Origin of the sequence: Aeromonas sp. s1(2024) (genome assembly GCF_040908005.1) — a bacterium.
Classification (GTDB): domain Bacteria; phylum Pseudomonadota; class Gammaproteobacteria; order Enterobacterales; family Aeromonadaceae; genus Aeromonas; species Aeromonas caviae.
Genome location: NZ_JBFOCW010000019.1, coordinates 1 through 54,224, shown reverse-complemented (window position 1 = coordinate 54,224; position 54,224 = coordinate 1). Strand labels below are relative to the sequence as shown.

Genomic DNA, 54,224 nt, shown 5'->3' with positions numbered 1-54,224 from the left:
GGTCATGACCGCCCCCACCAGCAGACCGCCGTTGGAGCCACCTCGGATCGCCAGCCGATCGGTGCGGGTGTAGCCCTCGGCCTTGAGGTACTCGGCCGCCGCGATGAAATCGTCGAACACGTTCTGCTTGTTCTGCTGGGTGCCCGCCAGGTGCCAGGCCTGGCCGTACTCGCCGCCCCCGCGCAGGTTGGCCACCGCATAGACGCCCCCCAGATCCAGCCAGTTGGCTACCGACACGCTGAAGCTCGGGGTCAGGCTCACGTCGAAGCCGCCATAGCCGTAGAGGATGGTCGGGTTGCTGCCATCGAGGTTCAGCCCCTTGCGGTAGCTGATGATGAGCGGCACCCGGGTGCCGTCCTTGCTCTGGTAGAAGCGCTGCTCGGAAACGTAATCCTCCGGTTTGAACGGCGCCGCCGAGGCGCGATAGAGGCTGATGGCGCCGCTCTTGGGCTCGAACCGGTAGAGAGTCGGCGGCTGGGCATAGTGCTCGAAGCCGAAGTAGAGGGCGGGATCGTCGTGCTTGCCGTTGAAGCCACTGACGCTGCCAAGGCCGGGCAGCGCCACCTCGCGCACCCGCTTGCCTTCGTAGTCGAACTGCTCGACCCGGGCGGTGGCATCCACCATGTACTCGGCAAACAGATAGCCGCTGCCGCTGTGTACCGTCAGCACCTGCTGACGCTCGGGGATGAGATCCCGCCAGCGCGCCGGACCCGGGTTGGCGGCATCCACCGTCACCAGCCGGCCGTTGGGGGCGTCCCGGTTGGTCAGCAGATAAAGGGTGCCGCCCTGGTTGTCCACCAGGCTCACGTCCGCATCCAGATCCCCCTGCACCGTCAGCAGCGGCGCGTTCTCCTGGCCCAGATCCTTCACATAGAGGCGGTTGCCGGAGGTGGAGTTCGCCGCCGAGATGAGCAGGAAGCGGTCATCTTCGGTGACGGTCGCCCCCACGTAGCGGTGGTGCTGGGCCGGGATGGCGCCGAACACCAGCCGGTCATCCTCCTGCGCCGTGCCGAGCCGGTGGAAATAGACCTTGTGCTGATCGGTCCTGGCCGACAGCTCGCTGCCGTCGGGCTTGTCGTAGCTCGAGTAGAAGAAGCCCTCGTTGCCGAGCCAGCTGATGCCGCTGAACTTCACGTCCCTGAGGGGCGCCTCCAGCGGCTGCTTGCTCTCTACGTCCATCAGGTGGATCTCGCGCCAGTCGCTGCCGGCCAGCGACAAGGAGTAGGCCAGGATGCGGCCATCGCGGGAGAAACTCAGCTGATCCAGCGCCGTGGTGCCGTCGGGGCTGAGGGTATTGGGATCGAGGAATACCTCCGCCGGCTTGCCCTCCAGCTGGCGCCACAGGACGTTTTGGTTCTGCAGACCGTCGTTCTTGAAGAAGTAGTGGTAGCGCCCCTCGCGAAACGGCGCCCCCTCCTTGGCGTAGTTCCAGGAGGCGGCCAGCTTCTCCTTGATGGCGGCGCGATACGGGATCTGCGCCAGGTAACCCTGAGTCACCCGGTTCTGGGCCTTGACCCAGGCCTCCGTCTCGGGGCTGCGGTCATCCTCCAGCCAGCGATAGGGGTCGGCCACGGCCTGGCCGAAATAGTGATCCACCTGCTCACCCTGGCGGGTGACCGGGTAGTGAAGGCGCGTATTCCCTGACATGGCATCCTCTCTGGTTGGCTGGCCGCTGCACGCACAGAGCAGTGACAGGGCCAGCAGGCTGACAATGGCTCGCATCGAGGCGGCTCCCTGCGGTTTGAGTGAGCGGGCAGGTTAACAAAGCGCGCCGGATGGCCCAACCCCCCGACCGGTGGCAGAGGGTGGCCCGCCGACACGGGGGAGCCATATGAATTTTTTCGCTTAAGTTTGCCGCTTTATTTTGTTTGTTATCCGGCCCTTGGGTCACAGGATGGAATAAGACACCAGCCAACGTGAGCCATTCAGGATAAAGCATGCCGTACAGCTACCTATCACATCTACGTTGCAGCAAGACCGGCGAGATAGTGAATGCCGATCAGCCCCAGCAGTTGAGCCCGGTCGGTGCCCCCTTGCTGGCCAGTTACGACCTCGAGGCCCTGAAACAGGCCTGGCACCCGGCCGCTCTGCTGGGGCGCCCCGCCAGCCTGTGGCGCTACCACGAGCTGCTGCCGGTGCGCGACCCCGCCCAGGTGATCACCCTGGGGGAAGGCTTCACCCCTCTGCTGCCCCTGCCCGCTTTCGGCAAACAGATCGGCATTCCGGATCTCTGGATGAAGGATGAGAGCATCATCCCCACCGGTTCTTTCAAGGCCCGCGGCGCCGCGGTCGGCGTCTCCCGCGCCCGGGAGCTCGGCATCACCCACTTCGCCATGCCCACCAACGGCAACGCCGGTGCGGCCTGGGCGCTTTATGGCGCCCGCGCCGGCTTGCGCAGCACCATAGTCATGCCCCAGGCGGCACCCGCCATCACAAGACTGGAGACCTCGCTGGCCGGTGCCCGCCTCTATCTGGTGGATGGCCTCATCAGCGACGCCGGTCGCCAGGTGGCCGAGGCGGTGGCCGAGCAGGGGCTGTTCGATGCCTCCACCCTCAAGGAGCCCTATCGCATCGAGGGCAAGAAGACCATGGGGCTGGAGATAGCAGAGCAGCTCGGCTGGACCCTGCCGGACGTCATCCTCTACCCCACCGGCGGCGGGGTTGGTCTCATCGGCATCTACAAGGCGCTGCGGGAGTTGCAGGAGCTGGGCTGGGTCAAGGGGCCGCTGCCGCGACTGGTGGCGGTGCAGGCGAGCGGCTGCGCGCCCATCGTCCAGGCCTGGCAGCAGGGGGAGCGCGAATCGCGCTTCTGGCCCGATTCCCAGACCCTCGCTTTTGGCATCAACGTGCCCAAGGCGCTGGGGGACTTTCTGGTGCTGGACGCCCTCTATCGCACCGAGGGGTGCGCCGTCGCGGTGGACGATGGCGCCATCCAGCGCGAGATCCGTCAACTCGCCGCGCGCGAAGGCAGCTTCGTCTGCCCGGAAGGGGCGGCCGCCTTCGCCGCCGCCCGCCAGCTGCGGGAAGCTGGCTGGATACAGGGGGGCGAGCGGGTGGTGGTGCTCAACACCGGCGCCGGCATCAAGTACCCTGACGCCATCACGGTCGTGCCCCAGCGGCTGCGCCGCGACGGGAGGATCCCGGCATGAGCTTCGACTGGTCCTTTGTTCTCACTACCCTGCCGACGTTCGGCCAATCGGTCTGGGTCACCTTGCAGCTCGGCGCCATCGTGATCCTCACCTCGCTCGCCGTGGCGATACTCAACGTGACGCTGCAAAGCCTGCACAAGCCCTGGCTGAACGGGGTGATCCGCGCCTATGTGGAGCTGGCCCGCAACACGCCGCTCTTGATCCAGCTGTTCTTTCTCTACTTCGGGCTGCCGGCGCTCGGCATCTCGCTCTCCGGCTTTGCCACGGCGGTGATCGCCATGACCTTCCTCGGTGGCGGTTACCTCACCGAGGCGCTGCGGGCAGGCGTTCAGGCAATCCCCCCCAGCCAGCTGGAAGCAGGCCGGGCCATCGGCCTCTCCCGTTGGCAGCTGCTGCGCCACGTCCAGCTGCCCCAGGCCTGGCTCGCCAGCCTGCCGGCGCTGTTTGCCAACTTCATCTTTCTGCTCAAAGAGACCACGGTGGCTTCGGCGGTGGCGGTGCCCGAGCTCCTCTACACCACCAAGAACTACATCGCCCTCTACTACAAGACCTACGAGATGCTGGCGGTGCTGACCTTGATGTGCGTGCTGATCTTTCTGCCGCTCTCCCTTGCCCTGCGCGTCGTTGAAAGGAGGCTGCAACATGGTCAGTTCGGTCATTGAGCAACTGATGAAGGCACCTATTGTCCTGCTGCCGCCGTCACTCGCCACCCATGCACAAGAAAGGAGGGATCACTATGGCCAGTCCGGTCACTGAGCAGTTGGCGCAGGCGCTGCCGCTGCTGGCGGTGGGCGCGGGCCAGACCCTCGCCATCTCCCTGCTCGCCATCCTGTTCGCCACCCTGGGCGGGGTCGGTTACGGCGTGCTGGCCCAGCAAGGGGGAAGGCTGACTCGGGTCGTGCTGCGGGTCTATCTGGAGCTGTTTCGGGTGGTGCCCGTGCTGGTCTGGCTCTACCTCTTCTTCTTCGGGCTGCCGATCTTCTTTGGCCTGGATATCCCGGCCTTCTGGTGCGCCGTGCTGGTGCTGGCCCTGTGGGGCGCCAGCGAGGTAGGCGAAGTGGTTCGCGGCGGCCTCAACTCCCTCGCCCGCGGCCAGCAGGAGGCTGGCCTGGCGCTCGGGCTCTCCCGCTGGCAGCTCTATCGCCACGTGCTGCTGCCCCAGGCGCTGCAACGGCTGACGCCGCCGACCATCAACATCTACACCCGCATCATCAAGACCAGCTCCCTGGCGGTGCTGATCGGGGTGGTGGAGGTGATCAAGGTGGGCCAGCAGATCATCGAGCGCACCTATGGCTCGCTGCTTATCTACGGTCTGCTGTTCCTGTTCTTTTTTCTGGTCTGCTATCCGCTCTCGCTCGCCTCGCGCCGGCTGGAGCAACAATGGGGTAATGCGGTATGACACCTCTGCTTGAGCTCAATGCTGTCAGCAAACAATTCGGCCAACACCGGGTACTGGACGAGGTCAGCCTCACGGTGAACGCCGGGGAAGTGATTGTCATCCTGGGGCCAAGCGGTTGTGGCAAGAGCACCTTGCTGCGCACCCTCAACGGGCTCGAACCCATTCAGGGGGGCGACATTCGCTTCGACGGAGAGTTGCTGGATGCCAGCACCGACTGGCAGCGGCTTCGCCAGCGCATCGGCATGGTGTTCCAGAGCTATCACCTCTTCCCCAACCTGACGGTGCTGGAGAACGTGCTGCTCGGCCCTGTGCAGGTGCAGAAGCGGGAGCGGCAGGAGGCCCTGCTGCAGGCGGAGCAGCTGCTGACCCGCATCGGTCTGTGGGAGCGGCGCCATGACTATCCGCGCCAGCTCTCCGGCGGCCAGCAGCAGCGCATCGCCATCGTGCGGGCCCTGTGCATGAACCCCCAGGTGATGCTGTTTGACGAGGTGACCGCAGCGCTGGATCCCGAGATGGTACAGGAGGTGCTGGAGGTGATCCGGGATCTCGCCGGCAGCGGCATGACCCTGCTCATCGTCACCCACGAGCTGGCGTTCGCCCAGGCGGTGGCGGATCGCATCGTCTTCATGGACGGTGGCCACATCCTGGAGCAGGCCGCCCCCCATCAGTTTTTCGAGAGCCCGCGCAGCCAGCGTGCGCGCCAGTTCCTCGCCAAGTTTTCTTATACAACTGTCAGCAAACGAAAGGAGTCAGCATGAAGATAATTACCTCGGTCCTGTTTAGCGCCCTCATCGGCCTGGGCCTCGCCAGCGGCGCCGCCCAGGCAGAAGACGGTTCCCTCGCCAAGATCAAGGCGCGGGACAAGCTCATCGTCGGTGTCTTCACCGACAAGCCGCCGTTTGGCTATGTGGACGAGAAGGGCAACTACGTCGGCTTTGACACCGATCTCGGCCGCCGCTTCGCCAAGGATCTGCTGGGGGACGAGAACAAGGTCGAGTTCGTGGCGGTGGAGCCCGCCAGTCGCATTCCCTTCCTGCAGAGCGACAAGGTGGATCTGATCCTCGCCAACATGACGGTGACCCCGGAGCGGCGGCAGGTGGTGGACTTCACCAACCCGAACCTCAAGGTCGCGGTGCAGGTGCTGGTGCCGGAAGGCAGCGACGCCAAGAAGCTCGACGATCTGGCCGGCAAGCGGCTTATCGTCACCACCGGCACCACGGCCGACATCTGGCTGACCCGCAACCACCCGGACTGGAAGGTGCTCAAGTTCGAGAAGAACACCGAATCCCTGCAGGCCCTGGCCCAGGGCCGCGGCGATGCCTATGCCCAGGACAACCTGGTGCTGTTCAGCTGGGCCAAGGAGAACCCGGGCTATCGGGTGCTGCCCGAGAAGCTGGGCTCGGAAGACCCCATCGCGCCGGCGGTGAAGAAGGGCAATATCGAGCTGCGTGACTGGGTCAACGACCGTCTCGCCAAGCTGGGGGAAGAGAAGTACCTGCTGAAACTCTACGACCAGTATGTGCGCGACAAACTGAGCGCCGATACCGATCCCAACGACGTGATAGTGGAAGGAGGCAAGTGGCAGGGTTGAGCCCTGCCCCCACAGCAGTGCTGAGTGTGAAGTGTGTGATCTTTGGTTCCGTTGGTCTGCAAACCGCAAGGTTTGACCTTTCCAGGCGCCCCCTCCAGGTGGCGCCTTTTTTTTGTTTGCAAGACCCCGGCAGGCGGGACACCCGCTCTGTGAGCCAGCTCCCCCTGCCCCGGGATGCCCTGTGCCATCCTCACTGAAACGGCAGCGGGAGGAGAAACCCATGTGGATAGAGGCCGAGCCTGTCTACGGCGCCCTGGTGTCCCTGGCCATCGGACTCATCATCGGGCTGGAGCGGGGCTGGCAGGTGCGCCAGCTCGGAGACAACCAGCGCATCGCCGGGATGCGCACCTATGGCCTCATCGGTCTGCTCGGCGGGGTCTGCGCCCTGCTGCTGCCCACCCTGGGCGCCTGGCTGGCCCTGCTCGGTCTGCTGACCGTGGTGACGGGGTGCGGCCTCTCGGTCTGGCTGGCCCAGCGCTGGCAGGGGGAGTTCGGCCTCACCAGCTCGGTAGCCATGGTGCTCACCTACCTGCTGGGGCTGATGTCGGTGCTGCAGAGCCCGAGCGAGGCGGTGGCCTGCGCCGTGCTGGCGGCCCTCCTGATGGGGCTCAAGGGCAAGATCCAGCAGGGGATGCTGTTCTTGAGCGAAATGGAGTTTCACGCCACCCTGCGCTTTCTGCTTATCTCCCTGGTGCTGCTGCCGGTGCTCCCCGATACCGAGATGGGTCCCCTCAATGCCTTCAATCCCTTCAAGATCTGGCTCATGGTGGTGATGATCGCCGGCATCTCGTTCTGTGGTCACTTCGCGGTGCGCCTGCTCGGCACCCGCTCCGGGCTGGTGCTCACCAGCATGCTGGCGGGGCTCGCCTCCTCCACCGCCCTCACCCTGCAATTTGCCCGCCTCAACAAGGAGCAGGGAGGGCTGGAGCGGCTGCTGGCCACCGGCATTCTGCTGGCGGGAGCCACCATGTGGCTCAGGCTGCTGGCACTGGTGCTGATCATCCACGGAGAGCTGGCGCTGCGTCTGGCTGTCCCCCTGCTGCTGCTGGCAGCCATCGTCTACGGCTTTGCCTTCTGGTTCTGGCGCCAGCGGGAAGAGATGCCGGACGGCCCGGTACAGCCCGAAACCCGCAACCCGCTGGATCTCGCCACCGCCATCAAGTTCGGTCTGCTGCTCGCCCTCATCGGCTTCATGGCCACCCTGCTGCAAAGCAAGGTGGGCAACTCCGGGGTCTATCTGCTGTCGCTGGTCTCCGGCATCACGGACGTGGACGCCATCACCCTCTCCCTCTCCCAGCTCGCCCAGAAGGAGCTGGCCCTGGAGGTGGCGGCCAGGGGCATACTGCTCGCCGGGCTGGTCAACTCCCTGGTGAAAGGGGTGCTGGCACTGGTGATTGGCGGACGCAGCCTGGGGCGGCGGGTCTTGCTCCCCTACCTCGTCTCCATCCTGCTCATCCTGCCCCTTGTCCTGTGACGTGATGGCGTGATGACAGGATGACGGGGATCACCTGACGGGCCCGGCACTCTGACACCCCCTCCCCTTGTCGCGTATACTGCCCCCTCTTGCAGCAGGAGGAGATGACCATGGCAAGCGACTGGGACAAGGTACTGGCGGGGGGCGCCCTGGACAGCCAGAGCGAGGAGATAGCGAACGACCGCATTCGCGGCCAGGCGCTGCTGAGCCGGCTCAACGCCTCACCGGCGGGGGATCACGTCCTGCGCCAGCAGATCTGCCGCGACCTCTTCGCCCACTGTCCCGACTCCTGCTGGATCAGCACCCCCTTCACCTGCGAATTCGGCCGCAACATCCACATCGGCGAGAAGACCTTCTTCAACTTCAACATCACCATTCTCGACGTGGGCGAGGTGCACATCGGCAACCATGTGCTGCTGGCCCCCAACGTGCAGATCTACACCGCCACCCACACCATGGACTATCTGGAGCGACGCAACTGGACCGCCTACAACAAGCCGGTGCGGATCGGCGATGACTGCTGGATTGGCGGCGGGGCCATCATCTGCCCAGGCGTCACCATAGGGCCCCGCTCCATCATAGGGGCTGGCGCCGTGGTCACCCGGGACATCCCGGCGGACTCCCTGGCGGTGGGTAATCCGGCCCGGGTGATCCGCACGCTACAACCGGGCGAGACTCGGGATCAGGCGTGCCTGTCATGATGGCCCTTGCCCTGCTGCCTTTGGGTTGGGCAGGCTGGCTCGGCGCGCACGATGCCAACTGGTGGCCGCTGGCCCTGATCCTGCTGATGAGCCTGCTGACCCTGGTCGTCTACGCCTGGGACAAACGCCAGGCCATTCGTGGCGGCTGGCGCGTCCCCGAGGCCCGCCTGCATCTGCTTGAGCTGTGCGGCGGCTGGCCTGGCGCCCTGGTCGCCCGCCAGTGGCTGCGCCACAAGACCCAGAAGGGGAGCTACCGCCTGCGGTTCTGGGCCATCGTCTGGGGGCAGTTGCTGCTGCTCGGGATCTGGCTCGGCTGGCCGCTCTGGCCGCTCTGAACAACCAGGCGGGCATTGCCGCCCAGGGTCGGGTATGAGACAACGACAGCACGGGAGACAGATCCTCTCGTTCAAATATTGAAAGGAGTCATTCATGACCATGTGGACAGGTATCGTTCTGATCGTCTTTATCAGCGTGTCGTTCAGCTATCTCACCAAGCGCGCCCGCTACCAGATGGGGGATGCCCGCATTACCGACCGTCTTGGCAAGCAGGACATGATCATCAAGGAGTTGCAGGAGCGCATCGCCAATCTGGAGGCCATCGTCATCGAGGAGGAGAAACGCCGCCCGTTCAAGGATCTCTGATCCGGCAAGCCGGGTGGCAAACCAACCAGCCCCCGGGCTGCAAGGGTTTGCCGCCGCCCCCGTTCGCACCCGCTCGCCCTCTGCCTGGCAAAAACGAAATTCACAGCAGGATCAATCCCCTGCCATTTTTCGGCTGAATGCTCGCCAAGCTGGCCCGTTCCCTGCTCCGTCATGACATCAGTCGTACGGAGAGTGACATCATGATCGCCATCGGCACCCTGCTTCCCCTCGCCTCCCTTGCCATCAAGCTCGGCAGCAAGCTGCTGGGCGACGGTACGCCGCCCACCCAGACCGAGCCCGCCGTGCAGGAAGAGCGGCTTGCCCCCACGGTGCAGAGCCTGTTCCAGCGCCTCGGCATCCAGGAGGCTGACAGCGAGCAGAACCGCCCCGCAATCAACCACTTCATGGGGGCGCTGATGCAGACCCTGGGCCAGGAATCCTCGGGCCAGCCCCTGCCCCAGGCCATCGATGCCGCCCGCACCCAGTTGGCAGACGGCACCCAGAGCACCCGCCTCGACGCGCTGCAGAGCGAGCTCGACACCCTCAAGGGCTCCCTCGGCAACAGCGGCCTCAACCTCGATTAGCTGCTCTATGCCTTCAAGCAAACCCTGCCCCAGGGCCCGGGGGAAGGCGTAGGCAAGCTGCTCAATGCCAGCGCGTGAGCGGGAGTGGAACCATGAAAAACGGCAACCTGGCGGTTACCGTTTTTTTTCGGGCGGCTCCCTGGGTGCCACGCTAGGACTGTGAAGGAGGCGGGCTCAGCATGGCGCCGGCCAGTGCGGTCTGCCCGCGCTCCTGCAGGGCATTGGCCGCTCCCAGGCGATCCGCCGCCTCCTTGTTCTGACCCAGCTTGAACTTGCCGACCAGCCGCTCAATCTCGATCTCTATGCCCACCACGGCCTGCACCATGGTCTCGAGATAGTCTCTCGGTGCATCCGCCATCTTCCAGGGAATGGACTCTCCCGCCTCGTGGGTACGGGTCAGGGTCGCGAGCAAGCGACGCACGAAGCGGGCATCGTCCCTCACCCGGATACGGCCATGGGCGTGCACCACGGCATAGTTCCAGGTGGGCACCTGCTTGTGATGAACCTGCTTGCCCGGATACCAGCTGGGGGAGATATAACCCTCGGCGGCGCGGAAGATCACCAGCACCTCGTCGCCGTCTTTCACCTCCTGCCAAAGCGGGTTGTTGCGGGCCACATGGGCCCGCAGCACCCCGTGGGCCCCCTGCTCCCCATCGAACTCGAACGGCAGGTGGTTGGCATCCAGCCCCCCTTCACCACAGGTGATCAGGGCCCCCAGAGGGTGCGCCTGCATCAGCTGGTGCAGCGCCTCGGGGTCGGTAACGGCGAAATGGGGTGGCAGGTACATGGGAACTCCTTGATCCGGTTGACGCGTCCATACGCATTGCAGCGGGATCATGCCCTGCCCGGCACGGGCCGTCACCCCGAATGTGCCCACTGAGCCAGTTCATTGCCGCAGGTGAACGCAATTCCACATCATCATCCACAAACGCGATATAACACCCTATGTTCACGATGCGAATATCACCTTAACAGCCCAAGTGAATGGAAAAACAACATCAATGACAAAGATAATTCCGCTTTACCCCCCTCCCCCCTTCGCCAGATAGCCGATACGGTAGATCTCGCCCCCGGCAGGCAAGGGCGATGAGAGGGACGGGAGAAAATCCGCCTCCAGCCATTCCCATCGGGTGAGACCCCAGCCGCTCACCATGGCCTCGCCGTGCAGGTCGGCCAGCTGGTCGTGGGAAGCGACCTTGGTGCGCCGCAGCCTGGCCATGCAAGCCCCGTCGAGGGAGGCCGGATCCGGCGACCGCAGCAGATGCCAGGTCTCGATGCGGGGCCAGCCGAAATGCCGGGTGAGCGCCGCGAATCCCTCGCTTGCCAGGAATCGGTGCATCGCCTCGGCGCTGTGCCACACATAGAAGGGGGCATAGCGGTTCTCCTGCCCCGGCAGGGCCCCATCGTCCTGACGGCTGTAGAGATAGGCCTTGAACAACAGACCGGGAAAGCCGTCCAGTCTGGCGCCATTGCTGGCGATCCGCTGCTCGATCAGCGCCATGTCGTAGTCTGCGGGCAGGGTGAATCGGTAGTGCATGGCGATCATGAGGCCACCTCCTGTCTGAACATCCGGCCCTGGCCGAAACTCCACGCCTCGGCATCGGTCTGCTGGATCACCACCATGAGGTTGTCGGGATGGATCCCAAGCTCGGCCTCAAGGCGCTCGGCGAGACGTGCATAAAGCCGCTCCCTGGTCGCGGTGCTGCGCACCTTGCCCGCCAGGATCTGGAAGAGGATGAAACCCTGGTCCCGGCGGCCGGTCTGGTAGTGGGGGTCATAGATGAGCGCACTGGCAGGCAAGATCTCGAGGATCTGGAATTTATCCTCCGGCGGCACCTCGAACACCTCCACCAGGGTCTGGTGGTAGAGGGCGCTGAGTTGTTGCAGGTGTGCGTCGCTCATCCCCTCGCACAGGGTGATACGGGTCAGCGGCATGGGGTCACCTCCTCGCGGGGGGGCAGATAGCCCACGGCCGTCACTGCGGCGGGCAAACCGGCGTAGAAGGCAAGATGGGTAAACAGCTCTTCCAGCTCATCCCGGGACAGGCCGTTTTGCCGGGCGAATGCAATATGCCAGGGCAGTTGTTGCACCCGGCCCAGGGACGCCAGGATGGCCAGGGTGATCAGGCTGCGCTCGCGTGCCGAGAGGGTGGGGCGCTGCCAGATATCGCCAAACAGCGTCTCTTCCGCCAGTCGGGCGAGTCGGGGGGCAAGCTGCGCCAGGGCGGCGCGATCGGGAACATCAGGTGTCATGGCAATCTCCTTGGTGGATGAAGCCACTCTCCCTCACTGCTACAATTTAAAAAATCGAAATATTCAAGACCAATCATCCCGATTATAAGGATAGTTATGTCACCCCTTCCCCCCAGCCTGGATCTCGATGCCCTGCGCAGCTATGTGCTGGGGCTGGAGTGCGGCAGCTTTGCGCTGGCGGCGCAGCGGCTGTGCCGCTCCACCTCGGCGGTCAGCGCCCAGTTGAAAAAACTCGAACAGCAGTGCGGCACCGATCTGGTCATGAAGCAGGGACGTCACCTGGTGCCGACAGCCAGCGGTGAGCGCCTGCTGGGCTACGCCAAGCGGCTGCTGGCGCTCAATGACGAAGCCGTGCTCGCCCTCAAAGGGGAACTGCTGCAAGGGGAGATCCGGCTCGGGGTGCAGGAGGACTTCGGTGAATCTTTGCTCCCCGCCGTGCTGGGGCCCCTCTGTCGCCAGCACCCGGCCCTGCGCATGACGACCCGCATCGATCGCAACGGGGCTCTGGTGCAGGGGATCAGGGAGGGCACCCTCGACATGGCTCTCGCCTGGCAGCCACAGGGAGAGCGGGAGGATCTTCCCCTCATCAAGGTGGTGCAACTGGCCTGGATTGCCCACCCCGAGTGGGACCCCGTCCCTTTGCTCGCGCGCGGGGAGCCCCTGCCCCTGGTGCTCTTCGATGCCCCCTGCCTGATGCGGGCACGGGCCATCCGCGCCCTCGACGATGCAGGGATCCCCTGGCGGATCGCCTTCACCAGCCAGAGCCTGGGCGGGATCTGGGCCGCCGTACAGGCCGGGCTCGGGATCACGGTGCGTTCCGCCATCGGCATGCCGGCCAGTCTCGCCACCCTCGGCGGCGTGCTGCCCTCACCGGGCACCCTGGGGGTGGTGCTACTCGCCGCCAGCCATGAAACCGACGAGGCCAGGAGCCAGTTGCAACGACTGCTCACGGACGCCGTACATCATGCCAGCGCCGGACACAGGGGCTGAACAGCGCCTGGTCAACGCGCCCCACGGCGCCGAGGCGTACCCATAAAAAAACGGCAACCCTGGGGTTGCCGTTCTGCCTTCTTGTTCCCATGGCGAGCCGCTTGGCTTAACCCGCCCGTTTGGCCAGCCAGGCCTCGGCGGCGGTGAGGGCTACCTCTATCTGCTCGCGAGCGACGCCTCCCTTGGCAACCCGCTTGGCCAGAGTCGCTTCCAGCTCCAGGTTCGGGTAAACATCCTCCCCCACCACGGGGCTGAAGCGCTGGAACTCGGGGAGGGAGAGCTCTTCCAGGGGCTTTTTCACCTGGATCGCATAGACCACGGTCTCGCCGACGATATGGTGCGCCTCACGGAACGGGATGCCCTTGGCCACCAGATAGTCCGCCAGCTCGGTGGCATTGGCGTAACCGCCCTGGGCCGCCGCCATGGTCCGCTCGCCATTGACCTTCAGATCGATCAGCACCAGCGCCGCCATATCGAGGCAGTCGTGCCAGGTGTCGAGGGCGTCGAACAGCCCCTCTTTGTCTTCCTGCATGTCCTTGTTGTAGGCCAGCGGCAACGCCTTGAGGCTCATCAACATGCCCATCTGGGCGCCGACCACCCGGCCGGTCTTGCCACGAATGAGCTCCAGCGCGTCCGGGTTCTTCTTCTGGGGCATCAGGGACGAGCCGGAGGTGACGGCGTCAGACAGCTCGACAAAGCCCGCCTCGCCGGTGTTGTAGAAGATGAGGTCTTCGGCAAACCGCGACAGGTGGGTCATGGAGAGGGACGCCACGTGCATCAGCTCCACCACGTGATCCCGATCGGAGACCGAATCCAGGCTGTTGCGGGTAGCGCCGGCAAAGCCCATGTCGAGCGCCAGGGCTTCGCGGTCGATGGCATAGGCGGTGCCCGCCAGGGCGCCGCAGCCAAGCGGGCTGGTGTCGAGGCGCTTGAGGGCATCCTGCAGACGGGAATGGTCCCGCTCCAGCATCTCCACATAGGCCAGGGCCCAGTGGGCGTAAGTGACCGGTTGGGCACGCTGCAGGTGGGTGTAACCCGGCAGCACCGCGGCCTGGTTGGCACGGGCGGAGGCCACCAACCCCTGTTGCAGGGCGGTGATGGAGCCGAGCAGCAGTTCGCCCTGTGCCTTGCACCAGAGTTTAAGGTCGGTGGCGACCTGATCGTTGCGCGAGCGACCGGTGTGCAGCTTCTTGCCAAGGGCGCCGACGGCGTCGATGAGCTGGCTCTCGACCCAGGAGTGGATGTCTTCGGCGTCCGAGTTCAGGATCTGCTGGGGATCCTGCTGCACGGAGGCGAGCAGTACCTCCATCGCCTGCTGCAGCTTGCCCTGTTCACCCTCGGTCAACACCCCCACCTTGACCAGCGCTTTGGCCCAAGCCATGGAGCCTTGAATATCCTGCTCCGCCAGACGGTAGTCGAACCGCAGCGAATCGTTGAACTGCTTGAACCGGCTATCGGCTCCCTGACTGAAGCGTCCACCCCAAAGTGCCATACTGCTCTCCTTGAATGCGTTGTCGGCGGCCCCTTGCGCCGTCGAACTTGAAATCTTGCCCTGTTTTTCTGCGAGCCTGTTATCTCACAGAAGCGGCCAGGGCGCAGCCGCTCTTGTCACACCCGATGAGGATGGCAAAGGGCCTCTCTGCCTGTAAAAGAGGGGGCCATGCCCCCTCGTATCAACGGGTGATAGCGCTTGCTTAGCCGTGGGTATGGTCGCCACCGATGGCTTGATGCTGCTCTTTCATGGCGCGGATCCGGCTCGCCAGGGTGTAGAGACGGATGAAGCCTTCGGCATGGCTCTGGTCGTACACTTCGTCGGCACCGAAGGTGGCGAAGTCTTCGGAGTAGAGGCTGTTCGGCGACTTCTTCTGCACCGCGGTGACCTGACCCTTGTACATCTTCAGCACCACTTCACCGTCGAGCTCCTCGGCGATGGCGTTGGCGGAGGCGACAATGGCCTTGCACAGCGGGGTGAACCAGCGACCGTCATACACCAGGTGGGAGAACTCGGCACCCAGCTTTTCCCGCCAGGCGCGGGTCGGTCTGTCCAGTACCAGCTCTTCCACGGCGCGCAGTGCGGCAACCATCACGGTACCACCCGGGGTCTCGTAGCAGCCACGGGACTTCATGCCCACCATCCGGTTCTCGGTGATGTCGATCCGGCCCACGCCGTGCTTGCCAGCACGTTCGTTCAGGGTGGTCAGGATCTGGTGCGGGCTGAGCGGCTGGTCGTCAACGGCGACCACTTCGCCCTTGGCCACGGTCAGCTTGACGTATTCCGGCTCGTTCGGGGCATCCTCTGCAGAGACGGTCCACTGCCAGACGGCTTCGGACGGCTCGTTCCAGGTGCTCTCCAGCTCGCCACCCTCGGTGGAGATGTGCCAGGCGTTGGCGTCGCGGCTGTAGATCTTCTTCAGGGTCGCCTTGCAGGGGATGTTGCGGGCTTCCAGATAGGCCAGCAGATCTTCCCGGGAACGCATGTCCCACAACCGCCACGGGGCGATCACTTTCAGTTGGGGAGCCAGGGCAGCTACCGCCCCTTCGAACCGCACCTGGTCGTTGCCCTTGCCAGTGCAACCGTGGGAGATGGCATCAGCCCCTTCCGCCAGGGCAGCCTCGACCATCGCCTTGGCGATCACCGGACGGGCCATGGAGGTACCCAGCAGGTAGGTGCCTTCATAGACGGCGCCGGTCTTCAGGGTCGGGTAGACATACTCTTTGACGAACTCTTCCCGCAGATCCTTGACGATGCACTTGACCGCGCCGGAGGCGATGGCCTTCTGCTCGATCCCTTCCAGATCGTCACGCTCCTGGCCCACGTCGGCGACGAAGGCGATGATTTCAGCGTCATAGTGCTCCTTCAGCCAGGGAATGATGGCCGAGGTATCCAGTCCGCCCGAGTAAGCCAGTACGATCTTGTTGATTCCGCTCATTTACTTCTCTCCGTGATGATTCGATAAAAAGGGGTGATTCCGGGTCGGTTGCCGGATTACTTCTGGCCCTGTCCGAACAGGGTCAGCAGCACGGCGTTCTGGATATGCATCCGGTTTTCTGCCTCATCCATGATGAGGGAGGCTGGGCCGTCCATGACCTCCGAGGTGATCTCCAGCTCCCGGTGGGCCGGCTGGCAGTGCAGCACGTGCTGGATGCCGGTCCGATCGAGCAGGGCCTGGTTGATCTGATAAGGCATGAAGATATCTTTTACCTGCTCCATTGGTGTGTTGTCACCCATGGAAACCCAGGTATCGGTATAAACCACGTCAAAGCCTTCGATATCCGCGACATCATCGCTGATATGTATGGTCGCGCCAGATTGAGCTGCCAGCGCCTGGGCCTGCAGGAAGATCTGGGTATCCGGGCCATGACCTTTCGGGCAGACCAGGGTCACGTCGGTGCCGAGGGTCGCCCCCAGCAGCAGCAGGGAGTGGCTCACGTTGTTGCCATCGCCGAGATAGGCCAGCTTCACCTTGGCCAGATCGCTGTAGTGCTCGCTGATGGTCATGAAATCCGCCAGCCCCTGGCAGGGGTGGTAGAGGTTGCACAGGCTGTTGACCACAGGCACCGAGCCGAACTCGGCCAGCTCGACCAGGGTCTGGTGATCGAACACCCGGGCGACGATGGCATCACACCAGCGGGACAGGTTGCTGGCGAAATCCTTCACCGACTCCCGCTTGCCGAGCGCGCCGTTCTGCTGATCCAGATAGACGCTGTGACCACCCAGTTTGGCGATGCCGATGTCGAAGGTGACCCGGGTACGCAGGGAGGGCTTCTCGAACAGGGTGACCACGCTCTTGCCCGCCAGGGCCTGGCTGTATTTCTTCGGATCGGCCTTGACCGCTTTACCAAGCGCCAGCAGCGCCTCGATCTGGGCCTTGCTTAAATCACTGTCTTTCAGAAGATGTTGCATCGGATTGTCCTTTTCCCGGTGGAGATCAGAGGGTGACCTGGGTGCCAACAGCGCCGCCAGCCAGCAGCTTGAGCAGCTGATCCGGGTAGCGCCAGCTGGCGACACAGACCGGCTTGCCCAGGGTTTCTGCGGCGTGCAGGGCGGCTTTCACCTTGACGGCCATGCCGTCCGTGATAACGCCCTTCTCCATCAGGTCCAGCGCGCTCTGCTTGTCCAGTTGCGGCACCAGCTTGCCCTTGCCATCCAGAATGCCGCTCACATCCGACAGCATCACCAGATCGGCGCCCAGCGCTTCGGCGATGGCGGTGGCCGCCTGATCCGCATTGACGTTCATCATCTGTCCGTCGGCGGTAATGCCGATGGAGCTCACCACCGGCAGGAAGCCCTGCCCCAGGATGCCGGCCACCAGCGCCGGGTTGCCCGGTTTGCAGTCACCGACCGCACCGAGATCCGGATCGAGCTGGGTCACCTGGCACAGACCGCCGTCGGCGAGGCACAGACCCACAGCAGGAATGCCGGTGGAGATGGCCTTGGCCATCATCATCTTGTTGGCGGTCCCGGCCAGGGCACCGGCAATCACGGGGATCTGCTCGAACGGGGTCACCCGCAGGCCGTTCTTCTTGGTGGAGGTCATGCCCAACCCCTTGAGCAGGTCGTCCACCAGGCAGCCACCACCGTGCACCAGCACCAGAGGACGGTGCTGATCATCCAGGAAGGTCTTCAGGGTGGCGAACAGGGCGGTCAGGGCCTCGTCGTTCTCGATCAGGGCACCACCCAACTTGATTACCAGCGTCTGCTTGTCCATCTTCTCGATCCTTTCTTAAAGCGTTAAATCAGGCCGGTGGCCGGTTCAAAACCAAACTTGATATTTATGCACTGCATGGCTTGCGAGGCGGCCCCCTTGAGCAGGTTGTCGATGGCAGAAACCACCACCAGCATGTTGCCCTGCTGCTGCCAGGCGATGTCGCAGTAGGGCGTGCTCGCCACGCCGCGGATGGAGGGCATCTGGCCGGTGAGGCGTACCAGCGGCTTGCCTTCGTAGGCCTTGAGGTAGGCCTGATCCACCTGGGTCTGCGTCACCCCTTCAGCCAGTTGCACATAGATGGTGGCCAGGATGCCCCGCACATAGTTGCCGAGGTGGGGCTGGAACAGCACCTCCTTGCCGAGGTGGTGGCTGATCTCCGGCTGGTGCCTGTGATTGAAGGTGCCGTAGGGATTGAGGCTCACTTCGCAGAAACTGGTGTTGATGGCGGCCTTGCGACCGGCCCCGGAGACGCCGGAAACCGCATTGATGATGGGCTGCCATCCCTGGGCAATCAGCCCGGCCTGTTGCAGCGGCTTGAGGGCGCACAGGGAGGCGGTCGGGTAGCATCCCGGCACGGCAATCAGCTGGGCGGCCTTGACGGCATCGGCATTCCACTCGGCCAGACCGTAGGCGGCCTGCTCCAGCCACTGCTCATTCTCGTGGGTGAAGCCGTAGAAGGAGGAGTAGAACTGCTGATCGTTGACCCGGAAGGCACCGGAGAGATCGAACACCGGCAACCCCTTGGCCAGGAACTTGGGCGCGAGTTCTGCACTCACCTCGTGAGCAGTGGCCAGCACCACCAGATCGGCCTGGGTCAGGATCCGGGTCATGCCGTCTTCGTCCAGGGGCAGCAGCGGCTGATCCAGCTTGCCCACCCACTGGGGATGCAGGGAAGAGAAGCGCTTGTGGGCGTCCTGGCTGCCGGCGGAAACATAGAGGCCGAACAGCTCGAGTTGTGGATGGTTCTGGACCAGAGCGGCCAGTTCGGCCCCCGCGTAGCCACTGGCACCGACGATAACGGTCTTAAGCATGTTTGAGTATTCCAAGTCTGGGTTCGAAATTCACAGCATGGTGCTGCGGTGCAAGGGGTCGGCTATCGCCCCTTTGATGCAACGAGTGCGGAGGGGCAATTCAGGCGGATATGCGTCGTCGGTTACAGATCAGGTGACAGAACATTAACTTTCCCTTACAACTAGAAGCCTTGTCGATGAGCACTCGAACAGAATATTCATGCACTCACTTTGCATTTGTATTTTCTAACAGAAACACTCCGGGGACGCAAGGAGGAGCTGATGGCCAAACTGGATTTTTTTTCACTTTATAAGAATATTATTGCGATTCCCTCTATCAGCAGCACGGATACTCGCTGGGATCAGAGCAACGAGGCGGTGATCCGGCTGCTGGCCGACTGGTTCGGCCAGCTTGGATTCCAGTGCGAGGTGACGGCCCTGCCGGATCTGCCGGGCAAGTTCAACCTGGTGGCGACCTATGGTCAGGGAGAAGGGGGGCTGCTGCTGGCGGGCCACACGGATACGGTTCCCTTCGATGAAGGAGCCTGGACCAAAGACCCCTTCAAGGTGACCGAAGAGGGCAACCGCCTGTACGGGCTCGGCACCATCGACATGAAGGGCTTCTTCGCCTTTATCGTGGAAGCGCTCAAGGAGGTCGACCTCAAGACCCTGAGCAAGCCGCTGCGCATCCTGGCCACCGCCGATGAAGAGACCACCATGGCCGGGGCCCGCGCCATCGCCGCCGCAGCCGAACTCAAACCCGACTACGCGGTGATCGGCGAACCAACCGGGCTGGTGCCCGTGGTGGCCCACAAGGGCCACATGTCGGAAGCCATTCGCATCACAGGCCGAAGCGGCCACAGTTCGGATCCCGCCAACGGCGTCAACGCCATGGAGATCATGCACAAGGCCATGGGTCAGGTGCTCAGGCTCCAGCAGGATCTGAAGGAGAAGTACGCGGATCACCGTTTCGCCGTGCCCCAGCCCACCCTGAACCTCGGCTACATCCAGGGGGGCGACAGCCCGAACCGCATCTGCGGCTGCTGCGAGCTGCACATCGACATGCGCCCCACCCCGCAGGTGGGCCCCGACGAGCTGATGGGCATGTTGAAAGAGGCGCTCTCCCCCATCGAGATCCACCAGCCCGGCTGCCTGCACCTGCAGCACCTGCACGAACCCATTCCGGCCTATGCCTGCCAGGATGACTCCGAGCTGGTGCGGGAGGCAGAAAAGGCGAGCGGCCGGGCCGCCGAGTCCGTGAACTATTGCACCGAAGCCCCCTTTATCCAGCAGCTGGGTTGCGAGACCATAGTGATGGGCCCAGGCCATATCACCCAGGCCCACCAGCCCGATGAATACCTGGATCTGTCGTTCGTCAAACCGACCACGGCGGTGCTGCAGCACCTGATCCGGCGCTTCTGCGTCTAGCCAAACAGGGATGTAAGTAAGTTACATGACAGGCGCCTTGGGACAGGTGAGGGAAATACATGTTCTGAATCGGCTTGTTATTTGACCTTGCGCAGACAATCTGGGTAGATTGTCCCCCTAAGATGACGGAGCATATGTTGTAATCGCACAACAATAAGTGAGGTCGCCTCCCGCCTGGAAGGTCAGGAGGCACCAACAAAATAAGGATGTGGAATGAACGAAAAGTACGCCGCACTACGGGCCAACGTAGGCATGTTGGGCCAACTGCTGGGTAAATCCATCAAGGATCATCAGGGGCAGGCCTTCCTCGACAAGATTGAGACCATTCGCCAACTGGCCAAGTCTTCCCGCAAGGGAAACGAGGCAGACAGAGAGCGCCTGCTCGACACCCTGCGTACCCTCTCCGATGACGAACTGCTGCCCGTGGCCCGTGCCTTCAGCCAGTTCCTCAACCTGGCGAACGTGGCGGAGCAGTTCCACACCATCTCCCGTCGCTGCGAAGAGCAGGTCTGCACCCCGGACCCGCTGGAGCAGATGTTCGACAAGCTGAAAGCCTCCAACCTGTCCCAGGAGGCCATCATCCAGGCCGTGCGCGAGCTGGACATCGATCTGGTGCTGACCGCTCACCCCACCGAGGTGACCCGTCGAACCCTGATCCACAAGCACGTGCAGCTCAACGACTGCCTCGAGGCCCTGGAACTCTCCGATCTGCTGCCCCGCGAGCGGGACAAGATCCAGAGTCGCATCGAGCAACTGGTCAACCAGGCCTGGCACACCAACGAGATCCGCGAACAGCGCCCGACCCCGGTGGACGAAGCCAAGTGGGGCTTCGCCGTGGTAGAAAACAGCCTGTGGCCGGCTATCCCCGAATTCATGCGCAATCTGGACGAGCGCCTGCAACACCATCTCGGTGTGCGGCTGCCGCTGGACGCCGCGCCGGTCAAGTTCACCTCCTGGATGGGCGGTGACCGCGACGGCAACCCCTTCGTCACCGCCAAGGTGACCGCCGAAGTGCTGGAACTGGGCCGCTGGATGGCGGTGAGCCTGTTCTACAAGGACATCAAGGAGCTCACCTCCGAGCTCTCCATGGCCGATTGCACCGACGCCGTGCGTGCCAGGGTCGGCGACAATCCCGAGCCCTATCGCGCCCTGGTGCGTGAGCTGCGCGAGCAACTGCGCGAGACCCAGGAGTACCTGACTGCCAAGGTACAGGGCCAGGCGAGCGAGAGCCGGGATCTGGTCAAGAGCACCGCCCAGCTGCGCGAGCCCCTGGAGCTCTGCTACCACTCCCTGCATGCCTGCGGCATGGGCAATATCGCCGACGGCATGCTGCTGGACGTGCTGCGCAAGCTGGCCTGCTTCGGCATCCACCTGGTCAAGCTGGACATCCGTCAGGATGGCGAGCGTCACGGTCAGGTCTTCTCCGAGCTGACCCGCTACCTGGGTGTGGGCGACTACGCCGAGTGGAGCGAAGAGGACAAGCAGGCCTTCCTGCTGCGCGAGCTGAACTCCCGCCGCCCCCTCATCCCGAGCGACTGGGATCCCAGTGCCGAGACCCGCGAGACCATCGACACCTGTCGCGTCATCGCCCAGCACGACCCCGATGCGTTCGGCATCTACATCATCTCCATGGCCGGTGCCCCGTCCGATGTCTTGGCGGTCCAGCTGTTGCTGAAGGAAGCCGGCTGCAAGTTCCGCATGCCGGTTGCCCCGCTGTTCGAGACCCAGGAAGACCTGATGGCGGGCACCGCCGTGATGGAACGCCTGCTGTCGGTGGACTGGTATCGCGGTTACATCCAGGGCCGTCAGTACGTGATGATCGGCTACTCCGACTCCGCCAAGGATGCGGGCATGATGGCCGCTGGCTGGGCCCAGTACGCCGCCATGGAATCCCTGGTGGCGCTGGCTGAAGCCAACAACATCCGCCTCACCCTGTTCCATGGCCGCGGCGGTACCGTCGGCCGTGGCGGCGCCCCCGCCCATCAGGCGATCCTGTCGCAACCCCCGGGATCCCTGCGCGGCGGCCTGCGGGTCACCGAACAGGGGGAGATGATCCGCTTCAAGTTCGGCCTGCCGAAGGTGGCCATCCAGAGCCTGAACCTCTACACCAGCGCCGTGCTGGAGGGGAACCTGCTGCCGCCACCCAAGCCGAAAGAGAGCTGGCGCGCCGTGATGGAGCAGCTGGCATCTGTCTCCTGCGATCACTACCGCAGTATCGTGCGCGGTCACCCGGACTTCGTGCCCTACTTCCGTGCCGCCACCCCGGAGATGGAGCTCGGCAAGCTGCCGCTTGGCTCCCGCCCCGCCAAGCGCAAGCCCAACGGCGGTGTCGAGAGCCTGCGCGCCATCCCCTGGATCTTCGCCTGGACCCAGAACCGGCTGATGCTGCCGGCCTGGCTCGGCGCCCACAAGGGATTGCAACAGGCCATCGACGACGGCCAGAAGAGCGTGCTGGACGAGATGAGCCGCCAGTGGCCCTTCTTCCGCACCCGTCTCGAAATGCTGGAGATGGTGTTCCTCAAGGCCGACCTCTGGCTGGCGGAATACTATGACACCCGCCTGGTGCCGGAGAACCTGTGGGCACTCGGCACGCAGCTGCGTCAGGAGCTTGCCGACTCCATCGAAGTGGTGCTGAAACTGCGCCCGCAGGGCGACCTGCTGGACGATCAGCCCTGGATCAAGGAGTCCATCAAGCTGCGCAACCCCTACACAGACCCGCTCAACGTGCTGCAGGCCGAGCTGCTCAATCGCTCCCGCAACCACCCGGAGACCCTGCACCCCGAGCTGGATCAGGCGCTGATGGTCACCATCGCCGGCATCGCCGCCGGCATGCGCAACACCGGCTGATCCCGGACCGTTGCAAACAAGGGCGCCCCGGCGCCCTTTTTCGTCTCTGCCGGGCACGGGGATCCCGATATTGCCGCCAGCACAGCCCCCTCTAAGGGAAAAAAACATCCACAACAAACAGGGCGCCATGATGGCGCCCTGTTTTATTTCGCGATATGGCCTCTCATCAGGAGACCTGGTTGCGACCACGACGTTTTGCCTCGTAAAGTCGCTGATCCACGCACTGAAGCCAGTCATCCATACGCCTGTAACTCATCTGATAGGGCGTGAGCCCCACGCTGATGGTGACGGTGATCGCCTGGTGCTGGTACAGGAAGGTGTGCTGCTCCACCTGGCGCCGGATGCGCTCCATGATGATGTGGGCCTCCTCCAGGGTCGTGCCCCGCAGCAGCAGGATGAACTCCTCCCCGCCAAATCGCGCCACCAGATCCTTACTGCGTACCGCCTGCATCAGGAGCCCCGCCAGCGACGCCAACACGGCATCTCCGGCAAGGTGTCCATATACATCATTGATTTGCTTGAAGAAGTCGATATCTATCAAGGCCAGGCAGCAGGCCTCCCCTTCGGCGGGATGGTGCTGGACGTGATCCAGCAACACGTTTGCCTGCTGGAAAAAGCTGCTGCGGTTGGGCAGCTTGGTCAAGAAATCGTGCTCGGCGTTGAAGCGCAGCACCCGCTCCATGCGGCTGCGTTCGTCCTCCAGGTTGCGGGCGTGGATAAGGGTGCCAAGGGCCGTGGTGAGGGGCTCGAGCAGGCTGACATGGGTCTCGTCAAAACCACCCGGGCGGTTGGCCAGGGCGATCATGCCGATCGCCTCTCCCTTGTGGCGGATGGGAATGCCGAGGAAGCTCTCCAGGTGCGGATGACCACGGGGGGAGACACCGCGACTGGCTGGATGGCTCGGCAGATCGTTGCAGCACACCAGGGTATTGTGGGTCACCACGTGCCCAAACAGGTTGTCGAGCTTGCTGAAGATGAGCCCGCCCCGGCTCTGGCGCTGCTGCTCATACCAGGCATGGGTCGCCTCGTCCCAGGAGACATTGGAGATGGAGGGGACATAGAGACTGGGACAACCATCCTCGTACTGGATGATGCCGATGAAACCATAGGAGCTTTCGCTCACGCTCAGCAGCCGCTCGAAGACGGTGTCGCAGGCGGAGCCGAGATTGCGATCGAGCAGAAAACTCTGGTGAGCGGCCACCACGATGTCAAACAGCTGGCTCTGCTGCTCGACCCGCTGCTTGGCCATCACAGCCGAGGTAATGTCGTGCGCCAGCTTGACCACCCCCAGCAGGATGCCTGCCTCGTCGGTCACGGGCATGTAGGTGGCATGGAGCCAGAGGGGGTTGCCACCTTGCCTGACCCGGCGAAACTCCCCCGACTGGATCTCGCCACCCAATACTCTCTGCCAGAAGAGATCATGCTCGGCCTGCAGATCCGGCGGCAAGAGCATGAGATGGGACTGGCCCACCAGCGCTTCGGGGGGATAACCCAGCATGTCGCAAAACAGGGGATTGACCGAGACCATGCGACCATCGAGATCGAACTCGACCATGCCATAGGCCCGATCAAGGGCGGTCAGCCTGGCGAGGGTCTCATATCGATCCACCGCGTCGATATCGCGAGCGCAAAGTGCTGTGGTATTCATGGCTACGATTCCTTTCGATCGCCGGCGCATTGCATTGGAATGCGGGGACAAGTGCCCAAATCATAGGATCCGGCACCCGGTTACGCTAACACAGGCCCCGATTGGGTGTGAAGACTGGTTCTTGCCACATCCGGCTCCCGGGCGCAGACTGTCTGGCCTTGCCACGGTTCGAGGAGACCCCATGACACCCGCCATCAACTTGCTGAAAAAGCTCAAGATCCCCCACAGGCTCTACCCCTACGAGTGTGAAGCCCACGACGACTTCGGCAAGCATGCCGCCACCCAGTTGGGTCTGCCCCAGGCGCAGGTGTTCAAGACCCTGCTCGCCCATCACGACAAGCAGGCGGTGGTGGCCATCGTGCCCTCCTCGGGCATGTGCAGCCTCAAGCAGCTCGCCAAGGCAACCGGGCTCAAGAAGGTGGAGATGATGAAGCCGGCGGAAGCCGAAAAGCTGACCGGCTACAAGGTGGGCGGCATCAGTCCCCTGGCCCAGAAGAAGCTGCTGCCCACCGTGCTGGACGACTCTGCCATGGCCTTCGACGAGATCCTGGTGAGCGGTGGCAAGCGGGGGCTCTCGGTCGGCGTGGCCCCCGGGGACATGGTCCGGCTGATGAACTGGATTGCGGCCCCCATCGGCGATCATCACGACTGAACAAACAAAAGAGGCGCCATGACTGGCGCCTCTTGCGTCTGGATGTCGGATCTGGCGCCTTGTGTGCGAAGGATACCCAAAGCCCCGGCACCGGAAACCGCCCCGTCCCCGCGGGTGATCTGTCGCCCTCAACACGCCGCAGAGCGGCAGGCGGCGGTCAGTTCGGAGAGTCGGCGACGCTGACGCCCGGCATGGTCGAAATTGCCGTCCTCCAGCCAGCGCTCGAAGCACCCTTTCAGGGCGGGCCACTCGCTGTCGATGACGGAGAACCAGGCCGTATCCCGGTTGTGTCTCTTGTCCACCCGCGCCTGACGGAAGGTCCCCTCATAGTGAAAGCCCAGGCGCAGGGCCGCCTGGCGCGAAGGCAGGTTCAGGGCATTGCACTTCCACTCGTAGCGACGGTATCCCAGAGCAAAGGCATTGGCCATCATCAACACCATGGCCGCCGTCGCCAGCCGTGACTGCTGCATGGCGGGGGAGAAGTGAAGCCAGCCCACCTCTATGCTGCCCGCCAGGGGGTCGATGCGCAGGTAGCTCGCCAGTCCCAGCGCCTTGCCGCTCGCCTCGTCCACGATGGCGTAGAACTGGGGATCCCGCTTGGTGGCGACCTCCCGCAGCCAAACCCCCATGGCGGCCTCGTCCGCGAAAGGGCCGCTGGTCAGGTAAGTCCACATGGCCCCGCTGTCGGCACTGAATGCCTGCCACAGATCCCCCAGGTGGCGCTCGGGATCAAGGGGCTCGAGACGACAGCCCCAGCCATGCAGGGCGCGGTGGGGAGGGAACTCGGCGCCGCGCCATTCTGGCAGTGCACGCCCCAGAGGCTGCCCAAAGTCGTTGAAAAGGGCGGCGCCGGACAGGGAGGCGTCGCCCCCCTCATTGCAACGTTCAACAGGCACAGGCAATTCCCCCTTCCAGCAGTACTCCGGGCTCGCTGCCCGTGGCGACGGCGAAACCGTCCTGACGCCACCAGTGCAGACCCCCTATCAACTCCTTGACCTCAAACCCGAGGGACGCCAGCTTGTAGGCCCCCTGGGTCGAACCGTTGCAGCCGATGCCGTCGCAATAGCAGACATACACCAGGTTCCGGTCCAGTACCGCCGTGGTCGACGCCGTCATGGTCCTGTGGGGGAAGGAGATGGCGCCGGGAATGTGCCCCTCGGCATAGTGTGCGGGGGAGCGGGTATCGATGACCACGATCCCCGCCGCCCCGGCCAGCAGATCGGCGGCCAGATCCGCCGGATCGGTACGAAACTTCAGCTGGGCCTCGAAAAAGGCGCTGGCTTCGGCGGCCCCTGCCACCCCTGTGCTCAATACATGACTCATCCTGAACGCTCCTGATGACTAGATGACGATCTCTGTGGTGACGACGGTGGTGACCGAGTTGGCGATGAAGCACTCCTCATGGGCCTGGTGGTGCAACTGCTCCAGATCCGCCAGGGCGGGCTCCTGCTCTCCCCCGAAGATCACCCTGGGACGCAGGGTGACCCGGGTCATGGCGAGGCGACCTTGCCCGTTTTTCGCCATGATGCCGACCGCTTCGTCCCGGTAGCTCTCTACCCGATAGCCCGCCTTCGCCGCCAGCCAGAGGAAGGTGAGCATGTGGCAACTGGACAGGGCCGCCACAAGCGCCTCTTCCGGGTCCACATGTTCCGCCACCGAGTAAGGCAGCGGCACCACATGGGGAGAGGAGGAGGCCGGCACCCTGACCCCGCCATCAAACGCCCACTCATGGGCCCGGCTGTAACGCTGATCGACGAAGGGCTCATGCTCCCCCCGCTGCCAACTGATGGTGGCACTGTATTCCGACATGCAGACTCCTTGTGTTGCCAATCCGTGCCGCCTGCTGGCGCCACCCTGTGACCACCAATGTAGCGACAAAATGGCCTTGCCACGCCGACCAATTTTGCCAATATGGGCAGACCAATTTCATCGGGCCGCCACCATGACCATCCACCCCACCCGCTCTGCCCGTCGGTCGCCAGCCCCACAGCCGCGCCATGCCCTGCGGGCAGGATCCCTGCCTCGAAAGAGGCGCAACCCCCCCGCCAACGGGAGCGCATCATGACCGTTCTGCCAACGCTCTTCGCCAGCCAGCAGCAAGGGGATCTGCCCCTGCACGAACAACTGGTGCGTACCCTGCGCGAGGCCATCCTGGCGGGCCACCTGCCCCTGCACAGCCGCCTGCCCGCCAGCCGTCTCCTGGCCCGGGATCTCGGGATCTCCCGCAGCACGGTGGAACTGGCCTATGGCCGGCTCGAGGCGGAGGGGTATCTGGTGCGCAAGGTGGGCGCCGGCAGCTTTGTCGCCCTGGCGGCGGTGCGCCCCGCGCCGCGCCCGCCCCAGTCAGCGGCTGGCCTCTCCCGCCGCGGCCAGGAGATGGCCCTGGGTGGCGCCTGTCACGACGTGCCCGAGGTGGGCACCACCTTTGCTTCCAGCCAGCCGGATCCCCGTCTCTTCCCCCAGGCACTCTGGGGTCGGCTGATGCAGCAACAGTGGCGCCAGCGCGCCAGCGACTGGATGAACTACGGGGATCCCCAGGGGCTTGGGGAACTTCGCGCCGCCATCAGCAGCTATCTGGTGCAGTCACGCGGCGTGGTGTGCGAGCCGGATCAGATCCTGATCCTCACCAGCTCCCAGCAGGGGATCCTGCTGGCGACCCAGTTGCTCATCGATGCCGGTGACACCGTCTGGGTGGAAGACCCCGGTTATCCCGGGGCTCGCACCGCCATGGAGAGCGCCGGTGCCCGGGTGCATCCGGTGCCGGTGGATGAAGAGGGACTCAACCCTCATGGGGATCATCCTGCGCCGCGCCTCATCTATTGCACCCCGGCACACCAGTACCCCCTTGGCGTCCCCATGAGCCTGCCCCGCCGCATGGCGCTGCTGGCCGAGGCAGAGCGTCACGGCGCCTGGATCCTGGAGGACGATTACGACGGGGAGTACCAGTATGATCAGCGTCCCCTGCCCGCCCTGCAGGGACTCGACGGCCAGGGGCGGGTGATCTATGTGGGCACCTTCAGCAAGGTGCTGTTCGGCTCGCTGCGCCTCGCCTACCTGGTGCTGCCCAGGCCGCTGATGGACTCCTTCTGCCGCGCCCGGGCCGCCGTCGACGGCCACAGCAACCAGTTGCAGCAAGCGGTCACGGCAGACTTCATCCGGGGCGGGCACTTCGCCACCCACCTGCGCCAGAGCCGCCTCCTCTACCAGAGCAGACGGGATCTGCTGCTGGCGGAACTGGCCGAGCACTGCCCGGTGCTCACTCCCATCCACAGCGGCGCCGGCCTGCAGTGCGCCGTGCTGCTGCCCCCCGGTGGCGAGGCGCGCTGGACCGATGCCGCCAACGCCTGCGGGCTGGGGCTGCGCCATCTGGGCCAGTTCTACCTGGGCCCGCCGACGCTGGAAGGGTGGCTGCTCGGCTTTGGCTGCCTCGACAACCAGACGCTGCGCCAACTCTGTCGTCGCCTGGGTCTCTTGATGAAATCCGCATGACCCCCTTCTCAAGAGGTCAGATCTGCCAGAGCCTGATAGCGCTGTGTCGACGGGAATGGCCCGTCTATACTGGGCACAATCCCGTTGCCGAACCCGGTCAAGATGCATCGAATCCTGCTCCTTTTGCTCGCCCTCTCCCTCCCGTCCCTCACGATGGCGGCCACCCGCTTCACCCTGATCACCGGGGAAACCCAACAGGATGTCCGCATGAATTATTACCGGGCGGCGATGAGGCTGGCGCTGGAGAAAACACGGCCCGATTACGGCGACTATGAACTGCTCGACGCCATCAGGATGAACAAGGCGAGGATGCGGCTCGAAGTGCAAACGCCGGGCAAGAATGCCCTCTTCATCGTCGACAGCTGGCCCCAGGAGATCCCTCAACCCGGCGTCACCCTGGTCCCCTTCCCCATCGATCTGGGCGTGCTCGGCTACCGGGTCTGTTTTGTCGGCAGCGCCCGTGCCCAGGCCCTGGCCGGGGTTCACACCCTGTCCCAGTTGCAGCAGTTCACGCAAGGGGTGGGCACAGGCTGGCGGGATGCCGACATCCTGCGCTACAACGGCTTCAGAGTGCAGGAGGTGGATAACTATGAGTCACTGTTTCGCCTGGTGGCCCGTGGCCGGATCGATCTCTTCTGCCGTGGTGCCAACGAGATATTGAGCGAGTGGAAAAACCACAGACCCGGCCTGCCGGGGCTGACCGTGGATAGCCATGTCGCCCTCTTCTATCCGCTCATCCACTCCCTCTACAGCCACGCCACCTACAGCAAGGAGCGCGAGCGCCTTTTGCGCGGCCTGCAACTGGCCTGGAAAGATGGCTCCCTGCAGCGCCTCTGGCGCCAACATTTCCAGCCTTCCCTGGTCTTTGCCCGACTCGATTCACGCCAGATCTTCCGGCTGACCAACCCGCAGTTGCCCGACGAGAGCACCGACTACCGCGCCTATCTCTATGACCCGATGAGGGATGACTTTGGCATCGCTCCCTGACTGGCTCGCCGGTTCTCCCCTGTCAGGCAGGCTCCCCTTGCGCACTCTCTGCCTGGCGCTGCTGCTCTGGTTGCTGCCGACCTGCGTCATGGCCGCTCCCGGCAGCATTCGTGCCTGCATGGAGAACAGTGATTCGCCTCCCTGGTTGCTGATGTCCGGCGAGGGGATAGTGCAGTTCCACCTCAAGGAGGTGGCAAACCGGATCGGGCATCCCATCATTCTCACCCCCCTTCCCTGGAAACGCTGCCTCTCCCTCGTCAGCCAGGGCCAGCTCGATGCCGCCGTCAAGCTGAGCTACAGCGAAGAGCGTGCTCGCACCATAGGGGTCTACCCCATGCGACACGGGGCACCTGATCCCGCCAAGCGCCTGCTCACCGAGAGCTACAGCCTCTACCAGCCAAAAGGCGGACAGGTTCGCTGGGATGGCCGGCAGCTCGTCGCCCATGGCGTCATTGCGGCGCAGTCCGGTTTCTCCATCGTCGCCCAGTTGCAGGAGAGCGGTGTCAGGGTGGATGACTCCAGCAGGGAGCCACTGATCCTGCTCAAGAAGGTCGCGATGCAGCGCGCCGTTGCTGCCGCCCTGCAAACCGGGGTCGCAGAACGGACCCTGGCCGCCCACCCGCAGTTGCAGGCCACACTCGAGCGGATCACCCCTCCCCTGGTCGAAAAGCCCTACTACCTCATCTTCTCCCACCCCTTCCATCAAGCCCACCCCGATCTCAGCCAACAGGTGTGGGACGAGATTGAGGAGGTGCGACACTCCGCAGCCTATGCCCGCTTCGTCACAGGCATGGCGTCACCGGGGACCCCCTAACCCCAGACCCGCTCCTCAGCCCTGCTCGCGGCACAGGGCAAGCCAGGCCTCGGCGGTGCGGGAGAGGTAGCGATCCCCTGGCCAGATCACCCCGAGCCGCCAGCTCAGCGCCGGGGCCAGAGGGCGCAACACCAGCCCATCCGGCGTCAGCCGCCGGCAGATGGGCTCCGGCAGGAAGGCGACCCCCATGCCGCTTCGCACCATGGCGGTGAGAAAGTCCCACTGGCTGCTGCGGGCCGCCACCTGAGGCACGAACCCGGCTTGCTCGCAGGCCTGCTCCAGCCGCTCGCTCAGGGTGAAGGCCTGGGTATAGAGCAGGAAGGGTTCGTCCCGCAGAGCCTCCAGCCGGATCTCGCCCCCCTCGCGCCAGCGGGGCAGGTCCGGTAGCACCACCCGGATGGGGTAACTGTCCAGATCCAGGGCGCAGAGGGCCCCCTCTTCCCTGGTCGGCAGCATGGTGATGGCGAGATCCAGCTCCCCCGCCAGCACCGCCTGCTCGATGCGCCGCCCGCCATATTCGACGATGGAGAGCTCCACACCGGGGTAGCGGCTGCGATAGGTACGAATGAGATCCGCATAGACATGGCCCACCATGGGCGGGATGCCGAGGGCAAGACGCCCGGATTGCAGGCTCTGCAGATCCGCCAGCTCCGCCTCCAGCTGCTGCATCTCCGCCAGGATGGTCTGGGCCCGATTGAACAGCACCTGGCCGCTGTCGGTCAGGGTGAAGCGGCGACCGACCCGGCTCAGCAGGGGCTGGCCTAGCTCCTCTTCCATGTTGCGGATCATTTTGCTGATGGTGGGCTGGGTGACGAACAGCTTCTCGGAGGCGCGGGTGAAGCTCTGCTCCCGCACCAGCTCGACGAAGTAACGCAGGGCTCGAATATCCATGGTGCTCTCTTGACGGGGATGGCTGGCTAAATCATGCCTCTTTGGCATGATTTTGATAATTTAAATTCATTTTTTGCAGGTTTGGTCCCTCTCTATACTGTGAGCAGGTTCACAGAAAGACGCTTGCCATGAAAACCCTCTGCCTTCGCTGGTTGCAAACCCCCTTCCAAATCGCCCTGCTGGCGGCCATCTGGTTGCTGGCCGACATCGCAGTGCGCACCTTGCACCTGCCCCTGCCCGCCAACCTCACCGGCATGTTGCTGCTGCTGGTCTGCATCCTGCTCGGGGTGGTCAAGGCCCAGTGGTTCAGTGCCGGGGCCCGCTGGCTGCTGGCGGAGATGCTGCTCTTCTTCGTCCCTGCCGTAGTGGCCGTGGTCAACTATCAGGAGCTGCTGCTGCAGGAGGGGTGGCGCATCATGGTGGTCCTCATCGTCAGCACCGTGCTGGTGCTCGGCACCACGGCGCTGGTGGTGGACAGGGTCTATCGCCTCGAGCTGAAGCTGGCCCGCCGGAGTCGCCGCCATGTCTGACACCCTGCTCGGCCTGCTCTGCTTCGCCCTGACCCTGCTCTTCTACTACGCCAGCAAGTGGCTCTATGGCAAAAAGCGCATCCTGCCCCTGATGCCGCTGCTGCTGGCCCCCACCCTGCTGGTGGCCGTGGTGATGTTGTTCCACATTCCCTACCGGGACTACATGGCCGAATCCCACTGGCTGCTCTGGCTGCTGGGCCCTGCCACCGTCGCCTTCGCGGTGCCCGTCTACGAGAATCGCCAGCTGATGCGCCGCCACTGGCTTTCCCTCTCGGTCGGGGTCGTGGCGTCCGTGGTGATGGCGGTGGGCAGCACAGTGCTGCTGGCCCGCTGGCTCAACCTCTCCGAGCTGTTGCAACGCAGCATGGCCATGAGATCCATCACCACCCCCTTCGCGGTGGAGGCGACCCGTTCCGTGGGTGGCAACGCCGATCTCACCGCCCTGTTCGTGGTGCTGACCGGCGTCATCGGCATGGCGGTGGGAGAAAGCGTGCTCACCGTGCTCGCCATCCGCAGCCGCCTTGGCAAGGGCGCGGGCTTTGGTGCCTCGGCCCACGGGGCCGGGACAGCCAGGGCCTATCAGATGGGCAACGAGGAGGGGGTGGTCTCCAGCATGGTGATGATGATCGCCGGCATGGCCACCGTGCTGCTCGCCCCCCTCCTGGGCCGGCTGTTCTGGTAACTCCGCTACCCGATAACAGAAGAGGCGCCCTGGGGCGCCTCTTCTCATTGCATCGTGTCACGCAGCCTCAGAGGCTGGCGCAGATCTGCCAGAGATCGTACTGGATGGCGGCGGCCGTCACTTCCCGGCCCGCTCCCGGCCCCTGGATCACCAGGGGGTTGGTGCGATAGCTGTCGCTCTCGATGGCGAACACGTTGTCGCAGGGCAAGAGGTTGGCAAACGGGTGATGGGGCTCCAGCGCCTCCAGCCCGACGCGGGCCTTGCCGTCGTGCTCGAAGCGGGCGACATAACGCAGCACCTTGCCGACCCGGCGCGCCCCCTCGAAGGCGGTCTGGATAGGGTCATCCAGCTCCTTGAGCCTGTCCATGAACTGATCGGCGGTCACCTTGCGCAGCGTGACAGGCACCAGATTCTCCAGCTCGATATCGGCGGAGTCGAGCTCGAAGCCCGCCTCCCGCGCCAGGATGAGCAGCTTGCGGCGCACATCCTGACCGGAGAGATCCTCCCGGGGATCCGGCTCGGTCAGGCCGTGTTGCCACGCCTCGTCCACCAGTTCGGAGAAGGGGCGAGTGCCGTCATACTGCTGGAACAGCCAGGAGAGGGTGCCGGAGAAGATGCCGGAGACCCCCTGGATGCGGTCACCGCTCTGGCGCAGCATCTGGATGCTGGACTGGATGGGCAGCCCGGCCCCCACGGTGGCGTTGTAGCGCCACTGCACCTGATGGTCGCGGCAGGTCTGCTTGATGCGCTGGTAAAACTCGCTGTCGGCGGCACCGGCAAACTTGTTGGCGGCGATGATGTGGATGCCGAGCTGGGCAAAGTCCGGGTAGTAGCGGCTCACCGTCTCGCTGGCGGTCATGTCGAGCGCGATCAGGGAGTCAAAACTGTGCTGCTCCAGCTGGGAGAGCAGCTCCGGCCAGATAAGCGGCTTGGGATTGAAGTTGTCCTGTACCTTGAGGGGATCCAGCCCCTCTTCGTCCAGCAGCCCGCCCTTGGAGTCGAAGACTCCGTAGAGGGTGAGCGCCAGATTGAGCTCATGCTCGAGGCGCGCCTTCTCGCGGGCGTAGAGCCCCAGCCAGTGACCGCCGATATTGCCTTTGCCGAACACCACCAGCCCGACCCGGGTCGGGCGGCTGAACAGGGCACTGTGCAGAGCGATGAGCAGCGGCTCCAGCACAATCTGGCGCAGCACGGCCACCAGGCTCAGGCCGTCTTTGGCCACCTGCACGAACTCCAGAGGCTGATCCGCCAGCAGCTGATAGAAGCGGTGGCACTGCTCGGCGTTGTCGGTAACGCCGGCCCCCACCAGGGCGACCAGGCTGAACCCCTCCTTCTGGATGAGGCCGGTAAAGTTGCCCTGCAACTGGAAGTCACGGAGCACCTCGAAGGCCCCTTGTGCCACCTCCAGGGTGTAGGCCAGACGCAGGACCCGCCGATCCGGCTGGCGCTGCTGGGTGAGCGGATGGAGGCGATGGCGGGCCAGATGGGCCTCGATGGCCGCCACTGTCTGCTCAAAGTCAGTCTGCGGCAACACCTTGAGCTCGATGAGGGCTATCTGATCCACCGAGGAGACGATGCGGGCACCGCCGGAGCGGGGCGCACGGCGCAGGATGTGGGTGCAGCCTTCGTCCGGATTGTAGCTGCAGCGCAGGGTGAGGCGCTGGCGGCTGTCGGCCACCGGCTGCAGGGTACGCGAATGCAGCACCGAGGAGCCCAGGCGCGCCAGCTCGTTGGCCTCGGCCAGGCTCAGGCGCTCCAGCAGACGCGCCTCTTTCACCCTGCGCGGGTCGGCACTGTAGACCCCGGCCACGTCGCTCCAGATGGTGGTGGACTCCCCGTCCGCCAGCGCCGCCAGGAGGCTGGCACTGTAGTCGGAGCCGTTGCGTCCCAGCAGCAGGGAACGCCCCTCCATGTCGGCGGCAATGAAGCCGGTCACCACGATGCGACCGGCGTGCTCGGCCAGCCGAGCCTTGAGCAGCTCGCTGGAGAGGGCGGTATCCACCTTGATGAGTGCGCCGTCTTCTGCGCGCAGGAAGCTGCGAGCATCGAGCCAGGCGGCCACCTCACCCCGGCTGGTGAGCAGGGCAGCCAGCAAGCGGGCGGACCACACCTCGCCAAAGGCGAGCAGGCCGTTGCGCTCGAAGCGGTCAAACTGCCCCTCCAGGGTCTTGGCGATCAGCTGCATGTCGCCCGTCAGTTGCTGGCTCAGATCGAGGTGAAGCTCCCCTTCCAGCAGGCCGTCGATCAGGCTTTGCTGATAGGCGTGCAGGGCGGTGATGGCTTCGCCTGCGGCCTCATCCCCCGCTTCCGCCAGCTCCACCAGCTGGATCAGCCGGTTGGTGGTCTTGCCCGCGGCGGAGACCACCACCAGCTCGTTGCCCCCCACCTGTTGCTCGACAATGCTGGCGACCCGGCGATAACAGACCGGATCCGCCAGGCTGCTGCCGCCGAACTTGTGTACATGGCGCCGCTTGAAGACTGCCTCTGTTGCCACCACACACTCTCCTTGTTGTTGTTCCATTACTTCACCTGCTCTGCCTGTTGTGTCAACTGCGCCTGTTCAAACCCCTGGGCCAGATCGGCCACCAGATCCTCACCGTGTTCGATCCCCACCGACAGGCGCAGCAACTGGGCACTGATACCCGCCGCCTGCTGGGCCGCAGGGGTCATGGCCCTGTGGGTCATGCTGGCCGGATGGGCCACCAGACTCTCCACCCCGCCGAGGGACTCCGCCACCGAGAAGAGGCGCAGCCCCGCGAGGAAGGCGCGCAGCCCCGTCTCGTTGCAATCGAGCTCAAAACTTAGCATGGCGCCAAAGCCGGACTGTTGACGGCGCGCAATGTCGTGGCCCGGATGGCTCGGCAGGCTGGGGTGATAGATCCGCTTGACCAGCGGCTGCTGCTGCAAGAAGGCGAGGATGCGATCCGTGTTCTCCTGATGGGTGCGCAGGCGCGGGGCCAGGGTGCGCAGGCCCCGCAGGGTGAGGTAGGAGTCAAAGGCACCGGAGGTGAGCCCCAGGCAGTTGGCCCACCACACCAGGGAGTCGGCCAGAGCCTGATCCTTGGCGATCGCCACCCCCCCTACCACGTCGGAGTGGCCGTTGATGTACTTGGTGGTGGAGTGGACCACCACGTCGGCACCAAGGGACAGGGGCTGTTGCAGCAAGGGGGAGAGGAAGGTGTTGTCCACCACCACCTGGGCCCCCACCCCGTGGGAGGCCTCGGCGATGGCGGCGATGTCCACCACCCGCAGCAGCGGGTTGGAGGGGGTCTCCACCCACACCAGTGCGGGTTTCTGGGCCAGCGCGGCGGCCAGCGCCACCTCGTCTCCCTGATCCACGAACTGCACCTGGTAGTGGCCCTTGGCCGCCAGATACTCGAACAGGCGCCAGGTGCCGCCGTAGCAGTCGTGGGGGGCGATCAGCAGATCCCCCGCCTTGAGCAGAGCCGTGGTCACCAGGTGAACGGCCCCCATGCCGGTGCCGGTCACCACGGCGCCGGCCCCCCCTTCCAAGGCCGCCAGGGCATCCGCCAGATTGGTGCGGGTCGGGTTGCCGGAGCGGGCATAGTCGTATTGACGGGGCTCGCCAAAGTCGGCAAAGGTGTAGTTGCTGGAGAGGTAGATGGGGGGCACCACGGCACCGTGCTGCGTATCTGTCTCAATCCCGGTGCGTACCGCCAGGGTGGCCTTGTGGGTCATGTCACTCTCCTTGATGGGTTGCCGGAGCCGGTCCGCCTCGTGGGTCGTCCAGCCCCGCTCTCATTTTCGCTGGCCGGACTGCCGGCCCATGGTGCACCACACTACGCCACCTTAAAAAAGCCGTCAACACTTCTAGACGTCTAAATGGCTTTGCTGTTGGATTGCCATTGAATTCCTTAAGGGTTAAAATCCGCGCTCACGGCCAAACGACTACAGGTGGAACATGGGTACAGAGTGGAACGGCGACTACGTCAGCCCCTATGCAGAGCACGGCAAGAAGAGCGAACAGGTCAAGAAGATAACCGTCTCGATCCCGCTCAAGGTGCTGAAGGTGTTGACCGATGAGCGCACCCGTCGCCAGGTGAACAACCTGCGTCATGCGACCAACAGCGAGCTGCTCTGCGAAGCCTTCCTGCACGCCTTCACCGGCCAGCCGCTGCCCTGTGACGACGACCTGCGCAAGGATCACCCGGACAGCGTCCCCGCCGAGGCCCGCGCCATCATGGAAGCCCTTGGCAAAGAGATCGAAGACTTCGACGCCGAGTAATGCGGCTGCCCATGGCAAACGATGCATCCCTTTCAATGACGCGGCCCGGTGCCGCGTCATGCTTATCTGCCGCCTCCCCCTTCAGCCTGCGTCACTACCAGAGCGACATGCAGAGCCACAGTCATGACCACGCCCAGCTGGTGATCCCCCTCGTCGGCCCCCTCGAGATCGAGGTGCAGGGCCGGGGATGTCGCCTCGCCCCCGGTTTTGCCTGCATCATCGCCCCTGGCCTTCGCCACGACTACGCCGCCGATCCGGCGCACGTGTTTCTGGTGCAGGAGAGCCACTGGCTGCCGGCAGCCCTGGGGGACCACCCCTTCGTCGAGCTGGATGAGGCTCAGCGCCACTACCTCGCCTTCCTGCACCGCATGGTGGCCGAGGGGCGCCACGTGGCCGGCATGGATCAGGTGTGGCTCGGGCTGCTGACCGAGGGACGCGGCATGGGCCTCGCCGCCGCTCCCCGTATAGCCCCTCGTATCGCCAAGGTGCAGCGTCATATGGAAGCCCACCTCGCAGACCCCCTCACCAACGAGGAACTCGCCGCCATCGCCTGCCTCGGCCTGAGTCAGTTCAAACACGCCTTTCGCCAGCAGGTGGGCACGAGCGTCTCCCACTACCTCAGGATGCGGCGTATGGCGCTGGCCCGCACCCTGCTCGCCCGCACCCAGCTGCCAGTCGGCGAAGTGGCCAGCCGCTGCGGCTACCAGAACCAGGGAGCCTTTGCCGAGCGTTTCCTGGCCGAGACCGGACTGACCCCTTCCCTCTGGCGCCGGCAAAACGGCTGCCTGCCGTAATCGGTCGGCTCTTTGCCGAAGACAATCCCCGGGCATTCGAGGCATGCTGAGGCTCATGCAAGGTATGAGCAACGAGGAGCCAAGATGCAGACGATAAGCTGGCAGGATTTCGAGATGGTGGAGCTCAGGGTGGGCACCCTGGTGCGGGTCGAGCCCTTTCCAGAGGCGCGCCGCCCCGCCTACAAGGTGTGGGCGGATTTCGGCCCCGAGCTCGGGGTGCGCAAGAGCAGCGCCCAGATCACCGACCTCTATCGACCGGAGGATCTGGTGGGCCGCCAGATCGTCGCCGTGGTGAACTTTCCCCCCAAGCAGATAGGCCCCATCCAGTCGGAGTTTCTGCTGACCGGCTTCTATCGCCCGGATGGCGCCGTGGTGATCGCCATCCCCGAGCAGGCGGTGGAGAACGGCGCCAAGCTGGGGTGAGACACGGCAAGGCAACCAGAAAGCAGAAGCAAGAGAGGCGACCCCCGGGGTCGCCTCTCTTGTTTGATGCTGACGGCCTGGCTTATTTCAGCAGGCTGAACAGCAGGGCCGAGACCGCCAGGGCACCGGTCAGCAGGATGAAGCCGTTGACCCAACGGTGACGGAAGCGGGCCAGCGCCTCCACCTTGTAGATGGCCACCACCGGCATGATGAAGAGGATCATGGCGATGACGGGGCCGGAGAGGGTCTCCATCAACCCCAGAATGCCCGGGTTGATGATGGCGGCACCCCAGATGGCGAAGAACATCAGGGCGATGCCGAGCTTGTCCGCCTTCGCCAGCGGCAGGCCGGTGGGCTTGGCGATCAGGCTTTTCAGGCTCTCGCGGGCACCGAGGAAGTGGCCGAGGAAGGAGGAGCTGATGGCGATGAAGGCGATGAGCGGCCCCAGGGTCACGATCACCGGGTTGTCGGTGATGTTGGCGAGATAGGAGAGCACGGAGACGTTCTGGGCCTTGGCCTCGGCCAACTGGGCCGGGGAGAGGCTCAGCACGCAGGAGAAGACGAAGAAGAGCACGAAGCCCACCAGCATGACGGTGGTGTTGCGCAGGATCAGGCCGCTCTTGGTTTCGGCCTGCTCCCCGTATTCCCGGCGCTGCACGTTGGCAAAGCCCGAGATGGCGGCGGCGTGGCTGAAGGCGAACACGGTGACCGGCAGCGCCAGCCAGACGGTGTTGAGGAAGCTGGCGCCTTCAAAGGCGGTCACTTCCGGCCACTGCCACTGGGGAATGAGGTAGCAGGAGAGGGCCAGCAGGATCGCCGCCAGCGGGTAGACCATGACGGCGAAGGCCCGCAGCATCGCCTTCTCGCCGGCCAACATCACGGCGATCATGGCGAACACCAGCACGCCGGAGAGCATCACCCGATCCGGGGAGGCCAGACCGAGCTGATTGACCATGAAGCTCTCCACCGTGTTGGTCAGCCCGACGCCGTAGATGAGCAGGATCGGGAAGATGGAGAGGAAATAGAGCGCCGAGATGAGGCGCCCGGCCATCTTGCCGAAGTGCTCCTCGGCCACCTCGGTGAAGTCGGCCTGGGGGCGCGACGACGAGAGCACGAAACGCGCCAGCCCGCGGTGGGCCAGGAAGGTCATGGGACCGGCCAGCACGGCGACGATGATGAGGGGCCAGATCCCCCCCAGACCCAGGTTGATGGGCAGGAACAGAATGCCGGCGCCGACGGCGGTGCCGAACAGGCTGATGACCCAGTGGGTGTCGTGGCGACGCCAGCCGGTGCTGGCCATGGTGGAGGGGGAACCGGACAGCTCCCGTGAGACGTCTGCAGATAAACTCATCGATAAATCACTTTTACGTAGTATTAAAATCTAAAAACATTGTGCTCCTTTAGCATTTAATTCTCAAAAATGGAGACTGGCAGATCTCACTGGCAAAGCCCTGTTCCACCAGTGAGATTGGGAGGAAATTTCAACCCGGATTATTCAATTAATCCTGATACAAACCAAAAGTTAGGAATATAAAACCAAAATTAAAACCGACGTCGATTTTTTGTTTCGATGAAATGCATGTTTTCAGAATTAACTGAAATTTATGCCAGTGCAGCCAGATTGGATGTGATGATCCACTACCGTTATCGCCATCACTAGCAAATCCCCCTGAAATCCCCGTAACCAGCCAGTGGATCACACCAATGCAATCAGGCGACCCTGTGGTCGCCTGATTGCATTCCCTGCGAGCTGGTCGACCCGTCAGTGGGCCAGAATGCGACCCCAGGCGAGATCCGGGTCCCCCATCACGATGAAGTCCGGGTTCTCCAGCGACTCGGTCTCGTTGTAGCTCAGCGGTTGCAGCGTCAGGCTGAGGATGCGGCCCCCTGCCGCCTCCACGATGCACTGGGCAGCAGCGGTATCCCACTCCCCGGTGGGGCCCAGGCGCACGTAGCAATCCGCCACGCCTTCCGCCACCAGGCAGGACTTGAGGGAGCTGGAGCCGAGCGGGATCAGCTCGTAGTGGATGGCCGGGTTGAGGCGACGGGTCAGGTTCTCCAGTTTCTGGCGGCGGCTGATGGCCACCACCAGGGAGTCAGGCTGATCGTGTTCATGATGGATGGCGCTGATGGGACGGCTCTCGCCGTTCGCCTCCTTGAAGGCGCCGTGACCACGCACCGCCCAGTAGAGCAGATCGGATTCGGGGGCATAGATAACCCCGAGCACCGGGACATTGTCCCGCACCAGGGCGATCAGGGTGGCGAAGTCGCCGCTGCCTGCGATGAACTCACCAGTGCCGTCCAGCGGGTCCACCAGCCAGTACTGACGCCAGTTGGCACGCTGGTTGAAGGGGATGTCGGCCGCCTCTTCGGTCAGCACGGGGACATGGGGAGTGAGCGCTGCCAGCGCCTGTTTGAGGTAGGCATCGGCAGCAAGATCGGCACTGGTGACCGGGGTCGCATCCTCCTTCAACTGGCGTTCGAACTGACCGCCGCGATAGATCTCGTGAAGGATCCTGCCCGCCTCACGGGCGATCTCCTTGACCTCGGGTATCCAGGCCAACAACTCCTGCATGGTGCTTACCTCTGCCTCTGATTGCCAAACAGACCCTCTGCGGGCTAATTTCCCTGCTCCGCCAGCCATTTGCTGGCCAGCAGCAGGGCACTGATGCTGCGCGACTCGGTGAAGTCCGGTCGTGCCAGCAACTCGTCGATCCGGTTGAGGGGCCAGGGGATCACCTCGAGAGGCTCGGGCTCGTCACCGACCCGCTGCTCGGGGTAGAGATCCCGCGCCAGCAAGATGTCCATCCGGCTGGAGAAATACCCCGGCGCCAGCGACACCTGCTTGAGCAGGGTCAGGCTGCTCGCCCCGAAGCCCGCCTCCTCCATGAGCTCCCGGTTGCCCGCCTCGAAGGCATTTTCACCGGGGTCTATCAATCCCTTGGGGAAACCCAGCTCGTAGGAGTGGGTGCCCGCCGCGTACTCGCGCACCAGCAGCAGGGTGTGGGCATCGAACAGGGGCACCACCATGACGGCACCCCGGTTGCCGCCGCGCATCCGCTCGTAGACCCGCTCCTCGCCGTTGGAGAATTTCAGGTGAAGGGACTCCACCTTGAACAGCCGGCTCTCGGCCACGATCTCGGCCTTGAGGATCTCCGGCTTGCTCTTGTCATGGGCCATGGTCTCGACACTGAGGTGGACGGGATTGCGCTTGTGGGGATCGCTCATCGGGGGCTGACTGCTCGTTAAAAAATCGTGTTTCAAGAGTAAACGACTCCCCTGCCGAACACCACGGGGCAAAGAGGGGAAAGATGTCTGAAAAATCCGTTATAATGCGCCCCGTTTTTCCCATCACCACAGACATCGCGAGGCCCCATGTCGACTCCCCTGCCCTGGCACCAGATTGATACCGTGTTGCTCGACATGGATGGCACCCTGATCGATCTCCATTTTGACAGCCATCTGTGGCAAACCCTGGTGCCGGTGCGCTACGCCGAGCGACTCGGCCTGCCGCTGGCCGAGGCGAAGGCGCAGATAGACACCCACTATCATGCGGTCAACGGCACGCTCGACTGGTACTGCGTGGATTACTGGACCCGGACGCTCGGGCTCGACATCCGCGCCCTCAAACAGGAGATCCTGGAGAAGATCCAGTGGCGCCCCAACGTCATTCCCTTCCTGGCCGCACTCAAGGCCGCCGGCAAGCAGGTGGTGCTCTTCACCAATGCCCATCCCGCCAGCCTGTCGGTGAAGGATGCACGCCTCGGCCTCGCCCAGCATCTCGATCTGATGGTGAGCACCCATGAGCTCGGGTGGTCGAAGGAGAGCCAGCACTGCTGGCAGGCACTGGCCGAGCGGCTGGCCTTCGACCCGGCCCGCACCCTCTTCGTGGATGACAGCGAGCGGATCCTGGCCGCCTCGGCCGAGTTCGGCATCGCCCACCAGCTCGGCATCCGTCACCCCGACAGCCAGATGCCGCCGCTCACCTTCCAGCACTTCCCGGCGCTCGACGACTACGCCGACCTGCTCCCTCTCGGCGCCTGACACGCACAAGGCCCTCTTCACGAGGGCCTTGTCACATAAGCTCAACAGCCTGCCGAGCGCATACCGTTCATGAAAGCCCTCAGGCCGCATCGCGCGGGGCCAGCACCCCCATGCCGGCCAGGTAGTCGAGGGCGCTTGGGTTGAAGCCGACCTCCGTGAGGTGCGCCGCCGTGAAAGGGGCCGCATGCAGAGGCAGGCCGCGGCTCACCCGTTCCATCCAGTCCGGATTGCCAAGGGCCGCCGTGCCCACCGCCACCAGATCGGCGCCGCCGGCCAGAGCCCGAACCGCCGAATCTGCGTCGCTAATCTTGCCCGCCACCATGAGCGGCACCCGCCCGGCCAACCCGACCCTTACCGCCTCCAGCAGGGCGCCGCCGTCGGGATCCCCCGCCACCGCCTTGAAGCTGTCCCCCATGGAGAAGTGCAGGTAGTCGATCCCCTCGTCCGCCAGCAGGCGCGCCACCGCCAGCTGATGGGCCAGTTCGATGCCCTGGATATGGGCATAGCTCTCGGGGGAGAGACGCACCCCGACCAGGAAACCCCGGGGTAGACGGGCGCGAATGCCGCGCACTATCTCCACCAGGATCCGCGCCCGGTTGGCGAGGCTGCCACCCCAGCGGTCGGTGCGCCGGTTGTGCAGGGGGTTGAGGAAGTTGCAGAGCAGGAAGTGGTGGGCTGCGTGCAGCTCGACCCCGTGCAGGCCGGCGCCATGGGCCCGCTCGGCAGCGATCACAAAGGCGTCAATGAGCGTCAGAATCTCCTCCTCGCTCAGCCCCTTGACCCCGAGGGGGTAACGCCCGCCCGGCGCCAGCGCGCACGGGCCGACCGGCACCCCGTCGTTCAGCTCGGGCAGAGCCCGCATCCCGCCGTGATGCAGTTGCACCACCGCCAGCGCCCCGGCCTGCCGCGCACTGTCGGCCAGGGCCGTGAAGGCCTGCTGCTGGGCGTCCGTCATCAGGGCAGGCTGCCCCGCCCAGCAGCGTCCGCCGGGCTGCACCTGGGTGGCGGCGGCGATGAGCAGGCCGAAGCCGCCACGGGCGCAGCGCGCCATCCAGTCGAGCTCGGCCTGGCCGGGATCACCGCCTGCGCCGCTCATGTTGTGGGTCAAAGGGGCCAGCACGGCCCGGTTCTTGAGCCGCAATCCGGCTCGCTCGAAGTGGAAGCTGTCGCCCAGTGTCTTGTTCATCGTCCTCTCCCGGGATCGCAATGGCATGGCGGCCACTATAAACCCGGGCCAGGAGGATATAATCAGACGTACAAGCAAGACATTCATTCTCAGAAAGACATAATAGGCCACCCCTCATGCGTCACCACAAGCTCGATACCCTCTACCTGATGCGCCTGCTGGTCGCCATCGTCCGCTGCGGATCCTTCGCCGCGGCGGCGGCCCAGCTCGGCATCACCCCGAGCAAGGCGTCAAAAGATCTGCGCCACCTGGAGCAAAGCCTCGGCAGCGTGCTCCTGAGCCGCACCACCCGCCGGGTGCAACTGACCGACGCAGGAGAGCTCGCCTACCGCCAGGCCGACCAGATGATCGCCCTGCACGAGCAGTTGCTGGACGGCCTGCAGCGCCGCCGCTCGGCACTGTGCGGGGAGCTGCGCATCACGGCGCCGGATCTGTGGGGCGAGGTGGTGCTGACTCCGGTGCTGCTGCGCTTTCGCGCCGATCACCCGGAGGTGCGGATCATCGCCGACTTCAGCAATACCCCGGCCGACCTGCTGCGCGACAACCTGCACGTGGCGTTTCGCAGCACCGAGCTCGGCACCCAGCCCTACCTGGCGCGCCCCATCGCGGTGGACGATCTGGTGCTCTGCGCCAGCGCCGACTACCTCGACCGTCACCCGCCCCTCACCACACCGCAGGATCTGCACCAGCACAGCCTCATCACCCGCAGCCAGGAGTACGGCCGCCACGAGCGCTGGCCCCTGCTTGCCCAGGGGCGCGAGATCCCTCTCGAGGTAGCGGGCGAGCTGGCCTTCAGCAGCAAGAAGGCGATTCACCAGGGGATGCGCCAGGGACTGGGGATAGCCCGCCTGCCGCGCTACCTGGTGGCGGCCGAGCTGGCCGAGGGGGTGGTGCGCGAAGTGCTGCCGGACTATCGCCCCAAGGGGGCCCATTTCTACGCCCTCTATACCCAGCGCCGGGCCGAGTCGGCCCTGGTCGGCCACTTCCTCGACTACGTCATCGAGGCGCTCACCCCTTCATGAGCAGATCACCAGGTGGTACTGCTTCTTGCCCCGGCGCAGCAGCAGGTAGCGGCCGAACAGCCGATCGTCGGCGGTGAGCGGCTCATCCCGGCGGATCGCACCGTTGACGCTGACGGCCCCCGCCGCCAGCAGCTCGCGGGCGATCCGCTTCGAGTTGGCCAGGCCGCACTCCACCAGCAGGGTCACCAGATCCGTTTCCCCCTTGATGGGGCTGCTTGGCATGCCATCTTGCGCCAGCTGGGCCAGATCGCTCTCCCCAAGGCGCGCTACCTCGCCACTGAACAACGATTCGCTGATGCGCTGCGCCGCCGCCAGCGCCCCCTTGCCGTGTACCAGTTCGGTCAGCTCGTCCGCCAGCACCTGCTGGGCCAGCTTGCGCCCCTGCCGCTTCGCATCCTCCGCCTCCAGCGTCTCAATCTCGGCCAGCGGCATAAAGCTGTAGTAGCGCAGGAAGCGGTAGACATCCTCGTCCGCGGTGCCGAGCCAGAACTGGTAGAAGGCGTAAGGGGAGATGAGCGCCGGGTCGAGCCAGATAGCGCCCCCCTCGGTCTTGCCGAACTTGGTGCCATCGGCCTTGGTGATGAGCGGCAGCGTCATGCCATAGACCTGGGCCTGATGCAGCCGCCTAGTGAGGTCCATGCCGCTGGTGATATTGCCCCACTGGTCGTTGCCGCCGATCTGCAGGGTGCAGCCGAGGCGCTGGTTGAGCACGGCGAAGTCCTGGGATTGCAGCAGGGCGTAGGAGAACTCGGTGAACGAGATGCCCTGATCCGGACGGGCCAGGCGCTGGCGCACCGATTCGCGGGCCAGCATGGCGTTGACCGAGAAGTGCTTGCCGATGTCCCGCAGAAAATCGAGAGCGGACATCTGCCCCATCCAGTCGGCATTGTTGACCAGCAGCGGCGCCGCCAGCCCGTCGCTCGCCGGCAACAGGGCGCTTATCTGGGCCGACAGGCTGGCGACCCAGCCCTGCACCGTTTCGGCGCTGTTGAGGGTGCGCTCGCTTGCCTTGAAGCTGGGATCGCCGATAAGGCCGGTGGCCCCGCCCACCAGGGCCACCGGGGTGTGGCCCGCCAGCTGGAAGCGGCGCAGCATCAGCAGTGGCACCAGGTGGCCGATGTGCAGGCTGCCAGCGGTGGGATCGAACCCGCAGTAGACGGTGCGCGGGGTGGCAAGATGGTCGGCCAGCGCCACCGGGTCGGAATTCTGGGCCACCAGGCCGCGCTGGGTCAGCTCATCGAGCAGGTGAGGATTTGTCATGGAGGGCTCCAACAGCAAGAGAAAGAGGGCCATCCTCTCCGTTTGCGGTGCAGGCAGATATGTCCCCCAGGGGACAGTTTTGCCACTCCCGTGCTAGCATCCTGTCATCGTGGGGAAACCATTCCCTGACCCGGAGCCCATCGCCATGCCCCCGTCTCCTGCCACGGATACCCTGAGCCTGACCGCCGCCGTCGATGCCCTGCACGGCAGCGGCTTCCCGGCGGCCCTGGTGCGCCTCATCCAGCAACAGGTGGCGTTCGACTGTGCCCTGCTGCTCGGGGTGGGGCAACGGCCCGTCTACCTCTACGACAACCTGCATCATCAGCGGGCCCTATTATTCGACCGCTACCTCACACGCCACTTCAGTCAGGATCCCTTCATGCAGGCGCTGGAGCAGGGGCTGGGTGCCGGGGTCTGGACCCTGGCGCAGGTGTCGCGGGGGCGGCTCGACCCCGAGTATCGCCACCACTTCTATCAGGCCACCGGCTGGCAGGAAGAGGTGGGGCTGATCCTGCCGGTGCGCGGCGGCCTCACCCTGATGCTGTTTCTGGGCCGCCTCGACAAGCGCAGCTCCCTCAGCCGTGACGAGCTGACCAGGCTGGAGGCACTGTTCCCGCTGGTCCACTCCCTGTGTCGCCAGCACTGGCGGGAAGAGACACCCCGCCTAGCCCGCAGCCCGGCCAGGTCAGATGGCACGGACCTCAAGGGAGCCGTGGAGCAGGCTATCGCCAGTGTGGGGGGAGATCAGCTAACCCGGCGGGAGCGCCAGGTGGCGGGTTTGCTGTTGCAGGGGCTGGATACCGAGGCCATTGCCGGTGCGCTCGGCATCGGCAGCGGCACGGTGAAGAATCACCGCAAGCATCTCTACGCCAAGTTGAACCTGCACTCCCGGGCCGAGCTGTTCAGCTTCTTCCTCAATCACCTCATCACGGCGCCAGCCGGCGCGCCCCCATAACGACACCACCCCGCCGGGGCGGGGTGGTTCAAACCATGGGCAACGCCGTCAGATGCGGCCCTGATAACGCAGCGGGAAGCGCCCCTGCCCATCGGGCTGGCCGAGGAAGGGGAGCCCCTGTTTCATCTGGTCCGGCAGCTCGGGACCCGGTTTCAGGGTGCCCTGGAACAGGTACTGGCGATTGGCCTGCAACTCCAGCTTGCCCAGCACCTGCACCGCCTCCGAGCCCTGCTTGATCTCGGCCACCAGCCGGGAGTCGAGACAGGTGAGCGTGATCTCGGGATCCCCCAGGGTCAGCTTGCCCGCCGGGGTGTCCGCCTGTGCGTCATACCAGTGAAGATCCCCGTAAAGGTTGTCACACCAGGGATTGCCCTGGGCAAACTGGTCGATCTTGAGCTGCAACTGACCCGCCGCCGTCAACGGGAAAGGGGGTCTCATCGGCACCCGCTCCAGCACCCAGAGGGCCGGCGCATTCAGGGTGATGTCGCGCCCGAAAGCGGCACCGTTCCAACCCAGGATCCCCTGCCCGTTGAGTCCGCTGCGCTCGCCAAAGCGCACCGACACCTCGGGCGCCAGCCGCAGCAGGGACCAGCCATCGAGATCCCAGCGCAACTGGGTGAGGGACTCGCTGGCATATTGCACCCGAGCGGCCTGACCGCTCCAGAGGGTGCCGCTCACCCCCTCCAGCCGCACCAGATTGGGGGGCAGCGGCAGATGGCGCACCACCAGGGATGCAGGCAACTGGGCCAGCAGGAAACCGAGATAGGCCAGCAGGAAGAGACTGGCGATCACTATTTTTCGCTTCATTGGGAACGACTCAACTGCAAACGTCTGACCTTGACCAGCCCGGGGGCCAGCCCCTCGCGGGCCAGCTCGATGATCTGCACCTGGACGCCGTATTGATCCGAGAGGGTCGCAAGCCAGATCAGCAGATCATCGAACGGCACTGTGTCTATCCATACCTGCAGCTCCTGACCCTGGGGCTGCAAGCGGGCAATCTTGATCTTCTGGTTGAAGGCGGTGCGGTTCACCACACCGTCCAGGGTACCGCCGGTATCGATCTGGCGCCCCTGTCCCCCCTGCATCGCCAGCACCTCCTGTCCCTTCTCCTTGAGCCAGGCCAGGGTCTGCTGCTGGTTCACCACCTGCCGCTCGCGCTCGGCAATGCGATTTGCCACCGGCTGCCAGATCGCCCAGTAGAAGAGCCCGATGAGCAGCACGCTGCCCCCCACCGCCACCAGCCGCTGCTCGCGGGCACTGATGCCGCGCCACCAGCTCTGCAGTTTGTCCATCATGACGACCTCCCCTTGAGCACCAGCGCCCCTTCGACCTTGCCTTCGGTGCTTCGCACCTCACCCTGCTGCACCTCGAAGCGCTTGCCCGCCAGCTCGCGGAAACGTTCGATCTCGGTGAAGCCGGGGGCCGTCACCTGCAACCTCAGCTCGCCCCGGGCTGCATCGAAGCGCAGCACTTCGGGCTTGAGGCCGGGCACCTCGGCAAACACCGGGGCCAGCTCGGTCAGGAGCAACAGGACGCCATCCTGGGGAGCCTGTCCCAACTGCTGGAGGTGCTGGGTCATCTGGCTGCGCACGTTGACGATACGCGTCTCCCCCGGGAAGATCCGGGTGTAGACCTGCCGGATCTCCGCCTTGAGGGCCTTGTCCTGTTCCGCCAGCTGGTGCAGATGCACACCGCGCTGCACCAGGGCCACCAGCAACAATACGCCTGCCAGCACCGCCACCTTGCGCCACTGCAACCAGTAGCGGGCGTATTCGGTCTGGGGACGATAGGGCCCCTGCAACAGGTTGGCCTGGCAGGTCAGCGCCCCTTTCGCCAGCAACAGCATGGGCAGTTCCGGGTCAGCCCCCTGCCAGTTGCCCGCCGCCATGGCGGGGATGGGAGTATGGCAGTGAAGGGTGACGGGTTCGGTCTGCGCTGCCAGCAGCATGGCCAGCAGGGATTCCTCCGCCACTATGCCCTGACGGGGGCCCTGGCGGACCAGCCACTCCTCCCCCAGTTGCAGGGCTGACCAGCCATCAGCGGCGAGCGGCAGCGCCAGCACGTCGGGCAGCAGGTGCAGGGTCTTGAGCCCTGCCTGCTCCAGCCAGCCGAGCCAGGACTGCATCTTCCCCTTGTCCACCGCCATCAGATCCACCTCGCGGCCCTGATGGCCGAGCACCACCAGGTGCAGATCGTCCACGTCTGAGGCGATCTGCTCCTCCAGCAGATAGGGCAGGGCCGCCGCACTCTGGCGGCTGTATTTGCCCGGCAGATTGACCCGCCGGAAGATAAGATCGCTGCCGGGCACCAGGGTCACCACGGGGCGACCACCGGCACGCTCCTGCAGCTCGCCGAGGGCGTGCGCCGAGGCCAGGATGCCGGAGGCGATGATCTCCTGCTCCTGCGCCGACCAGACCAGCCAGTGCACTGGCTGCTGCGCATTGGTCCCTAGACGGATGACCAGACTCTCGCTCACTAATGTCTCTCCTGCCATGCCCGCTCCTCCCTCAGGGGGCGGGCGCACAGCCATGGGTTGCAGTCCAATCGGGAGATGCGCAGGTCAGCTGAACCGCCCCACGCCCCCTTGTTATTCGGCGCCGCCGCTCAGGCGACGCAGCATCACCAGCTTGTTGTCCTTGCCACGCTGGAAGACGGTCTCAAGCCTGGCGCGGGTCTCCCCCACCTCCGCCAGCAGGCGGGCCTCGAAGAAGCTGCTCTTGATGTCCAGGGCGCCATCCAGCCCGGTGATGGCACCCGGCTGAACCTGCAACTGCTCCGTCATCTCCTGCTTGTTCTTCCACCCCTTCTTGGGGCGGCTGGTCAGCACCCGCTTGGCATCGTCCAGCCCGATCTTCCCCTGGTAGAGCCCCACCAGCAGGGCCGCCTGCTCCGGCCGGATGGTGTTGATGTTCACCACCAGCTTGTCATTGGGCAGGGTGCACACATAGGGGGCCAGCCGGGCGTACAGGCTGGCGCTCACCCCGCGCACCGCCCGCAATTCGTCGGTGCCCAGCATCCGCTGGTTAGCCACCAGGTAGGGGGGATTGAGTCCCTCGTAGTAGGCATCCTCGGCCCCGTTGCTCGAGACCAGCTGGGTATCCTTGTCGGTCCAGTCGCGGATGGCGTCCGTCAGCTGCACCGCTTCGTAATCATCCACCTCGAGTTGGGCGAGCAGGGCCCGGAACACCTTGAACTGGTAAGGCTGGGCCTCGAGATCGTCGCCGTTCTCCCCCTCCTTGAGGGGCACGCTCAGGCTGTTGAGGTTGAAGCAGGATTGCAGATCCCGCACCCGGCCCGAGAGAGTGCCATCCTCCACCGGGAAGACCCCGTCCTCTCGCGCCCAGTTCTGTCCCAGACTCACCCGATCCGGGTCATCCTTGAAGTCCTGGTTCAGCACCTTGATCACCAGGGCCTCCGCCGACATGGCATACCACCAGGCCTGCTTGCCCAGGGTGAGGTTGGCGGTGCGGCGCAGCTCCAGTTGCAGGCGGCCGCTCATGTTGCTGGCGACGATCACCATCACCGCGAGGATGAGCAGCACCACCAGCAGGGCCATGCCCCCCTGGCGGCCCAGTGTAGTGCGGGATCGGCCCCGGCCGCGCTTAATTGCCATTGTCCGCTCGCTGGCCACCAGCACCGATCAGAAACTGGCGACGTCGAATAGTGCCGTCATCCTCCGTGACGGACAGGGGAAAACGACGATCAGTTACCATTCTCTGCCCTCTGGCCACCAGCACCGATCAGGAACTGGCGGCGTCGAATAGTGCCGTCATCCTCCGTGATAGACAGGGGAAAACGACGATCAGTTACCATTCTCTGCCCTCTGACCACCGGCTCCGATCAGGAACTGGCGGCGGATGGTGCCGTAGTCTTCAAGCTCCAGCTCCACCGCCAGCCCGTAGGGCAGCAGGTCGCGCTGGGTCCACTCTTCCTTCCACTGTCCCTTGTCGTAGAAATAGAGGCGCAGCGCCGTCACGCCAGTCAGCACGGGCTGAATGCGCGGCTCGGTGCCAATGGCCGGATCCGGATAGAGGTAGCTCAACCGCTCCAGGGTCTGCCCCTTGAGACGCCAGCCCACCCGTTGCAGGCCGGAGCGCGGCAGTATGCCGTCCGGATTAAGCCAGCCGCCGCGAATGAAGGCCATGCCCCAGTCGTCGCTCTGCTGGCCGAAGCGGGACGCCGCCAGCAGCACCTTGTTGTTCTCGCCGTCGATGCGACCGCTGCGCGGCACCATCTGGGTAATGTCCCGCTCCAGCAGGCTGAAGGCGAGCTGCAGTTCCGAGAGACGGGCCTCCTTGCGCTTGGCCACCTCGTCGCTGGTCAGCACCCCTTGCAGCACCTGATAGGCCCCCAGGCTCAGGGTGGCGAAGATGGCGATGGCCACCAGCATCTCAAGCAGGGTAAAGCCGCGGTGGTGCGATGGGCGGGTGTTGCTCTGGATCATCGGCTGACACCGGCTCCGGATCATGGACGCACGTTGATGAATGTTCATCGGCTGAGATAGGTCCGGATCATGGCCACCGGGCTGTCGGCCTTGGGCGCGGTGCGCACTTCCATGTCCAGCGCCCTGAAGTTGCTGTCCGCCGTGGCGACGCCGCGATAGCGCCAGTACCAGGTCTGCCCGGCCATCTCCTCGTCCCCTTCCACCCAGCTGTCTCCCGGCCACTTGCCTTCGAGCTTCTGCTGCACCAGCTGATTCTCCACCACCCAGGTCGCCAGGGTCTTCTGCTCCAGATAATTGAGGCCGGCCAGGTGTTCGCTCGCGGTCTTCATCACCGCCAGCCCGGCGATGGCAAACACCGCCAGGGCCACCATGACCTCCAGCAGCGTCATGCCGCGCACCCGGGCGGGGCCGCCCGACAGAGCGGTGCGACGCGCTAGAACGCCCCCTGCGGGCCTGGCGCTCTTCACTCTTCTTCCTCTTCATCCTGCAGCAGGGAGAGACGACCGAACTCGTCCCCCCTGACGGTGCGCAGGTAGTGCAGATCCTCGTCCTGCTGGCTCAGGGTCAGCACGAAGGGAGAGAGCTCTCCCCCCGGAAAGACCAGGATCTGGGGTGTCCGCTCACGCTCGTCCCGACCCTGCTCCTGGCGTTCATCCGACGCAGTACGCCAGTTGAAACCTTCCAGCTCCACCGCCAGGGTCATCCCCTCCGGCAACGTCACCGGCCCCAGCAGCCTGTCACCGGTCAGTGCGCGCCACTTGCGATCCTTGGGATCCCGGGACATAAACTGCCAGCCGTTCTCCTCGACCCGCAGCCCCAGCAGCCTGCCATCCATGACCGAATACTCCTGGGCCTGCTGCAGGGTCGCCATGAAGCGGCGCGCCTGCTTGTCGAGCTCCCGATCCCCCCTGGCGCCCCCCATGCTGAGGGTGACGGCGGTCGCCACCAGTCCCATCAACATGGCGACCAGCAACACTTCCAGCAGGGTAAAACCGGCCTGGTGACGGGCCCAAGAGGCCACCTTCATTCAGGCAGCCCCGGGGTGGCCCGGTGAGCACGACGCGGCGGAATCACTTATTGGAAGTCCTTCAGGTTCCAGTTGCCGATGTCGTCATCGGTCCCGGCTTCGCCGTCCATCCCCATGGAGAAGATGTCGATCTTGCCGAACTGGCCCGGGCTCAGCAGCTGGTACTGGTTGCCCCAGGGATCCTGCGGCAGGCGCTTGATGTAGCCCCCTTCACGGTAGCTGCGCGGCTCAGGGGATGCGGTCGGCTTGTTGACCAGGGCATCCAGCCCCTGCTCGGTGGTGGGGTAGCGGTTGTTGTCCAGCTTGTACATGTCGAGGGCGTTTTCCAGCGCCACTATGTCGGAGACCGCTTTTTGCTGATCCGCCTTCTCCTTGTTGCCCATCAGGTTGGGCACCACCAGACTGGCCAGGATCCCCAGGATCACGATGACCACCATCACTTCCAGCAGGGTAAAACCCGATTGACGACGCTTTTGCATGACTGACTCCCTAACGAAATGAGATGGCATGAGCCATCAACGATTAACTGTTAAACCACGATCGTTCGATTGAATGTGCAGGTTCGAATGGCGAAGCCTATTCGGGCACCCGACCCTCACAGATTCACCATATTGTTGAGCTCGAGCGAGTTGACCGCGGGATCGACCGATGTCACACGCACGCCAGCCTCACAGATTCACCATGTTGTTGAGCTCCAGGATCGGCTGCAGGATCGACATCACGATAAACAGCACCACCCCGGCCATGGAGACCACCAGCATGGGCTCGAACACCCCGAGGGCGATGTTCACCTGGGTTTCGAACTCCCTGTCCTGGTTGTCCGCCGCCCGCTCCAGCATGCTGTCGAGCTCGCCGCTCTGCTCGCCCGAGGCGATCATGTGCAGCATCATGGGCGGAAAAATTCTGGTTTCATCCAGCGACTTGCGCAGGCTGGTCCCCTCCCGCACCCGCTCGGTGGCCTCACCGATGCGCATGCGGGCATAGTCGTTGGAGAGCACTTCGCCGGCGATCTTCATTCCCTCCAGCAGGGGCACGGCGCTGGCGTTGAGGATGCTCAGGGTGCGGGCAAAGCGGGCGGTGTTGAGACCGCGGCTGACCCGACCGATCACCGGCAGGCGCAGTATCACCTGGTGCCAGCGACGACGACGCTTGTCGTCGGTCAGCCACCAGCGCCAGATCAGGCCGCCAATGCCAAGGAGCAGCAGGAACCAGAGGCCGTAGTGCTGCAACAGCTCGCTGGTGCCGATGAGGAAACGGGTGGTGCCCGGCAGTTGCTGGCCCATGTGTTCGAACTGGGCCACCACCTTGGGCACCACGGCGGTGAGCAGTATGGAGATGACCCCCACCGCCACCAGAGTGAGGACGATGGGATAGATCATCGCCTGCAGCAGCTTGGTGCGCATGTGCTGGCGCTGCTCTGTGTAATCGGCGAGACGGTTGAGCACCTTCTCCAGGTGACCGGACTTCTCGCCGGCCGCTACCATGGAGCGGAACAGCTGGTCGAACACATGGGGGAAGGCCCCCAGCGAATCGGCCAGGGAATACCCCTCCACCACCTTGCTGCGCACCGTCGCCACCAGGCTGCGCAGGTGGGCCTTCTCGCACTGTTCGGCGACCGCCTTGAGGGCCTCCTCGATGGTGAGACCGGCCCCCACCAGGGTCGCCAGCTGGCGGGTGATGAGGGCCAGTTCTGCGGTGGAGGCACCACGGCGAAACAGCACGAAGCGGTTCGCCTCCCGTTTGGCCTTCTCGGTGGTCTCGTTCACCTCGAGGGGGGTCAGCCCCTGCTCGCGCAGCAGCTGGCGCACCTGGCGGGCGGAATCCCCTTCCAGCACGCCGCTCTTGTTGCGCCCCTTGCCGTCGAGGGCCTTGTATTCAAATGCCGCCATCTCAGTCTTCCCGGGTCACGCGCAGCACCTCTTCGAGGCTGGTCTGCCCCTTGAGCACCTTGTCGATGCCGTCGCGGCGGATGCTGGGGGTGTGACCCCGGATCAGCCGCTCGATGGCGAGCTCGCCGCTGGCGCTGTGGATCGCCTCGCGCACCGCCTCGTCCACCACCACCAGCTCGTGGATGCCGGTCCGGCCGCGATAGCCGGTGTGGTTGCACTGCTCGCAGCCCACCGGACGCCAGATCTGCTGATCCGGCGCAAGCTCGATGCCCATGGCCAGACGCTCCTGCTCGGTGACAGGGTGCGGTGCGCGGCAATCCGGGCAGAGGGTGCGCACCAGCCGCTGGGCCAGTACCGCCAGGAGCGACGAGGAGAGCAGGAAGGGCTCAATCCCCATGTCCCGCATCCGGGTGATGGCGCCGATGGCGGTGTTGGTGTGCAGGGTCGACATCACCAGGTGACCGG

55 protein-coding genes and 3 pseudogenes (1 of these 58 running past the window's edge) are annotated in these 54,224 nt (G+C 64.6%); 25 read left to right on the top strand and 33 right to left on the bottom strand.

Annotated features, from left to right (window positions below):
- Positions 1–1,722, bottom strand: the 5' portion of a protein-coding gene (locus tag AB5Y70_RS05290) for a prolyl oligopeptidase family protein (RefSeq protein WP_043154844.1). The gene continues 426 nt to the left of window position 1, outside the view; the window shows 1,722 of its 2,148 coding nt (coding positions 1–1,722); its start codon is at positions 1,720–1,722; its stop codon lies off the left edge, out of view.
- Between the two features lie 215 nt (positions 1,723–1,937).
- Between AB5Y70_RS05290 and AB5Y70_RS05285 the strand changes: the two genes are divergently transcribed.
- The 10 genes and pseudogenes from AB5Y70_RS05285 (at position 1,938) to AB5Y70_RS05240 (ending at position 9,618) form a co-directional block, all read left to right on the top strand.
- Positions 1,938–3,149, top strand: a complete 1,212-nt coding sequence (locus tag AB5Y70_RS05285) for a threonine synthase (RefSeq protein WP_043154845.1) — start codon at positions 1,938–1,940, stop codon at positions 3,147–3,149.
- On the top strand, positions 3,146–3,811 hold the full coding sequence (locus AB5Y70_RS05280) for an amino acid ABC transporter permease (protein ID WP_043154846.1): 666 nt from the start codon (positions 3,146–3,148) through the stop codon (positions 3,809–3,811). Before AB5Y70_RS05285 ends, AB5Y70_RS05280 begins: the two co-directional genes overlap by 4 nt.
- Positions 3,812–3,885: 74 nt before the next feature.
- Positions 3,886–4,548 carry an amino acid ABC transporter permease gene (locus AB5Y70_RS05275; RefSeq protein WP_043154847.1) on the top strand — a complete coding sequence of 221 codons (663 nt, stop codon included), beginning with the start codon at positions 3,886–3,888 and terminating at the stop codon, positions 4,546–4,548.
- Complete coding sequence (locus AB5Y70_RS05270) at positions 4,545–5,306, top strand: amino acid ABC transporter ATP-binding protein (RefSeq protein ID WP_043154848.1); 762 nt, start codon at positions 4,545–4,547, stop codon at positions 5,304–5,306. Before AB5Y70_RS05275 ends, AB5Y70_RS05270 begins: the two co-directional genes overlap by 4 nt.
- Positions 5,303–6,139: a transporter substrate-binding domain-containing protein gene (locus AB5Y70_RS05265; protein WP_039040560.1), complete on the top strand. Its 837-nt coding sequence runs from the start codon at positions 5,303–5,305 to the stop codon at positions 6,137–6,139. Before AB5Y70_RS05270 ends, AB5Y70_RS05265 begins: the two co-directional genes overlap by 4 nt.
- Positions 6,140–6,359: 220 nt before the next feature.
- Positions 6,360–7,613 carry an MgtC/SapB family protein gene (locus AB5Y70_RS05260; RefSeq protein ID WP_049636105.1) on the top strand — a complete coding sequence of 418 codons (1,254 nt, stop codon included), beginning with the start codon at positions 6,360–6,362 and terminating at the stop codon, positions 7,611–7,613.
- Positions 7,614–7,723: 110 nt separating this feature from the next.
- A complete protein-coding gene (locus tag AB5Y70_RS05255; RefSeq protein ID WP_049636126.1) occupies positions 7,724–8,314 on the top strand; it encodes a sugar O-acetyltransferase in 591 nt (196 codons plus the stop codon).
- Positions 8,311–8,649: a DUF1294 domain-containing protein gene (locus tag AB5Y70_RS05250; RefSeq protein ID WP_039040562.1), complete on the top strand. Its 339-nt coding sequence runs from the start codon at positions 8,311–8,313 to the stop codon at positions 8,647–8,649. The genes AB5Y70_RS05255 and AB5Y70_RS05250 overlap by 4 nt, the downstream gene beginning before the upstream one ends.
- Before the next feature lie 94 nt (positions 8,650–8,743).
- Positions 8,744–8,956: a hypothetical protein gene (locus AB5Y70_RS05245; RefSeq protein WP_043154852.1), complete on the top strand. Its 213-nt coding sequence runs from the start codon at positions 8,744–8,746 to the stop codon at positions 8,954–8,956.
- A 200-nt stretch (positions 8,957–9,156) separates the two neighbouring features.
- Positions 9,157–9,618 (top strand): annotated as a pseudogene (locus AB5Y70_RS05240) (hypothetical protein).
- A gap of 73 nt (positions 9,619–9,691) precedes the next feature.
- On the opposite strand, the gene AB5Y70_RS05235 reads toward AB5Y70_RS05240, so the two are convergent.
- From AB5Y70_RS05235 to AB5Y70_RS05220, 4 genes are all read right to left on the bottom strand, one after another.
- Complete coding sequence (locus AB5Y70_RS05235; RefSeq protein WP_049636106.1) at positions 9,692–10,327, bottom strand: FMN-binding negative transcriptional regulator; 636 nt, start codon at positions 10,325–10,327, stop codon at positions 9,692–9,694.
- A gap of 234 nt (positions 10,328–10,561) precedes the next feature.
- Complete coding sequence (locus tag AB5Y70_RS05230) at positions 10,562–11,086, bottom strand: DUF4865 family protein (RefSeq protein WP_049636107.1); 525 nt, start codon at positions 11,084–11,086, stop codon at positions 10,562–10,564.
- On the bottom strand, positions 11,083–11,475 hold the full coding sequence (locus AB5Y70_RS05225) for a tautomerase family protein (RefSeq protein WP_049636108.1): 393 nt from the start codon (positions 11,473–11,475) through the stop codon (positions 11,083–11,085). The genes AB5Y70_RS05230 and AB5Y70_RS05225 overlap by 4 nt, the downstream gene beginning before the upstream one ends.
- Complete coding sequence (locus AB5Y70_RS05220) at positions 11,466–11,792, bottom strand: carboxymuconolactone decarboxylase family protein (RefSeq protein WP_045522042.1); 327 nt, start codon at positions 11,790–11,792, stop codon at positions 11,466–11,468. The genes AB5Y70_RS05225 and AB5Y70_RS05220 overlap by 10 nt, the downstream gene beginning before the upstream one ends.
- Before the next feature lie 96 nt (positions 11,793–11,888).
- On the opposite strand from AB5Y70_RS05220, the gene AB5Y70_RS05215 reads away from it, so the two are divergent.
- Positions 11,889–12,782 carry a LysR substrate-binding domain-containing protein gene (locus AB5Y70_RS05215; RefSeq protein WP_049636109.1) on the top strand — a complete coding sequence of 298 codons (894 nt, stop codon included), beginning with the start codon at positions 11,889–11,891 and terminating at the stop codon, positions 12,780–12,782.
- A 106-nt stretch (positions 12,783–12,888) separates the two neighbouring features.
- On the opposite strand, the gene argH is transcribed toward AB5Y70_RS05215, so the two are convergent.
- The 5 genes from argH to argC all read right to left on the bottom strand — a co-directional run bounded on the left by argH (position 12,889) and on the right by argC (position 18,522).
- Positions 12,889–14,274, bottom strand: coding sequence for an argininosuccinate lyase (argH, locus tag AB5Y70_RS05210; RefSeq protein WP_049636110.1), 1,386 nt, complete (start codon positions 14,272–14,274; stop codon positions 12,889–12,891).
- A gap of 202 nt (positions 14,275–14,476) precedes the next feature.
- Positions 14,477–15,712, bottom strand: a complete 1,236-nt coding sequence (locus AB5Y70_RS05205; RefSeq protein ID WP_010675687.1) for an argininosuccinate synthase — start codon at positions 15,710–15,712, stop codon at positions 14,477–14,479.
- 56 nt (positions 15,713–15,768) lie between these two features.
- Positions 15,769–16,686, bottom strand: coding sequence for an ornithine carbamoyltransferase (locus tag AB5Y70_RS05200; RefSeq protein WP_049636111.1), 918 nt, complete (start codon positions 16,684–16,686; stop codon positions 15,769–15,771).
- A 25-nt stretch (positions 16,687–16,711) separates the two neighbouring features.
- Positions 16,712–17,491, bottom strand: a complete 780-nt coding sequence (argB, locus tag AB5Y70_RS05195) for an acetylglutamate kinase (protein WP_010675689.1) — start codon at positions 17,489–17,491, stop codon at positions 16,712–16,714.
- Between the two features lie 23 nt (positions 17,492–17,514).
- Complete coding sequence (gene argC / locus AB5Y70_RS05190; protein ID WP_049636112.1) at positions 17,515–18,522, bottom strand: N-acetyl-gamma-glutamyl-phosphate reductase; 1,008 nt, start codon at positions 18,520–18,522, stop codon at positions 17,515–17,517.
- A gap of 261 nt (positions 18,523–18,783) precedes the next feature.
- Here argC and argE point away from each other — a divergent pair, with 261 nt between their 5' ends.
- On the top strand, positions 18,784–19,929 hold the full coding sequence (gene argE, locus AB5Y70_RS05185) for an acetylornithine deacetylase (RefSeq protein ID WP_039040568.1): 1,146 nt from the start codon (positions 18,784–18,786) through the stop codon (positions 19,927–19,929).
- Positions 19,930–20,142: 213 nt separating this feature from the next.
- On the top strand, positions 20,143–22,776 hold the full coding sequence (ppc, locus tag AB5Y70_RS05180) for a phosphoenolpyruvate carboxylase (protein WP_043152777.1): 2,634 nt from the start codon (positions 20,143–20,145) through the stop codon (positions 22,774–22,776).
- Between the two features lie 166 nt (positions 22,777–22,942).
- Here the strand turns inward: ppc and AB5Y70_RS05175 are convergent, their stop codons facing one another.
- The gene (locus AB5Y70_RS05175) at positions 22,943–24,424 is read right to left on the bottom strand and encodes a sensor domain-containing diguanylate cyclase (RefSeq protein ID WP_043152779.1); all 1,482 of its coding nucleotides are present in this window, start codon (positions 24,422–24,424) and stop codon (positions 22,943–22,945) included.
- A 181-nt stretch (positions 24,425–24,605) separates the two neighbouring features.
- Here AB5Y70_RS05175 and ybaK point away from each other — a divergent pair, with 181 nt between their 5' ends.
- A complete protein-coding gene (ybaK, locus tag AB5Y70_RS05170; RefSeq protein WP_043152781.1) occupies positions 24,606–25,076 on the top strand; it encodes a Cys-tRNA(Pro) deacylase in 471 nt (156 codons plus the stop codon).
- A 128-nt stretch (positions 25,077–25,204) separates the two neighbouring features.
- On the opposite strand, the gene AB5Y70_RS05165 is transcribed toward ybaK, so the two are convergent.
- From AB5Y70_RS05165 to AB5Y70_RS05155, 3 genes are read right to left on the bottom strand one after another with little or no spacing between them, the layout of a single operon-like run.
- Positions 25,205–25,972 (bottom strand): GNAT family N-acetyltransferase, encoded by a 768-nt coding sequence (locus AB5Y70_RS05165; RefSeq protein ID WP_223917950.1) that lies wholly within the window; start codon positions 25,970–25,972, stop codon positions 25,205–25,207.
- The gene (locus AB5Y70_RS05160) at positions 25,962–26,399 is read right to left on the bottom strand and encodes a rhodanese-like domain-containing protein (protein WP_042878345.1); all 438 of its coding nucleotides are present in this window, start codon (positions 26,397–26,399) and stop codon (positions 25,962–25,964) included. Before AB5Y70_RS05160 ends, AB5Y70_RS05165 begins: the two co-directional genes overlap by 11 nt.
- An 18-nt stretch (positions 26,400–26,417) precedes the next feature.
- Positions 26,418–26,885: an OsmC family protein gene (locus tag AB5Y70_RS05155; protein WP_043152784.1), complete on the bottom strand. Its 468-nt coding sequence runs from the start codon at positions 26,883–26,885 to the stop codon at positions 26,418–26,420.
- A 252-nt stretch (positions 26,886–27,137) separates the two neighbouring features.
- Here AB5Y70_RS05155 and AB5Y70_RS05150 point away from each other — a divergent pair, with 252 nt between their 5' ends.
- The 3 genes from AB5Y70_RS05150 to AB5Y70_RS05140 all read left to right on the top strand — a co-directional run bounded on the left by AB5Y70_RS05150 (position 27,138) and on the right by AB5Y70_RS05140 (position 30,366).
- Positions 27,138–28,565 (top strand): PLP-dependent aminotransferase family protein, encoded by a 1,428-nt coding sequence (locus AB5Y70_RS05150; RefSeq protein ID WP_043152787.1) that lies wholly within the window; start codon positions 27,138–27,140, stop codon positions 28,563–28,565.
- A 102-nt stretch (positions 28,566–28,667) separates the two neighbouring features.
- Complete coding sequence (locus AB5Y70_RS05145; protein WP_258057302.1) at positions 28,668–29,552, top strand: hypothetical protein; 885 nt, start codon at positions 28,668–28,670, stop codon at positions 29,550–29,552.
- Positions 29,536–30,366, top strand: coding sequence for an ABC transporter substrate-binding protein (locus AB5Y70_RS05140; RefSeq protein WP_223933103.1), 831 nt, complete (start codon positions 29,536–29,538; stop codon positions 30,364–30,366). Before AB5Y70_RS05145 ends, AB5Y70_RS05140 begins: the two co-directional genes overlap by 17 nt.
- 15 nt (positions 30,367–30,381) lie before the next feature.
- On the opposite strand, the gene AB5Y70_RS05135 is transcribed toward AB5Y70_RS05140, so the two are convergent.
- Positions 30,382–31,257 (bottom strand): LysR family transcriptional regulator, encoded by an 876-nt coding sequence (locus AB5Y70_RS05135; protein ID WP_039040573.1) that lies wholly within the window; start codon positions 31,255–31,257, stop codon positions 30,382–30,384.
- Between the two features lie 128 nt (positions 31,258–31,385).
- Here AB5Y70_RS05135 and AB5Y70_RS05130 point away from each other — a divergent pair, with 128 nt between their 5' ends.
- Complete coding sequence (locus AB5Y70_RS05130) at positions 31,386–31,787, top strand: CidA/LrgA family protein (protein WP_039040574.1); 402 nt, start codon at positions 31,386–31,388, stop codon at positions 31,785–31,787.
- A complete protein-coding gene (locus AB5Y70_RS05125) occupies positions 31,780–32,469 on the top strand; it encodes an LrgB family protein (protein WP_010675703.1) in 690 nt (229 codons plus the stop codon). The genes AB5Y70_RS05130 and AB5Y70_RS05125 overlap by 8 nt, the downstream gene beginning before the upstream one ends.
- Positions 32,470–32,536: 67 nt before the next feature.
- On the opposite strand, the gene AB5Y70_RS05120 is transcribed toward AB5Y70_RS05125, so the two are convergent.
- Complete coding sequence (locus tag AB5Y70_RS05120) at positions 32,537–34,990, bottom strand: bifunctional aspartate kinase/homoserine dehydrogenase II (protein WP_368175960.1); 2,454 nt, start codon at positions 34,988–34,990, stop codon at positions 32,537–32,539.
- On the bottom strand, positions 34,990–36,168 hold the full coding sequence (gene metB / locus AB5Y70_RS05115) for a cystathionine gamma-synthase (protein ID WP_043152794.1): 1,179 nt from the start codon (positions 36,166–36,168) through the stop codon (positions 34,990–34,992). The genes AB5Y70_RS05120 and metB overlap by 1 nt, the downstream gene beginning before the upstream one ends.
- Before the next feature lie 223 nt (positions 36,169–36,391).
- On the opposite strand from metB, the gene metJ reads away from it, so the two are divergent.
- The 3 genes from metJ to AB5Y70_RS05100 all read left to right on the top strand — a co-directional run bounded on the left by metJ (position 36,392) and on the right by AB5Y70_RS05100 (position 37,932).
- Positions 36,392–36,715 (top strand): met regulon transcriptional regulator MetJ, encoded by a 324-nt coding sequence (gene metJ / locus AB5Y70_RS05110; protein ID WP_005327165.1) that lies wholly within the window; start codon positions 36,392–36,394, stop codon positions 36,713–36,715.
- Between the two features lie 35 nt (positions 36,716–36,750).
- A complete protein-coding gene (locus AB5Y70_RS05105) occupies positions 36,751–37,509 on the top strand; it encodes an AraC family transcriptional regulator (RefSeq protein WP_043152960.1) in 759 nt (252 codons plus the stop codon).
- 84 nt (positions 37,510–37,593) lie between these two features.
- Positions 37,594–37,932 carry a tRNA-binding protein gene (locus AB5Y70_RS05100; protein ID WP_010675707.1) on the top strand — a complete coding sequence of 113 codons (339 nt, stop codon included), beginning with the start codon at positions 37,594–37,596 and terminating at the stop codon, positions 37,930–37,932.
- Between the two features lie 82 nt (positions 37,933–38,014).
- Here the strand turns inward: AB5Y70_RS05100 and AB5Y70_RS05095 are convergent, their stop codons facing one another.
- The 3 genes from AB5Y70_RS05095 to nudE form a co-directional block, all read right to left on the bottom strand.
- Positions 38,015–39,283, bottom strand: a complete 1,269-nt coding sequence (locus AB5Y70_RS05095; RefSeq protein ID WP_043152796.1) for an aromatic amino acid transport family protein — start codon at positions 39,281–39,283, stop codon at positions 38,015–38,017.
- A 411-nt stretch (positions 39,284–39,694) separates the two neighbouring features.
- Positions 39,695–40,507: a 3'(2'),5'-bisphosphate nucleotidase CysQ gene (gene cysQ / locus AB5Y70_RS05090; protein ID WP_043152798.1), complete on the bottom strand. Its 813-nt coding sequence runs from the start codon at positions 40,505–40,507 to the stop codon at positions 39,695–39,697.
- 44 nt (positions 40,508–40,551) lie between these two features.
- Positions 40,552–41,160, bottom strand: a complete 609-nt coding sequence (gene nudE / locus AB5Y70_RS05085; RefSeq protein WP_039040577.1) for an ADP compounds hydrolase NudE — start codon at positions 41,158–41,160, stop codon at positions 40,552–40,554.
- 147 nt (positions 41,161–41,307) lie between these two features.
- Here nudE and yrfG point away from each other — a divergent pair, with 147 nt between their 5' ends.
- Entirely contained in the window at positions 41,308–41,976 is a 669-nt protein-coding gene (gene yrfG, locus AB5Y70_RS05080; RefSeq protein ID WP_043152800.1) for a GMP/IMP nucleotidase, read from the top strand.
- A 79-nt stretch (positions 41,977–42,055) separates the two neighbouring features.
- On the opposite strand, the gene AB5Y70_RS05075 is transcribed toward yrfG, so the two are convergent.
- Complete coding sequence (locus tag AB5Y70_RS05075; protein ID WP_049636113.1) at positions 42,056–43,162, bottom strand: NADH:flavin oxidoreductase; 1,107 nt, start codon at positions 43,160–43,162, stop codon at positions 42,056–42,058.
- 116 nt (positions 43,163–43,278) lie between these two features.
- On the opposite strand from AB5Y70_RS05075, the gene AB5Y70_RS05070 reads away from it, so the two are divergent.
- Positions 43,279–44,184 carry a LysR family transcriptional regulator gene (locus AB5Y70_RS05070; protein WP_043152804.1) on the top strand — a complete coding sequence of 302 codons (906 nt, stop codon included), beginning with the start codon at positions 43,279–43,281 and terminating at the stop codon, positions 44,182–44,184.
- On the opposite strand, the gene tyrS is transcribed toward AB5Y70_RS05070, so the two are convergent.
- The gene (gene tyrS / locus AB5Y70_RS05065; protein WP_043152962.1) at positions 44,179–45,444 is read right to left on the bottom strand and encodes a tyrosine--tRNA ligase; all 1,266 of its coding nucleotides are present in this window, start codon (positions 45,442–45,444) and stop codon (positions 44,179–44,181) included. The genes AB5Y70_RS05070 and tyrS overlap by 6 nt on opposite strands.
- 145 nt (positions 45,445–45,589) lie before the next feature.
- Here tyrS and AB5Y70_RS05060 point away from each other — a divergent pair, with 145 nt between their 5' ends.
- The gene (locus AB5Y70_RS05060; protein WP_043152806.1) at positions 45,590–46,399 is read left to right on the top strand and encodes a helix-turn-helix transcriptional regulator; all 810 of its coding nucleotides are present in this window, start codon (positions 45,590–45,592) and stop codon (positions 46,397–46,399) included.
- A gap of 48 nt (positions 46,400–46,447) precedes the next feature.
- On the opposite strand, the gene exeN is transcribed toward AB5Y70_RS05060, so the two are convergent.
- From exeN to exeE, 11 genes and pseudogenes are all read right to left on the bottom strand, one after another.
- Entirely contained in the window at positions 46,448–47,206 is a 759-nt protein-coding gene (gene exeN / locus AB5Y70_RS05055; protein ID WP_043152808.1) for a GspN family type II secretion system protein ExeN, read from the bottom strand.
- Positions 47,203–47,694, bottom strand: coding sequence for a GspM family type II secretion system protein ExeM (gene exeM / locus AB5Y70_RS05050; RefSeq protein WP_010675717.1), 492 nt, complete (start codon positions 47,692–47,694; stop codon positions 47,203–47,205). The genes exeN and exeM overlap by 4 nt, the downstream gene beginning before the upstream one ends.
- Positions 47,691–48,875, bottom strand: a complete 1,185-nt coding sequence (gene exeL / locus AB5Y70_RS05045) for a GspL family type II secretion system protein ExeL (protein ID WP_080988563.1) — start codon at positions 48,873–48,875, stop codon at positions 47,691–47,693. The genes exeM and exeL overlap by 4 nt, the downstream gene beginning before the upstream one ends.
- 111 nt (positions 48,876–48,986) lie before the next feature.
- Positions 48,987–50,012 (bottom strand): GspK family T2SS minor pseudopilin variant ExeK, encoded by a 1,026-nt coding sequence (exeK, locus tag AB5Y70_RS05040; protein ID WP_043152964.1) that lies wholly within the window; start codon positions 50,010–50,012, stop codon positions 48,987–48,989.
- Positions 50,002–50,076, bottom strand: a pseudogene (locus AB5Y70_RS05035) (type II secretion system protein GspJ); the annotation flags it as partial. The gene exeK and the pseudogene AB5Y70_RS05035, both read right to left, overlap by 11 nt.
- 125 nt (positions 50,077–50,201) lie before the next feature.
- Positions 50,202–50,843, bottom strand: coding sequence for a GspJ family T2SS minor pseudopilin variant ExeJ (gene exeJ, locus AB5Y70_RS05030; protein ID WP_049636114.1), 642 nt, complete (start codon positions 50,841–50,843; stop codon positions 50,202–50,204).
- A 44-nt stretch (positions 50,844–50,887) separates the two neighbouring features.
- Complete coding sequence (exeI, locus tag AB5Y70_RS05025) at positions 50,888–51,241, bottom strand: GspI family T2SS minor pseudopilin variant ExeI (RefSeq protein ID WP_257713654.1); 354 nt, start codon at positions 51,239–51,241, stop codon at positions 50,888–50,890.
- Positions 51,242–51,306: 65 nt separating this feature from the next.
- Positions 51,307–51,870, bottom strand: coding sequence for a GspH family T2SS minor pseudopilin variant ExeH (gene exeH, locus AB5Y70_RS05020; protein WP_043152812.1), 564 nt, complete (start codon positions 51,868–51,870; stop codon positions 51,307–51,309).
- A gap of 47 nt (positions 51,871–51,917) precedes the next feature.
- On the bottom strand, positions 51,918–52,349 hold the full coding sequence (exeG, locus tag AB5Y70_RS05015; RefSeq protein WP_010675723.1) for a GspG family T2SS major pseudopilin variant ExeG: 432 nt from the start codon (positions 52,347–52,349) through the stop codon (positions 51,918–51,920).
- Positions 52,350–52,538: 189 nt separating this feature from the next.
- Positions 52,539–53,759, bottom strand: a complete 1,221-nt coding sequence (gene exeF / locus AB5Y70_RS05010; RefSeq protein WP_039040588.1) for a GspF family T2SS innner membrane protein variant ExeF — start codon at positions 53,757–53,759, stop codon at positions 52,539–52,541.
- Position 53,760: 1 nt separating this feature from the next.
- Positions 53,761–54,224 (bottom strand): annotated as a pseudogene (gene exeE / locus AB5Y70_RS05005) (GspE family T2SS ATPase variant ExeE); the annotation flags it as partial.

Excerpts from the sequence above, each read along its gene's own strand:
- AB5Y70_RS05285 (WP_043154845.1), top strand. The coding sequence starts at position 1,938 with ATGCCGTACAGCTACCTATCACATCTACGTTGCAGCAAGACCGGCGAG.
- AB5Y70_RS05280 (WP_043154846.1), top strand. The coding sequence starts at position 3,146 with ATGAGCTTCGACTGGTCCTTTGTTCTCACTACCCTGCCGACGTTCGGC.
- AB5Y70_RS05275 (WP_043154847.1), top strand. The coding sequence starts at position 3,886 with ATGGCCAGTCCGGTCACTGAGCAGTTGGCGCAGGCGCTGCCGCTGCTG.
- AB5Y70_RS05270 (WP_043154848.1), top strand. The coding sequence starts at position 4,545 with ATGACACCTCTGCTTGAGCTCAATGCTGTCAGCAAACAATTCGGCCAA.
- AB5Y70_RS05265 (WP_039040560.1), top strand. The coding sequence starts at position 5,303 with ATGAAGATAATTACCTCGGTCCTGTTTAGCGCCCTCATCGGCCTGGGC.
- AB5Y70_RS05260 (WP_049636105.1), top strand. The coding sequence starts at position 6,360 with ATGTGGATAGAGGCCGAGCCTGTCTACGGCGCCCTGGTGTCCCTGGCC.
- AB5Y70_RS05255 (WP_049636126.1), top strand. The coding sequence starts at position 7,724 with ATGGCAAGCGACTGGGACAAGGTACTGGCGGGGGGCGCCCTGGACAGC.
- AB5Y70_RS05250 (WP_039040562.1), top strand. The coding sequence starts at position 8,311 with ATGATGGCCCTTGCCCTGCTGCCTTTGGGTTGGGCAGGCTGGCTCGGC.
- AB5Y70_RS05245 (WP_043154852.1), top strand. The coding sequence starts at position 8,744 with ATGACCATGTGGACAGGTATCGTTCTGATCGTCTTTATCAGCGTGTCG.
- AB5Y70_RS05235 (WP_049636106.1), bottom strand. The coding sequence starts at position 10,327 with ATGTACCTGCCACCCCATTTCGCCGTTACCGACCCCGAGGCGCTGCAC.
- AB5Y70_RS05230 (WP_049636107.1), bottom strand. The coding sequence starts at position 11,086 with ATGATCGCCATGCACTACCGATTCACCCTGCCCGCAGACTACGACATG.
- AB5Y70_RS05225 (WP_049636108.1), bottom strand. The coding sequence starts at position 11,475 with ATGCCGCTGACCCGTATCACCCTGTGCGAGGGGATGAGCGACGCACAC.
- AB5Y70_RS05220 (WP_045522042.1), bottom strand. The coding sequence starts at position 11,792 with ATGACACCTGATGTTCCCGATCGCGCCGCCCTGGCGCAGCTTGCCCCC.
- AB5Y70_RS05215 (WP_049636109.1), top strand. The coding sequence starts at position 11,889 with ATGTCACCCCTTCCCCCCAGCCTGGATCTCGATGCCCTGCGCAGCTAT.
- argH (WP_049636110.1), bottom strand. The coding sequence starts at position 14,274 with ATGGCACTTTGGGGTGGACGCTTCAGTCAGGGAGCCGATAGCCGGTTC.
- AB5Y70_RS05205 (WP_010675687.1), bottom strand. The coding sequence starts at position 15,712 with ATGAGCGGAATCAACAAGATCGTACTGGCTTACTCGGGCGGACTGGAT.
- AB5Y70_RS05200 (WP_049636111.1), bottom strand. The coding sequence starts at position 16,686 with ATGCAACATCTTCTGAAAGACAGTGATTTAAGCAAGGCCCAGATCGAG.
- argB (WP_010675689.1), bottom strand. The coding sequence starts at position 17,491 with ATGGACAAGCAGACGCTGGTAATCAAGTTGGGTGGTGCCCTGATCGAG.
- argC (WP_049636112.1), bottom strand. The coding sequence starts at position 18,522 with ATGCTTAAGACCGTTATCGTCGGTGCCAGTGGCTACGCGGGGGCCGAA.
- argE (WP_039040568.1), top strand. The coding sequence starts at position 18,784 with ATGGCCAAACTGGATTTTTTTTCACTTTATAAGAATATTATTGCGATT.
- ppc (WP_043152777.1), top strand. The coding sequence starts at position 20,143 with ATGAACGAAAAGTACGCCGCACTACGGGCCAACGTAGGCATGTTGGGC.
- AB5Y70_RS05175 (WP_043152779.1), bottom strand. The coding sequence starts at position 24,424 with ATGAATACCACAGCACTTTGCGCTCGCGATATCGACGCGGTGGATCGA.
- ybaK (WP_043152781.1), top strand. The coding sequence starts at position 24,606 with ATGACACCCGCCATCAACTTGCTGAAAAAGCTCAAGATCCCCCACAGG.
- AB5Y70_RS05160 (WP_042878345.1), bottom strand. The coding sequence starts at position 26,399 with ATGAGTCATGTATTGAGCACAGGGGTGGCAGGGGCCGCCGAAGCCAGC.
- AB5Y70_RS05155 (WP_043152784.1), bottom strand. The coding sequence starts at position 26,885 with ATGTCGGAATACAGTGCCACCATCAGTTGGCAGCGGGGGGAGCATGAG.
- AB5Y70_RS05150 (WP_043152787.1), top strand. The coding sequence starts at position 27,138 with ATGACCGTTCTGCCAACGCTCTTCGCCAGCCAGCAGCAAGGGGATCTG.
- AB5Y70_RS05145 (WP_258057302.1), top strand. The coding sequence starts at position 28,668 with ATGCATCGAATCCTGCTCCTTTTGCTCGCCCTCTCCCTCCCGTCCCTC.
- AB5Y70_RS05135 (WP_039040573.1), bottom strand. The coding sequence starts at position 31,257 with ATGGATATTCGAGCCCTGCGTTACTTCGTCGAGCTGGTGCGGGAGCAG.
- AB5Y70_RS05130 (WP_039040574.1), top strand. The coding sequence starts at position 31,386 with ATGAAAACCCTCTGCCTTCGCTGGTTGCAAACCCCCTTCCAAATCGCC.
- AB5Y70_RS05125 (WP_010675703.1), top strand. The coding sequence starts at position 31,780 with ATGTCTGACACCCTGCTCGGCCTGCTCTGCTTCGCCCTGACCCTGCTC.
- AB5Y70_RS05120 (WP_368175960.1), bottom strand. The coding sequence starts at position 34,990 with ATGGAACAACAACAAGGAGAGTGTGTGGTGGCAACAGAGGCAGTCTTC.
- metB (WP_043152794.1), bottom strand. The coding sequence starts at position 36,168 with ATGACCCACAAGGCCACCCTGGCGGTACGCACCGGGATTGAGACAGAT.
- metJ (WP_005327165.1), top strand. The coding sequence starts at position 36,392 with ATGGGTACAGAGTGGAACGGCGACTACGTCAGCCCCTATGCAGAGCAC.
- AB5Y70_RS05105 (WP_043152960.1), top strand. The coding sequence starts at position 36,751 with ATGACGCGGCCCGGTGCCGCGTCATGCTTATCTGCCGCCTCCCCCTTC.
- AB5Y70_RS05100 (WP_010675707.1), top strand. The coding sequence starts at position 37,594 with ATGCAGACGATAAGCTGGCAGGATTTCGAGATGGTGGAGCTCAGGGTG.
- AB5Y70_RS05095 (WP_043152796.1), bottom strand. The coding sequence starts at position 39,283 with ATGAGTTTATCTGCAGACGTCTCACGGGAGCTGTCCGGTTCCCCCTCC.
- cysQ (WP_043152798.1), bottom strand. The coding sequence starts at position 40,507 with ATGCAGGAGTTGTTGGCCTGGATACCCGAGGTCAAGGAGATCGCCCGT.
- nudE (WP_039040577.1), bottom strand. The coding sequence starts at position 41,160 with ATGAGCGATCCCCACAAGCGCAATCCCGTCCACCTCAGTGTCGAGACC.
- yrfG (WP_043152800.1), top strand. The coding sequence starts at position 41,308 with ATGTCGACTCCCCTGCCCTGGCACCAGATTGATACCGTGTTGCTCGAC.
- AB5Y70_RS05075 (WP_049636113.1), bottom strand. The coding sequence starts at position 43,162 with ATGAACAAGACACTGGGCGACAGCTTCCACTTCGAGCGAGCCGGATTG.
- AB5Y70_RS05070 (WP_043152804.1), top strand. The coding sequence starts at position 43,279 with ATGCGTCACCACAAGCTCGATACCCTCTACCTGATGCGCCTGCTGGTC.
- tyrS (WP_043152962.1), bottom strand. The coding sequence starts at position 45,444 with ATGACAAATCCTCACCTGCTCGATGAGCTGACCCAGCGCGGCCTGGTG.
- AB5Y70_RS05060 (WP_043152806.1), top strand. The coding sequence starts at position 45,590 with ATGCCCCCGTCTCCTGCCACGGATACCCTGAGCCTGACCGCCGCCGTC.
- exeN (WP_043152808.1), bottom strand. The coding sequence starts at position 47,206 with ATGAAGCGAAAAATAGTGATCGCCAGTCTCTTCCTGCTGGCCTATCTC.
- exeM (WP_010675717.1), bottom strand. The coding sequence starts at position 47,694 with ATGATGGACAAACTGCAGAGCTGGTGGCGCGGCATCAGTGCCCGCGAG.
- exeK (WP_043152964.1), bottom strand. The coding sequence starts at position 50,012 with ATGGCAATTAAGCGCGGCCGGGGCCGATCCCGCACTACACTGGGCCGC.
- exeJ (WP_049636114.1), bottom strand. The coding sequence starts at position 50,843 with ATGATCCAGAGCAACACCCGCCCATCGCACCACCGCGGCTTTACCCTG.
- exeH (WP_043152812.1), bottom strand. The coding sequence starts at position 51,870 with ATGAAGGTGGCCTCTTGGGCCCGTCACCAGGCCGGTTTTACCCTGCTG.
- exeG (WP_010675723.1), bottom strand. The coding sequence starts at position 52,349 with ATGCAAAAGCGTCGTCAATCGGGTTTTACCCTGCTGGAAGTGATGGTG.
- exeF (WP_039040588.1), bottom strand. The coding sequence starts at position 53,759 with ATGGCGGCATTTGAATACAAGGCCCTCGACGGCAAGGGGCGCAACAAG.